Below are 57457 nucleotides of genomic sequence, written 5' to 3'. Positions count from 1 at the left end.
AATCTATATTACTGTGCTGGAATATTAGATCGGTTCTTCGCTCGTCTATCACCCTGCTCTGTTCGCTACCTGATCTCTGATTATCTAAAATTCATAAATAGTATCTGATTCACATGATAGATATTAAACTACTATGAGTTAATAAATCCAAGGCCTAGATAAAAAACACTCTAGATAAAGTTTATTTATCTACTACTCACCTATTCATGTATGGGTTCGCCGACACCGAGAAATCAGCCGTTGGCTGTGCTGAGCGACGAAGACGTCCGAGAGGATCGAAATCGAACGATGACTCCTGTCGATAACCGATGATTGTTGCTGCGATACTGACGGTACTCGGATTGTTGATCGGGGTCGGGATCGTACAGCAGTACGGACTTCGACTCTCCGGAGTCCTCGTGGTTCCGCTGTTTGCGGTGTATGCGCTGTACGACTTCGTCGCGATCCCTGCGTTCACGCTCGGAACCGTCGCTGCCTACGTCGGGCTGATCGTCCTGCAGCGTCGAACGTTCCTGTTCGGCCGCCAGCTTCTGCTGGCCAGTATGGGGCTCAGCACGACCGTCCCGCTCGGTGTTTTCGGCGGACTCTCACTGATCGGCGTCCCTGGCCTTACGTTCTCGGAGGTCACGTTCGTCGGGAGCATCCTCCCGGGGGTCGCCGCCTACAATTACCACCAACTCGAGGCGGATCGCCGTCGCGAAGACGTGTTGTTGAGTGTTGCGACCCTGATCGGCTTGACCGGGCTTGGTGTGGGGCTCGTCAATCTCAGTCTGGCTCCATACCTCGGACAGCTCACGCCACCAGTGTTGTACAGCGATGGCTCCGATATCGCGGTGCTTCAGCAAGCAGTGGTAAGCGACTCGTCGTTTACCCTCGGTGCGTCGCTCTCGTTGGTTCTTGGAGCGATCCTCGTCGGATTGCTCGTCTCCGAGGGCGCGTACTTCCGCTGGGGAATTAGACTCAACGGACTTATCGCACTTCCGTTGTTGGCACTGTTCTCGCTCCAGTCGGCTGCAGTACTTCCCCTGTACGTCGCAGGACTCGCAGTCGTCTACTGGTCGATAACACAGATCCATCGACGGACGCTCCTGTACGGACGGGTGTTGCTCGCGATCGGACTGGCGATCGCGGTTGCTGGCTTCGTTCCGGTTGCGATCGTTGTCCCGGTCTCCACGGGCCTTCACCTGTTCTTTACAGCGGTTCTGGTCGGTATCGGTGCGTACAACCTTCACCGAATGCCACCCGAACACCGATCGACGTCGATCGCACTCTCCGCGAGTGCGTTCGTCGGATTCCTCGGTGGGCTGCGACTGCTGATCGAGCCAACACGGGCAGGGCTCCTCGTCGATCCCGGCCTCCTCGAGTTCGGAGTTGCTGTCGCAGTGCTCGCCGTCGGCGCCGTAACGGCGATTCGACTCGAACGACTCCGGCCGAGCGCGGCAGAACGTCGACGCATCGCCTCTCACGATCACACCTAACTCTCCGACCATGTCATATCCAAATCTGAAACCACCAGTGACGGAACCGCTCACACGGATCACGAAACGCCTCACGGAGCCGCTCAACCGCGGCGTCGAACACCGGAAACGGTTAGCGGAGATCGACGTCCGTATCGTCGTCTCCGGGACCCGCGGCAAATCCGGGACGACCGAACGCCTGTATCGGGTGCTTCGGTCTCGCGGATACGACGCCTACGCGAAGATCACCGGCAATCACCCGCTGTCGCTGTACGACGGCGAGGAAAACGACATCAGTCGTGGTGAGCGAGTCACGCTCTACGAGAACGTCCGTGAACTCCGCAAGTATACGCCTGCGGACGCCCTGATTCTCGAGAATCAGGGTATCACGGATTACACGACGCGGATGATGAACGAGACGTTCGGGAAACCCGACGTTCTCGTCGTCACCAACGTTCGTCAAGACCACCGGGACACCCTGGGCGGCAGCCGTGCCGACATCGCTCGTGCGTTCGCTCGAGCGACGCCCGAGGGTACCCACGTCGTCAGCGGCGAACAGGATCCTCGCCTGCAGACGTATCTCGAGCGCGAACTCGAGACCGTCGGTGCGACGATCTCACACGTCGACGTTCCCGATGAACACGACGATCTGCCGGGTGCAGAGACGGTTTATGGCGTCAACGAGGTTCTCGAGGCGATCGACGAACCGCCGCTGTCGGAGCACGTGATCGGGGAGATGCTCGACGAGTTTCGCATCGACTGGAAGCCGCTTCCAGACGGCAAGGCGTTCAACGCCGCCGACGTCAACGACGTCGAGAGTACGGAGCTCGTCAGACAGTCACTCGTCGACGACGGCGAGTTGATCCAGCCGTTCGTCTATCTGCGACGTGACCGTCGCGCTCGGACGGCGTCGTTCCGTGACTACCTCGAGTCGCTCGCTGATCAGGGAGCGATCGAACAGGCACGCGTCGCGGGCGGCCACGCCGAACTGTTCGCCCAGAAGACGAGTTTCCCCGTCGTCGTCCACGACGACGAGCGGGAGTACGCTGGGGACGTCCTCGACGATGCGATGGCCGACGGCTGGCCGGTCCTCATCATGGGGAACACGGTTGCGGGGTTCATGCGCGATCTCGACGACGAAATTCAGCGCCGACACGAGGCGTTCGAACAGCGCCAGCAACGCCAAACCGACAGTGACGAATCGAAACCGAAACCGACTGCTACGAACCAATGACAGACGACACGACATCCGACGACACCGACGAGCAGCATCGTTCCAGTTCATCCCGACGGAAGTTCCTCGGAGCAACCCTCGCCTCGCCCGCGTTACTCGGGCTCGGGGTCGGTTCCTACGAGGCCGCGACGCGACACGACGGATCGTACGACACCGCTCTGGTCCGTGATCTCGCCGACGGTCAGGACGATCTCGTTCTCGATCAGACGGCGGTCTCGGCCGATCCACGGCTGCTTTCCGACTGGGATCTCTCGGTCGGTCAGCAGATTCGACTCACCCGGACGGACGGGGAGTTCGCCGCGTATACGATCACCGAAGAGCGACCGGAATCGACCGAAGAAAGCGTTCGAATGCCCGACAGCGGGAAGTCCCGACTCGATCTCGGTCCCTCGGGACGGACGCCATCGGACGACCGAAACGGCTGTCCCGGGCCCGTGACCGACCACTCGCTCGACGACGAGTTCGAAGCGGAGATCTCCTCGACCGTTCCTGCGTCCGACCTCTCGGCGAGAGATGCACGCCGCGAGGGTGAACTCGTCGAACAACTCGACGAGCGCGACAGTTCCCTCGTTATGATCGCACCCCACGGCGGCGGAATGCAGCCATGGACCGACGAACAAGCGGCCTACGCGGCCGATCTCACGTCGGCGACGAGTTGGCGTGCACTCGGATGGGGGCCGACCCCTGCAAGCGGGGCGTTCCAGCGCTGGTACGTTCCGTCGACCGAGATCGATCCGGCGTCGTACCCCAAACTCGAGCAAATCGCCGATACCGAGTTCGACGTCGCCGTCGACTTCGGTGGCGTCTGCGAACGCGGTATCGAAGTCGGCGGGAACGCCGACGAATCGCTCCGCATTGCGGTCCGTGACTCGATCAACGAGGCCCTGCCGAGCCGGGTCCTCGAAGCAGAGCTATCGGATGATCCGACCGGCGCCGCCGACTCGATGCTGGTCAACCGCCTGGGCGACGACGGTATCTTCCTCTCCCAGAGCTACACGACGCGGCTGGCCTACCACGAAGAGATCGCCTACGGCGTCGCTGCTGCACTCGACGACGATCTCGATCCGGGTGCACAACAGCCGCCGGGACGTGGCCGTCGCCGATCCCGTCCGCCAGGTAACCCACAGAATCGGTAGCGACACCGGCACCACCGATCACGACGATTCGATTTTTTCGACGCGATCCGAAGGCGGTATACCGTACCCAGGCCGAACAGTAGTCGATGCCACTGCGCGTGACGTTTCTGGGGACGGCTGGGGCGATTCCGACGACCGAGCGGAACCCGAGTAGCATCTTCGTTACTCGAGAGGGAGACGGGCTGTTGTTCGATGCCGGTGAGGGAACACAGCGCCAGATGATGCGCTTTGGCACCGGCTTTGCGATCTCCCATCTGTTCGTCACGCATCTCCACGGCGATCACGTCCTCGGGATTCCGGGACTGCTCCAGACGATGGACTTCAACGACCGCGAGGACCCGCTGTCGATCCACACCCCCTACGGGACCCGGACCGAGCTGAAATCGCTGATCAATGCCCTGGACAACCGTCCCTCGTTTCCGGTCCGGATCAACGAGGTCGGCGACGGCGACGTCGCCTACCGTGCCGACGAGTACGAGGTTCGGGCGTTCGAGACCGACCACGACGCACGCGCGGTCGGCTACGCCCTCGTCGAGGACGAGCGCAAAGGTCGGTTCGACCGCGAACGCGCAGAGGAACTGGGCGTCCCGGTGGGGCCGAAGTTCTCGAAACTCCACGAGGGCGAGCCGGTCGAACTCGAGGACGGTACCGTCGTCGAGCCCGACCAAGTCGTCGGCGAGCCGCGACCGGGCCGATCGATCGTATACACCGGTGATACGCGGCCGACGACGGCGACGATCGAGGCCGCCGACGAACCCGATCTGCTCATCCACGACGCCACGTTCGCCGACGACCGGGCCGATCGGGCGACGAAGACGGCCCACTCGACGGCTCGTGGGGCCGGCGAAATCGCCTCCCGGGCCGGTGCGAAACGGCTCGCCCTGATGCACATCTCCTCGCGGTATGCCGGCCACACCGACGACCACGAGGCTCAGGCACGCGACGTCTTCGACGGTGAGGTCTTCGTCCCCGACGACGGCATCGAACTCGAGATACCGTATCCGGACGAGTAACGCGAGCAGCTACGTTGGCGACTCGCTCGAAGGCAGTGCGCTCGCACGCGCCCGTGCAAGCAGTGTCCGCCCAGCTGTTTTCGTGTCAGCGGACTAGATGCATGGGATGCGTCACATTCAGGTCACCATCCCGATCGGAAAGCGGGAGACAGTACTCGACCTGTTATACGAGGAGGGGATCGAGTACGTCGTCACCGACGAGAGCAGCAGTCGTGAGTACGACGCCGTGGTGTCGTTTCCGGTGCCGACAAACGCCGGCGAGACCGACGTCCAGATCCGGTTCGTGACGACTGGTGGAGCCGAACTCGGGGAGCCGACGGACGTCGACGATGCAGAGCCCGACGTCTGATACGGACTGCTATAGTAGCCGGCGAGACCACAGACGAGCGTCTCTTGCCAGTGATTGGTACAGCAGACCTTACATCCGGTTGACGAGGTCGACCTCGTCCGAGCCACACCGTGGACACTGCTGGTGGGCGGAGTCGTCGAAGCTCGTCCCACAGCTCGGGCACATCTCGCGGTCCGTTTCGATCCCGGCCGTGCCACACACACCGCACTGTTGCCGGGACGCCTTGAAGTGGGTACCGCAGTCGTCGCACCGATACGTTCCGCGCACGTTCGTGCCACGGGCCACGCGCTGAAAGGGATTGGGCCGGCTCGAGTGCCACGTTCTCAGCGTGTGAAACCGTCTTAACGGGACGGTAGCAAAACCGGTGACGGCTGTCGGGTCGGATAGGTGACATCAGAGTGATCGATGCGATAGCGCAGTTCAGAGACGTGATCTTCGTCTCCGTCTACGTGCTCTTCTTTCTCGGAAGCCTCGGCGCTCTTGCGCTGGCAAACCGGTCCGTCTTGCGACGGATCTGGCTCGTGGGCTTTTTCTCGACGCTGCTGGTCGTGACCGCGGTCGGGATGCCGTTGTTGCCCGTCGTGGAGATGCACAAGTTCGCCCAGCCTTCCGAGGAGGAGATGACCTACTACGAGATTCACGTCGTCGACGCCGACGGCCAGGAGATCGAACTCGACGACCGTGCCACGCCGCCGCTGACCGGCACGCGGACCTCCTCCGTCGGCGGCGAGCTGGCAGAGGAGTACAGCGACGCGGAGCGAATGGAGATGGGCGAGTTCTACCTTGAGCACGTCAGGGAGTATCGTCAGGCGGTCGAATCCGGCGACCGCTCCGTGACCGAACGGCTCCAGCCGCCGCGGTACGTCGACGATCCGGCGTGGACCACAGACCAGCTCTCGGAGTACGAGGCGTTCGAGTCGATTCGAGTCTACGAGCGGACGGTGATCTACGCCGAGGACGACTCGTCGGTAGAATCGAACGAGAAACGACTCCGGCTCACGGTCGACGTGGCTGACGACGAAGTCATCGAACACACGTAATCCATGAACGCCTTCGTAAACTACGTCGCCGACGACGCCCGCTCGTCTCCGATCAACCTCGCCGTCGTCCGGATCCTGCTCGGGACGTGGCTCCTCTGGCGGGTAGTCTCGCTCGACTGGGGGTTCTACCAGGAGTGGCCCCGCCACTTCAACCCGCCCGTTGCCTTCCTCCACGAGGACGTCTTGCTCGCGCTTCTCCCCTCCCAGCAGTGGGTCGTCGCCGCGCTCCTGGTTGGATTCATCGTCGGCTACCGGACGCGCTGGACCGGCGGACTCGCAGCGCTTTTGCTGATGCACATGCTGTCGGTCAAGACGACGATCTACCACGCCGGCACCGTCGAGTCGCTGTTTGCCAGCGCCTATTTCGTCTTCCTGTTCGCGCTTTTCGCCGAGGACGACGTGCTCTCGCTGGACGGCGTCCGCCGGACGAAAGACCGCTCCATCGACGAGCTGAACGCGGTGCTAAAGGAGGGTCCCGACCGAGAGTACCGGGTGCGCGCGCTCAAGTGGGGACTGCTCGCCGTCGGATTGCTCTACCTCGGCTCGGCCTGGGGGAAGGTGTTGAACGGTCCGATCGAGATCTGGTTCACCGGGACCGAGCTTCAGCGCGATATCCTGTTCAACCAGGAACTACTCGGCGTCGAACGGACGTTTGCCGCGCCGATCCTCGCGTCCGATACGCTGGCGTGGCTCGGCTTCGTCGGCACCGCGCTGGTACAGGTCTCGCTGCTCGTCGCTGTCGTGCTGGGGCTGCCGATCACGCTGTCGGTTCTCGGCCTGATCGGGTTCCACGTCGCCGTGATCGCCACGCTCGGACTCTACTTCGTGGATATGATCCTCGTGCTCTCGCTGTTCGTCGCCTGGGACGTCGCTTACCGGCGTCTCGCGGCCGACGAGGACGACGCGATCCGGCTGGTCTACGACGAGCGTTGTTATTTCTGTGCGCGGAGTCTCTATCTCTTCGCGCATCTCGACGTCAACGACTCGGTGCAGTTCTACTCGCAATCGGACGTCCCCGCCGAACTGATCGACCGCGACGGCGTCGATCTCGAGTCGGAGATGTACGTCTTCCGTGACGGCGAGGTCTACGGCGGCTACGAGGCGTTCCGACAGCTGTTCAGGCAGTTCCGGATCTTCACACCGGTGACGGCCCTGATGGCGCTGTCGCCGGTCAGGGCCGTCGGGACCCGCGTCTACGAGTACGTCGCCCGCAATCGGAGCCGCCACTTCGTCTGTTCGCTCGAGGCGGACCAGCCCTAACCGGGGCTTTGTCGGGCCAGCCAGGCTCGCGGTTCGGTGATCGACTCCCCGTCGGCGGCGCGCTCTCGGGGATGGCGCGTTCTCGTAGCGGTTGGAATCCGGACTTCGAACCCGCGCCGGATTTATACCCAACTCGCCCCTAGGGGCGCCCGTGAGCACGCGAACCAGTGCGCTCGATGCAGTCGTCTTCGGAGTCGACATCCAGAGCGGTGACGTGCGCGGCGACGCCCCGTCGTACGCGTTGGCTGTCTACGACGGCGAGGACGTCGACCGAGACGTCGTCACCCATCGGAAACTCCGACGACTGATCGACGACGAGGAGCCGGCGATCGTCGCGACGGACAACATGTACGAGCTGGCGGCCGACAAAGACCAGCTCATCCACTTCCTCGGCTCGCTCCCGACTGGGACGAAACTCGTCCAGGTGACGGGTGCCGAGCAGCCCGAGCCACTCTCACGTGTCGCGAAACGCCACGGCGTTCCCTACGGCAAAGAGCCGATGCAGGAAGCCGAAGCGGCGGCTCGACTGGCTGCCCACAGCGTCGGCCACGAGGTCTCAGCATTTACCGACACGACCGAAGTGAAGGTCGCTCGAGGCCGCTCGACGGGCAGCGGCGGCTGGAGCGAGGACCGGTACACCCGCCGCATCCACGGCTCGGTCAAACGCCGAGCCCGCGAGGTCGAGTCCGAACTCGAGGATGCGAACCTCGACTACGAGAAAGACGTTCGCGAGTCCTACGGCGGCTACGCCAACGCCGTCTTCACCGTCGAGGCCCGACCCAGCGACATCCCGGTCTCACGGTCGCGGGCGGGCGACGTCCGCGTCGAGATCGAACGCCAGCGCCGGGACGGCATCGAGTTCCGGCCGCTTGCGAAACGGCGTGACCACGTCGTCGTCGGCATCGACCCCGGGACGACGACCGCGGTCGCGATCGTCTCTCTGGAGGGCGAGGTCCTGGACGTCTGGAGTTCGCGAACCAGCGACACCGCCGAGGTGATCGAGTGGATCGTCGAGCGGGGACGACCGATCATCGTGGCAGCGGACGTGACGCCGATCCCCGAGACGGTCGAGAAGTTCCGCCGCAGCTTCGACGCGGCGGGGTGGACGCCCCGCAATGACCTCCCGATCGACGAGAAACAACACCGAACGCGTGACCACCAGTACGACGACGACCATCAGCGTGATGCGATGGCCGCGGCGCTGTACGCCGTCGACGCCCACGAGGATCAGTTCGAGCGGATCGCGAGCAAACTCCCGCCGGGTGTCGATCGCGGCGAGGTAACCGCCCGCGTCGTCGCCGGCGAGGAAAGCGTCGAAGCCGTCCTCACGGATCTGGACGACGACGAGGAGAGCGAAGCGGAGTCGACCGAACACGAACCCCGGGAACTCACCGCCGAAGAGAAGCGGATCAAGAGCCTCGAGCGCCAGGTCGAGCGACTCCAGTCACACGTCGAGACCCTCGAGGGACGGCTCGAGGAGAAAGACGATCGGATCGACGAACTCGAGTCCGAACTCGAGGCCGCCCGCCGCGAGGAACGCAAGGAGGTCCGCCGCGACCGGGAGGTGACCCGCTACCGGCGCAAAGCCGAGCGACTCGAGCACGAGCGCGACGAGGCTCGCGAGGAGGTCGAACAACTCGAGAAGAAGGTCGATCGGATGAAGGCCCTCTGGAAGCTCGACCACTCGAATTTCAGTGACGTCTCCGCGGAGAAGGAGGGGCTGGTTCCCGTCAAGGTCGTCGAGAAGTTCACGAAAGGCGCGATCCGGGAGGCCAACGATCAGTACGGGATCGCCCCCGGCGACGTCGTCTACCTGCGTGACGCAAGCGGTGCCGGCAAGTCGACGGCCGAACTGCTCGCCGAATTCGAACCGCGGGTGGTCTTGAAGGAAGGCGGTCTTTCGGAGATCGCCGACGAGATCCTCTTCGACGCCGAGATTCCCGTCGGCCCGGCCGACGACGTTGCCATGCAGGAAGTCGACGAGCTCGCCGTCGCCCGCGAGGACGACGTCGAGGCGGTCATCGACGACTGGCACGAGCGGGCGAAAGAACGCGAACGCGATCGCAAGGCCGCGATGGTCGACCAACTCATCAGCGAGCACCGAGCCGGGAACAACGGGGTGTGAGAGGTCAGCTGTCGTCACGTGCCGGCCGAGCGCCGCCGTCGGCCCCTCGGAACGCCGGCAGACGAGTGCGATCGGCGATCTCAGAACATTCCGAAGCTCTGGAGCAGTCCGGAGACCAGCGCCTTGACGATCAGTCCGAGTCCGGCGAGGATCAGGGCCATCCCGGCGGCGATCAGGAGACTCTGAGAGGCGATGAGCGCGATTCCAAGAAGAACGATCACGAGACCGACAATTCCGAGTGGGCCGAGCTGCTGCAACATACCTACGACTGTCCAGCCAAGGGAAATAAACGGCGTGGTTTTCCGGTTTCGCGGCTCAATGCCGGTGTGGCTGCCATTGTTTTTGTCAACTGACACTCAACTCGATTGGGACTGACGTCCACTCGATTCGTTTGGGAAGAGGCTTGTCCATGGAAGGAACGTCGCTTCTCTGCTTGCCAACAGCGATCTAGCACCCCGTTTCTACTCCCTGCAATAAGATCATGAAGCACCCGTCATTTTCGTCAATCAGCTCGCAATTCGAGGCATTCAACCCGAGTAGTGGTGACGAGAACCGTTACAACTACTGCCGACCAGTTCACGATTCGTCCGTATCCTGGTCGACAGTCGTCTTTGTGGTGGAACTGACGTCATGCGCCGGAAGAGCAAGGACGTCCTGATCCTCGCCCCGATCCGGATCGTCATCCTGGTTGGATTTCGTTTCGCTAGATTCGCGCCATTCCGCAAACCAGTCGGATCCTCGTTCGGCGCTGTCCGGTTTCTGAGGTGGTTCGAACACGTACAGGAACTCGTCGACGACGACGTACATCTCACGGAACGGGTCGTAGCCGACCGTCGAGTCGGTGTTGGAACCAATCTGAACGAGCTTCGCGAGTGAATCCACCGAGGTGCGAGGACGGTCGAACGCCTCCTCTGGAGTGGAGAGGGTCGCGATGATCGCATCGAACTCGGCCCGATCGTCGCGATAGGCGAGCCAGGCGCGTTCGGTCGCCGACAGGCCGTACTCGTCAGGTCGGAAAACCACCAGCCCGCCAGTCCCGACGAGGCCCACGATCAGCAACAGCGGCCCACCGATTGTTCGCGTCGGACCAGGAGTGGCGGTCTCGGTCTCGTGTTCGGTAATCTGTTCCTCGGACAGCTCGTCCTCATCGATGCTGTACGTGCCGCCGGTGAGTTGAATTGGGATCTGATTCGTCGTCGTCACCGTTCGCTCCTCGCCGTCGAAGACGCCCTCGAGTGTGACCGTTGCTTCGACGGTGGCGGACGGTTCACCGGGGTCGTCCTCGAGATCGCTCTCGATTTCATTGATTCGATCTTGAACTTCGGTAACGTTAATCTCGAAGGCGGTCGTCGTCTCTTCGCCGGGGGCGACGCCTTGTTTGGTGTTGTTTCCGAGCGCCGATCTCGTCATCCAGTACGTCTCGTCGCCGTCCACCGACCGTATCACGAGCTCGAGTTCGTGTACCACCGTCGCATCACCATCCCCTTCCTGGACGGCACCGTAGCGGCTGTGGTACTCTCCTTCGACGGTCGGCGCGATCGTGGTATAGTATAGTGGCTCGTTCTCCAACACGGTATCGGTTGGATACAGCGCGTTCGGCTCGCTAACGACCGCCTGATGTTCGATCTCCCCCGACGTCGTCAGGACCGTCCGCTCTTCGGTGGCTTCGCCAGGGGCAACGTACGCACCGTATCCGATCCAGAGTCCGGCTGCTACTGCAAGAATGGACAGGACCAGCAATAGGCGATGATACTTCATCACTGCACCGCGAATTCGGAGGAAACGTTCTGTCATGATGTAGTACTCAGTGTCAATAGAGCCGTCGGAGGAGTCGACGGAGTGGTGAGCCGGTCGTAGGCGTTGACGAGCGGTTCAACGGCGAGTGAACAGGCCCGGAGCCGATCAGCGATCGGGAGAGGACATACGTCACTCCCCCGAGGATCCCGACGATCGTCCCGCGTGCTACCCACGGGTGAATCCCGTGTAGCGTCTCGATCACCGGTGCCGGGAGCACGTACAGGTATCGATGTTCGACTACGAACACCCGGTAGTAGCCTGTTTCCTCCGGTGCCGTGAGTTCGACGGTGGTCTCGAGTTCCTCGCGATAGCCCAGCGAGAACTCCTCGGTGTCGACTGTCACACCGTCGCCGTCGGTCTCGAGATAGGAGACGACGGGCACGGGACCGGTGTTCGTCGTTTCGTACGTCGCCTCCGCCGTCGTGCCAGCCTCGATCACCGTCGATCGTTCCGACGGCTGCTCGGAGCTCACGACCTCAATTGGCTGGGCCCCGACCGGAACGATCATCGCAGCCAGGGCCGCTGCCGCGACCAGCACTGCCAGTCCACCACAGATGTATCGAGGGTCGATCCCCGCCGAGTCCGCTTTCTCGTTGGCATCCATCGGCTGGGGTGACGACCGTCGCTCGCGGATCGTTTCGGCGAGGTACAGGGTGCTCGAGGCGATCAAAACGACGAACGCGAGACTACTCGCGCCGGACAGCCACCGAATTCCGAGCGTAACCGCGACCCAATGCTGGACTTGCTCGGCCGTGTGCTCGGCTTCGGCGGCCGCGGTGCCGAGGCCGGGGATCGTAACTACCTCGCCGTCGACCTGAACGGCCGTTGCAACGATCTGGCTCTCTCTGACCGGCGGTTCGCCGCTCTCTTGATCGGGCGACGGGTTCGCGTCCCCCTGAGTCACGTAGCCGACCTCCCCTTCGTCGACGATCCGGTGGGTTGCCAAGTCGTCGTCGAGCGTTTCTGCCTCGAAGACGACGACGTCTCCAGACTCAGGAGTTCCAGTCAGTGCGGCCGGAATCGCCACGTACCCGTCGCCGGCGTCGATCGTCGGCTCCATACTGTCGGTCGCCACGTATCCGAACAGGATCGGCTGCCCGAGAAGGTATCCGGCAGCGAGTACCAGAACTACGACGACGATCGCGACCTGCAGCCCGCGTATAACCAGCGTACGTGCGGTGGCGAAGAGACGTACCATCGGTAGTTACGAACTTGCATAGACGGTAACCGGGAGTTCGTACACCTCGTGATCGATGTCACCGACGATGATCTCGACCGTGACGCCAACGGAGTCGCCGGACTCGAGGGGGTCGCTCTCCTCGAGTGGCACCCGCTGTTCGTTCTCTGCGTAGAACGTCACCTCGAGCGGTTCGGAGCCGGGATCCGGGTCCGGATTGTCGACGGCCACCTCGAGGGTGACGGTCTCCCTGCCCTGGTTGATGAGCTCGAACGCCTCGACGAACACGTATTCGCTGTCCGTGTTGATGCCGTCCCCGGGGACCCCCTCGACCGTCTCGTCGATGGTCAACTCGAGGCGGCCGTCGACGAGGGTCGCGAACGGCGAGGCCGGCTCGAGGCCGAGATAGGCATCGGTGTCGATATCGACGGCAACCGCGACCGATCGCTCGGCCGCGGTGCTGCTGAACGCCGACGCGCCGACGAACGTACTGGCAGCTATCGCACCGCCACTGACCAGCAGTGTTCGTCGACTCGAGGTCACGGTTGATCTATCTCAGTCTCCGTTTAGACCGTCGGCATCGTACGTTCGGGAGTCGTCCGTGGCAGCGATGATATCGATTTCTGTGTCAAACTGACCATCATCACCATCATCATCTGCTTCGATCTCATTGTTTTCGATGACAACGTCAACGTCCGTGCTCTCTCCGGGAGTTAACGTAATGCCGGCCTCTCCGAGTTCTTCGCCGCTCACGTCCGCATTTAGCTCCGTTCTCTCGTCGTCGTTGCCGTTGACGGCGTAGAAGATAAGCTCCCAATCGGGATCTGTATCTGACTCTTCTGCAGTAGCTTCGTCGACGACCAGTCGGGCTTCATCTCGACCCTGATTGGTGATCGAAAAGACGTCGGTGAACTCCGTCGTCGATTGTTCGTTGACGCCTGATCCACGAACATTATTCTCATCATCCTCAAGTTCGTCGAACGCGAGCTCGAGTTTGCCGTTCTCGATTTCGGCAATGTCGTCGTCTTTAGGCTCGAGCAGCAGATACGCGTCCGCATCGTCGCCTTCGACGTTGACCGTCACACTGCGTTCGACACTGACACTACTGAACGCACCAGCACCGACTGCCATCGCGAGACCCGACGCGGCAACTCCCGTGCCGATAATGACTTTCCGTCTGTTCATAGCGGGTGTTGTTCTCTTGAACATAAACTCTTCCGGTAAAATCACACCAATTGATAATAAACGAATCTTAAATACGCCCACTTTGTTTGGTCATTATTTATCATATAAATAGAATGTCCCATCGAGTCGATCACGAGGACATCCTATCACGAAACCCACTCGAGGGAACGACGCCGACCCACGATCGGGTCGCCTACTTCTTCACGTCGGCGTCGTACTCGTACGCGTCGGTGTCGCCGGTCACGGCAACGAGCGTGGCGGCCGCCTCGATGTCGGCTGGGTCGCTTGCTGCCTTGGCCGTGTGTTCGATGACGATGTCGACGTCGACGCCGGCACCGGCGACCAGCGTGATCCCGTCGTCCGTCCCGATCGGTGTGTCGGTGTCCGCGTTGAGCAACGTTCGTTTCTCGTCGTCGGCGTAGAACCGGAGTTCCCACTCGCCGGGCGCGCTCGCCGTGTCCGCGTCGACGACGAGCCGAACCTTCTGTCGACCCAGGTTCGTGACCGCGAACACGTCGGTGAACTCCGTCGTCGACTGCTGGTTGATCCCTCGTCCGAGGTCGACCGCGTCGTCGGGGGCGAGTTCCCCGAAGCCGAGCTCGAGGTTGCCGTCGACGAGTTCGGCGATGTCGTCGTCGAGGGGCGTCAGTTGCAGGTACGCGTCGTCGTCTTCCTTGACGGAGACCGTTACCTGTCGATCGATCCGGACGCTGCTGAACGCGCCGGTACTGATCGCGACTGCGAGCCCCGATACGAGGATTCCTGTGCCGCTGATGAGCTTCCGTCTGGTCGGTTCCATAGCTGGGACCGGTGTCTGGAGCTCATGTCTCGGTGCAGCGTTTCGGATCGTGGACGCCCCCGCGTCCGGTACTGGCTGTAACCACCCGGACTCACTAAAACCGCGCCGTCGGTCCACACTGACTGCGAACGTCGGGGAAGTCCCTGGCCGATGCTCGAAAGGTAGCTTTAGTTAGATGCAGAGAGACATTCCTCGTCGTGAACGTAACCCGTCGCGGCGCACTGGTGGTGATGGCCGGTTCCGGAGCTGTGCTCGTGACGGATACCCTGGGGTTCTCACGGACTGAAGTCAACCGGATTACCGATATCAGCGCCGTCGAGGACGAAGACGCCTATCTCGCACTCGAGGGTATCGACGAACTCGGCGACGATGTCGACGACTGCGGCGTCGTCAACGAGTTTACGATCACGAACCAACTGGGCGAGAATGCTGACGTAGTGTTGTCCTCCGACGTGTTCGAGTTCGATCCCGACGTCTTCGACCTCGAGGTCGGTGAATCGGAGACAGTGACCGTCAGCGTCGACGAGGGGGAAACCGGAGAGATCGAAATCGAGGCGATCACCGAGCCGGCGAGCATCGAGGCCACCGTCATGAGGGAGGCCGAACTCGAAGACTGGAGCACCCCCACTGAGGAGGAACCGGACGATTACGACGACCTTCTCAACGACATGGACGGGGACGGTACCGAGGACGACCCGTACGTGATTACCGACGACCAGGAACTCCAGGCGATAGCCGGCGAACTTGGGGCCCACTACGAACTCGGACGGAACATCGACGCCAGCGAGACCGATCAGTGGAACAATGGGGCCGGGTTCGATCCGATTGGCGACAGGAATAATCCGTTTACGGGCTCGTTCGACGGGAATGGATACGAAATCTGTGGGATAACGATCGACCGCAATGACGATGGTGTCGGCATGTTCGGGACAATCGATGGAGTACTCGAGAACGTCACGGTCACACACGTCGATGTGACTGGAAACGGAAACGTCGGCGCACTCGTCGGCGAGACCGGTCTCTCAGGCGAAGGTATGGTAGATGCAGAGGTGATCGGAGCGGATGCCACAGGATCGGTAACGGGGCAGTACTCCGTCGGTGGACTGGTTGGGTACAACCACGACTCCCGTCCGGTAGAAGACTCGAGTGCGGCGGTCGACGTCGACGGGGATGTGGAGTTCGTGGGCGGCTTGGTCGGCTACAACAGCGGCGAAGTGATCAGTTCGCACGCGGCCGGCATGGTAGAGGGGCCAAACGACGTGGGCGGACTCGTCGGGCATAACTTCGAAAGCGGGGTCGTCTCTGGGTCGTATGCGACCGGTGAGGTAACTGCAGACCACACTGTTGGCGGTCTCGTCGGTTTCAATGAAGGTGGTGTCTCGGATTCACACGCGGAAAGTGATGTGACGGCTAACGATGTACATCCCGATGATGAGTACTCCGCTGCTGGCGGTCTCGTCGGCCATAACACGGGTGAAGAGGACGTCGGAACGGTCACCGACTCACACGTGACTGGTGACGCGACCATCGTCGGTGAAACCGTCGTTGGTGGGCTGGTCGGGTTGAACTTCGAGGGCGACGACGACGTCGGCGTGGTTGTCGGTTCACACGTGACTACCGGCGTGACGGTCGAAGGATTCGATCAGGAGGAGTCAGCTGTTGGCGGACTCGTCGGTTCGAATGGTGACGGAAGCGTTATCACGGAGTCGTACGCCGAATGCGAGGTCATCGGCGAACAGTTCGTCGGTGGGCTCGTCGGTACCAACCTGGCCGCAGGAACCGGGCTACTCGGACTCGGCGGCGACGACCCCGGTGAGATCCTCGAGTCGTTCGCGACGGGTGACGTCACCGGTGACGATAACGTCGGCGGACTCGTCGGCTCGAACGGCGGGATCGTCGAGGATGCCTACGCCAGAGGGGACGTCACTGGTGACAAGTGGGTCGGCGGCCTCGCAGGCATCAATCTGTCCGAAGGGAGTTTCCTCGGACTCATCGGTGGTGACGAGGAAGGAGAAATCTATCGAACGTATGCGACGGGCGAAGTAACGGGCGACGACATCGTTGGGGGACTCGTCGGCGAAAACGAAGAAGGCGGATTTCTCGAGTCAGATGGCGTCCTCGAGGACTCCTACTGGGACACTGAATCGACGACCCAGGACGACGGGGTCGGGGAGGCGACCAACGACGAGGAGATTGAGGGACTCGAGACCGACGAAATGCAAGGTTCCGAAGCCAAAGATAACATGGGTGAATTCGATTTCGACGACGTCTGGCGGACGGTCGAAGATCCCGACGACTACCCCGAACTCCAGTGGCAAGACCCGTGACCGACTGCCCCGTTTCGAAGAGTGGTACGATCTCGTCGCTTCGAACCTCGAGTCCGGTTGACACTCCAAATACTACCTGGAAGCTCTGTATCAAGATAAAACTGCCAAACTTGGAAATTACGATTTCCGAAATTTCAATTTCTTTTGAGAGGTGGAATTGTTACGTGTCATTCGAAACTCATATGCTGCAGCTGTCTTATCTACTGTGAGCATTCGGCCTACCTTGCTTCTTGGGTGAAGGAACTCCGTCTCGAAACGAGTTGAAAAAGGGTTAAACGCCTCGGCTTCAAAACGTCACCCATGAGTGACGACGGCGATGGCGGTCGGAAGAACCTCCGAATGCCAGAGGACGACGAGGTCTTCGCGACCGTCACGGACATGCTCGGGGCGAACCGGGTGAAAGTACGTTGTGCCGACGGGAAAGAACGCACCGCGCGCATCCCCGGCAAGATGCAAAAACGCATCTGGATCCGTGAGGACGACGTCGTGCTCGTCGAACCCTGGGACTGGCAAGACGAGAAGGCCGACATCACCTGGCGCTACGAGAAGAGCGAAGCCGACCAACTCCGCGAGGAAGGCCACATCCAGTAGTCGACGTTCTGCGTTGCGCTTACACGGATACAGGAGAAAGCCCACGGCTGTAGCCCTGTCTCTTACCCACAACTGGAGCCGCTGTCGTGAGTGAACAAGATCGAGGAATGCAACCGAAACGCCCGGTTTTCACGGGCACAGTCATCCTCGAGGAGCGATTTCGTCGATCTCGCCTCCCGGTGTTCATCCACCCCAACACTGGCATCATCGCTCGAATCGCTCCACACCTCGAGTGTCCGATCACAACTCGAGTTCGAGAGCGGCTGCAACGCTCGTTTGGAACGCCGTGGACGTCTGGGTAAAAGACAGGACTAAAGTTCGTGTGGAGGATGTCAAGGCGCCGCTGTGCGCTGCTGTTCGCTCGTTAACCTCGAGCAAACAGGCTCCACTGTCCGCCGATATAGTAACAACTGCAACGGTTTACACACTGATCGCTGATCCGTCTGGCGATCAGGTGTGCAATGACTTGCAGTGGCTACTATAGTACCAACTGAAACGGTTCCGACACCGACCGCTCGAGCCGTGGATCTCACACCTCGTTCGAGTTCTCCGCTTCCGTTCGAGGTGGTCGGTCGGCCGCTGGACGGACTGATACTGTCGGACAGCACGATTCGGCGATCGGTCGCGCGACTGCTGTCCGCCAGTATGACTGTCGTGACGACCGGTAGCTGGGGTGACGGGATTTCGGACGATGCCGAGATCCGGGACCATGAGTACGCCGATCGACGACTCTCGACAGCGGGGCCACTGACGTACGGAACGCTTATCTCGCCGGTATACGTTCCAGAAAACATGACTCTCAGTCGGCGTCAACTCTTGCGGGGTGTCGGTGCCGGCACTGCCGCGGGACTGGTCGGCGTCTCGACGTCGGCGGCCGCCTCGACGACGGAGACCCGCAGGGTGTTCGTCCACCCGCGGAACGGGTTGGTCGGTAACCTCCTCGACGCGGTCGAGGCCGTCGGCGGGACGACGGTCCTCGAGTACGAGAGCTTCGACTTCGTGGTCGCGGAGGTGCCGACTGACCGACTGGACGAACTGCGCGCTCTGTCCCCTATCGCGTCCGTCGAGGACGACGAAAACACAGGGATTCCCGACGACTGGTCGCCCTCCTTGCTCGACTTGCTGCGTCCCCCGGGCGAAGACTGTTCGACCCATCCGGACCAGGAGTCGTCGTGGGGCCACGATCGGATCGGCGTCGGCGATGTCGACCCCACCGGTGCCGACGTCGATATCGGCATTCTCGATACAGGCATTCAGACCGACCACTGTAGTCTCGAGGTCGCCGGCGGGCGGAACGTCACCTCGTCCGGGCCGCCCGGCGACTACGAGGACCGTCACGGCCACGGGACGCACGTCGCGGGCGTCGCCGCTGGCGCGGACAACGACCTCGGCGTCGTCGGTGCGGCCCCGGACGCGAACCTGTACGCGGTCAAGGTACTCGACGATGAGGGCAACGGCTGGTATAGCGAACTGATCGCCGGGATCGACTGGTGTATAGAGCACGACGTCGAACTCATCTCGATGAGCCTCGGCGGCACGGACTCCCATCCCGCGGTCGACGAGGCGATCGAGACTGCCCACGCGGCGGGACATCTCCTTCTCTCGGCGGCCGGGAACCAGGGGAACAACGGTGCCGACACCTGCGACGAGGAGACGATGACCTACCCGGCGACCCACGAAGACGTCGTCGCGGTCGCCGCGATGAACGAGGACGACACGCTGGCGTCCTACAGCAGCGTCGGCTCCGCGATCGATCTGCTGGCACCGGGAACGGATGTCAATTCGACCTACGCCAACAACGAGTACGCCGAGGCGAGCGGGACGAGTATCGCCTGTCCGTTCGTCACCGGCGTCGCGGCGCTGGTCTGGGAGACCAGAGCGGAGGACGGACCGGGGCCGAACGAGGCGGTCCGGGGGATCCTCGCCGACACGGCAGAGCCAGTCCTCGAGTCCTGTGCGGAGGGCCACGGGATCGTCGACGCCCGCGCGGCGGTCGGCGACGACCGCTCGACCGACGGCGGCGACGACGACACCGGTCTGACCGGCGGACTCACGGACGGCGGTGCGATCGGCTCGGTCGTCGAGTGGGTCACGGATCTGATCGCGGGTATCGTCGACTGGATCCGCGGACTGTTCAGTTAACCGGCGGCGAGTCCGGTGTGGGGCCGTGACTGTCCCTTACAGGTCTGCGACGTCCTCGATCGCGTCGGTCAACGCTTTGATCGACTCGAGGTCGTGTTCGCCCATGTGACCGATGCGGAACGTCTTCTCGCCGAGCTGTGAGCCGTAGCCGTTCGAGAAGACCATGTCGTACTGCTCGTCGACGGCGGTGATGGTTTCGGCGACGTCGATCCCTTGCGTGTTCTCGATACAGGCGACCGTCTGGGACTCGTAGCCCTCCTCGGGGAACATCTCGAAGTGCTCGCGGGCCCACTCGCGCGTATATTCGGCCATCTCCCGGTGGCGCTGGTCGCGAGCCTCGTGACCCTCAGAGAGCATGTGTTTCATCTGCTTGCGGTAGGCGAGCATGATGGGGATCGCCGGCGTGGAGTGGGTCTGGCCCTTTCGGTCGTAGTAGTCGAGCGTCCGCTGGAAACCGCCGTACCACGAGGCGGAATCCGACTCGAGTTCGCGTTCGTAGGCGTCCTCGCTGACGACACAGACGCCCAGTCCCGGCGGCATCGCGAAGGCTTTCTGCACCGACGTGAAGATGACGTCGATGTTGTGCTCGTCGATGTCGACGTAATCCCCGCCGAGCGAGGAGACGGCGTCGACGACGAAGTAGGTGTCCGGGTACTCGGCGACGACGTCGCCGATCTCCTCGATCGGATTGCGGACGCCGGTCGAGGACTCGTTCATCACGCACGTGACGACGTCGTAGTCAGTCTCGCTTTTCTCGAGTCGGTCACGGACGTCCTCGGGTTTGACCGCCTTCCCCCACTCGTACTCGAGGGTGTCGACGGTTTTGCCGAGTCGCTCGGCGACGTTTGCCTGTCGTTCGCTGAAACTCCCACAGGTCGTCACGAGGACGTTCTCGTCGACGAGATTGAGGATCGAACTCTCCATGAACTCCGTGCCGGAGCCAGTGAGGACAACGACGTCGTTGTCGGTGCCGAGGAACTCCTTCGTGTCCTCGACGATGGTCGTATAGAGGTCGGTCATCCGGTCCATGCGGTGGCCGAACATCGGCTCGCACATCGCCTCGATGACGTCCTCGCGTACTTCGGTCGGGCCCGGAATGTACAGCGTCTTGTCGGGATAGTCGTCTTTGTATTCGCGTTTTTCGGTCACGCAAACCACCTGAGTACGTCCTACTGGGAAACGAGAGGGTATGGTACTTTTGATGCCCCACTGCTCGATCGTCCCTCGAGGATCGACAGGTCTCGATTACTCGATTCGAATCTCCCCTCGCATGATGGCAGCGTGGGGTGCACAGACGTAGGTGGCGAGCTCTTCGGTGGCCTCGAACTCGATGAACTGGTCGTCCCCGGGGTCGTCGGTGATATCGGTCGCGTAGTCGTCGACGACCGCGTCGTCTTCGTCTCTGAGTTCGATGTTGTGAGCGACGCCGTCGCCTTCGTCCCAGCCGATCGTGTACGCTTTGCCTTCCTCGAGGACCAGCGTCGGGTTCGCTTTCCCTTCGATGTCGCGTGGCTCTTTGCCTTCCCAGTAGGCCTGGTCACCGTAGAAGACGATCTCCTCGCCGGGCGCGGCTTCGTACTCGTTGCGGCCGTTGTCGCTCTCGTCGGCGACGTCGTCCGCATCGGCGTCGGCATCACCTTCGGTGGCCTCGTCCGCGTCGGTTCCGTTCGACTCGTCGTCGGACGAGTCGTCCAGTTCGCTATCGGTGCCGGCCTCCTCGAGACAGCCTGCGAGCACACCAGCCGAGGCCACGGTGGTGCCGACTCGCAGGATCGTTCGTCGCGTGAGTCGGTCGTCGTTCATACCAGAATCTGTCGTGCGTGACACATAAAAATAGTTGAGTCTAGTGGTATCTGATACGGATACCGACAACGGCGAGCGTCGATCGTCAAAACTCATAGTCCGGCTTCGGCCGGACGGTGAATACGTCGCTTGCCGACACCCTCGTGGATCCACCTATAAATGATGTAAAATTGACATATGGGGAGAACGAAACCCCGGGATGGGCGGTAACCGGTCGCCAAAAGATCAGCGTCGATCGAGTCGCGGCGAAAGATCGCTACGCTCGGACGACGTCGTTACTCGTCGTTCTCTTCTTCGCCGTTCTCTTCGTCGCCGTTGTCGCCCTCGACGACGTCGATCTCGCCACGCATGTTGGTCGCGTGGGGCTCACAGATGTAGTAGGCCATCTCCTCGGAGGCATCGAAGGTGAGGAACTGGTCCTCGTCGGGCTCGGTGACGATGTCGGTCTGGAGATCATCGACGACTTCGTCGTCCTCGTTGCGGATCTCGATGTTGTGGTCGACGCCGTCGCCTTCGTCCCAGCCGATCGTGTACTCTTCGCCTTCCTCGAGGATGAGCGTCGGGTTTTCGGCGCCCTCGATCTCGCTTGGCTCTTTGCCTTCCCAGTAAGCCTGGTCGCCGTAGAAGACGATCTCCTCGCCAGGCTCGGCTTCGTACTCCTCGACGCCGTCGTCGTCGTCGTCGCCGTTGTCGTCGTCGTTACAGCCAGCGACGAGTGCCGTCGCCGCCGCCGCACCCGTGACCTTCAGCGCTGTCCGCCGCGAAATGGGGTTATCTCGTGCCATCGATAGAGCATTGGGATTGAGTACATAAAAATTGATACCCTCTATCGTGACACTGTTATGCGATTACACACCATTCCTTTCCACTAATTATTTCTTAGCATAAAAAGGAGAACAAAACATTAACGATCATGTTCGGTCATGGTCCTCGGTCGCGAAGCGTCCGTGTGGACCGACCGAGAGCCGCAGGAATATCGGCACGGCGATCAGCGCGATCACGATCTCGAGGCCGCCGACGGCGAGGAACGCGGGGTCGTAGCCGTAGCTTCCGGCGACGAGGCCGCCGACGAGAAAGCCGCCGAGGAAGCCGAGGCTGCCGGCGACGTTGAAGCCGGCCATAGCGAGCCCGCGTTCGTTTTCGGCGGCGATGTCGGTGACAAGCGCCATCGTCGCCGGCGAGACGAGCGCGCCGAGGACGCCGACGCCGATCATCGCGATCGCGGCCGTCGTGACCGTGGGTGCGGCGCCGACCGCGAGGATGCCACCGCCGTAACACAGCGAGCCGACGACGATCGGGATCGTCCGTCCGATCCGATCCGACAGTGCCCCCATCGGATACTGCAGGAGGGCGAAGGGGGCGAAAAAGCACGCGAGCAGGATTCCGGTCGTCGCGGGACCGATCTCGAAGGCGTCCTGGAAGTACCGCGTCCCGACCAGCGCGAAGAAGCCGGCCGTCATGCGGTCGACGAAGCCGAAGGCGTAGGGGATCGAGAGTGTCGGCCGCCGACGGACGCCCTCGAGCAGGGCCCGCGCGGTGCGTCGGTGTGTTGGCGCGCGGTCCTGGAGCGTCGAGACGAGCGTCCCGACGACGACGAGCAACGCGGCGGCGGCGACAAGCGGCGCGATCGGGTCGACCTCCGAGAGTTGCCCGCCGACCGGCGCGCCGAGTGCCGCCCCAAGCCCGATGGCGATGCCGGCTGCGCCCATGTTCCGGCCGTGGCCGCCCTCGAGGTCCATCAGCATGGTGATCGTCAGCGAGAACGCGCCGATAGTCATCGCGCCCTGGAAGAATCGCAGGACGAGTACGCCCTCGAACGGAATCGAGCCGATCGCTGGGACGGCCGCGAGGGTGGCGTAGCCGACCGCGCCGGCGAGCGCGCCGGCGACGATAAACGGCGTCCGGCGGCCGGTCACGTCGCTTACCGTCCCCCAGACGCCGACGAAGGCAACGTAGCCGACGAACTCGGCGACGAGAAACCACATGCTGGCGTCGAGTTCGCTCGCGGCCAGGCCCGACGGCGAGACGTCCGCCCCCAGAGCGGTGACGAGGGCTCCGATCCCCGGATAGAGCAACAGCTGCGAGAAGAGGACGGCGAAGACGACGCCGGCGAGCACGATTCGATCCCGGTCGCTCGAGTGCACAGCCGCCACTTTCGGCTACGGAACTATCAAGTCGTCCGTCTCGATCGACGCCAGGTTGCTCGGTGGTCGTCGCACGTCGTCCGGCCACGGCTCGAGCGCTTCGAACGTGCCGCCCGAGCCACTCACCGCCCGCACGTCGTGTGTGAATTCCCACGAATCGACTGCGGTTTTTGCCGTTACTGAGACGCATATGAGTCTCGAGTAGTATGCATACTAAACATGAGTGACGACGCGAGCGACGGGACCGCCGACGAGTCGGACTGTCCCGGCGACGGCCTCGGGACACGAAGCGTCCACGCCGGCCAATCGCCCGATCCGGACACGGGGGCGATGGCCCCACCGATCTATCAGACCACCTCTTACGTCTTCGACGACACCGATACTGCCGCCGATCTCTACGCCCTCGAGGAAGAGGGATACATCTACTCCCGGATCGCCAACCCGACCGTCCGGATCCTCGAGGATCGGCTTGCCGACCTCGAAGGCGGCACGGGCGCGGTCGCGACCGCCAGCGGACTGGCCGCCCTCGATTCCGCGACGCTGATCCTCGCCGAGGCGGGCGACAACGTCGTCTGTTCGACCGATACCTACGGCGGAACGACGACCTATCTCTCGAAGACCGCGTCCCGCCGGAACATCGAGGCGCGCTTTGTCCCCACGCTCGAGTACGACGAGTACGAGGCGGCGATCGACGCCGACACCGCGTTCGTCCACGTCGAGACGATCGGCAATCCGTCCCTGGTCACACCCGACTTCGAGCGGATCGCCGAGATCGCCCACGACAATGGCGTTCCCCTCGTCGTCGACAACACCTTCGCGACGCCGGCGCTCTGTCGCCCCCTCGAACACGGGGCCGACGTCGTCTGGGAGTCGACGACCAAGTGGCTCCACGGTTCCGGGACGACCGTCGGCGGCGTCCTCGTCGACGGTGGCTCGTTCCCGTGGGGGGAACACGGCTACGACGAGATCGCCGGAACGAACCACGCCTACCACGACGTCGACTTTTCGCGTGACTTCCCCGAGGCACCTTTCGCCGCGACCGCCCGCTATCGCTCGCTTCGCAGCCTCGGCAACCAGCAGTCCCCCTTCGACGCCTGGCAGACGCTGCAGGGCCTCGAGTCGTTGCCCTTGCGCGTCGAAAAACACTGCGAGAACGCGGCTATCGTCGCGGAGTACCTCGCGGACCACGAGGACGTCGCCTGGGTCACCCACCCTGGTCTCGAGGACCACCCGACCCACGACAACGCCCGACAGTATCTCGAGGACTTCGGCGGCATGGTCGCGTTCGGACTCGAGGGTGGCTTCGAGGCGGGCAAGGTCTTCTGCGAGGAAGTCGACCTCGCCCAGTTCCTCGCGAATATCGGCGACGCGAAGACGCTCGTGATCCACCCCGCGAGCACCACGCACGGACAGCTGTCGCCGGAAGAGCGCGCCGAGGCGGGCGTAACCGACGACCTCGTACGAATGTCGGTCGGCATCGAGAACCCTGAGGACATCTTGGCCGACCTCGAGCAAGCGATCGAGACGGCCTCTCGCGCTGCGAGTGACGACTAGATACCCATGACAAGCAAAGACACAGTCGATCTCGGCGAGTTCCAGTTCCTCTCGGGGGAGTCGATCCCGAACCTCGAGGTAGCGTACGAAACGTACGGCGAGTTCACCGGCGACAACGCGGTGCTCGTCTGTCACGCGCTGACCGGCAGCTCTCACGTCGCTCGCAGACCCGATGCGGGCGACGAGACGGCCGGTCAGGCACGTGCCTGGTGGGGTGACGTCGTCGGGCCCGGCAAGGCCGTCGACACCACCGAGTACTTCGTCGTCTGTGCGAACACGCCCGGCTCCTGTTACGGCACGACGGGACCAGCAAGCGAGAACCCGGAGACGGGCGAGCCCTACGGCACCGACTTCCCGCCGGTCACTGTCGGCGACTGGACCCGCGCGCAACGACGACTCCTCGACGAACTCGGTATCGGTCGCCTTCATGCTGTCATCGGCGGCAGCGTCGGCGGGATGAACGTCCTCGATTGGCTGCGCCGATATCCGGACGACGTCGACTGCGCCGGAGTGGTCGCGGCCGCCGCCCGCCTCGATGCACAGTGTCTCGCGCTCGATACGGTCGCGCGACGGGCGATCACCAGCGATCCCAACTGGAACGGCGGCCACTACTACGGCGGTCCCGAACCCGACGACGGGCTCGCTCGAGCGCGCCAGATCGGCCACATTATGTATCTCTCGAAAGCCTCGATGGCCCGCAAGTTCGGGCGTCGCTCGGCGGGCCGGGAGACGGTCCGCGAGGAGCCGCCGGATCCCGCGGCCGCCTTCTTCCCGTATCGAGAGGTCGAGTCCTATCTCGACTACCAGGCCGACAAGTTCGTCGACCGCTTCGACGCCAACAGCTATCTCTACATGATCCGCGCGATGGACGACTTCGACCTGTCGTCCGGGTACGAGTCAGACGCCGACGCGCTGGCGGCGTTCGAGGGCGAACTCCTCTTGCTGTCGTTTACCGGCGACTGGCATTTCACCGTCGAACAGTCCGAGTCGGTGGCAGAGGCCTGTCGCGAGGCAGACGTCGACGTCGCCCACCACGTCGTCGAGTCCGACCACGGCCACGACGCTTTCCTCGTCGAACCAGAGAAGGTCGGACCGCCGCTGTCGGACCTACTCGAGACGGGGCTGTCGGGACGGACGATCACCGACACCGAGTCGGAGCCGGTCGAGTCCGACTCGTTTGCGCCAGTACACACGAGTCTGTTCGGCGAGTAACACGTTTATTTATAGATGTAATTGGATGAATTACAAACAGTTGATAGAAGAACGTTCTCCATTTCTACTGTAACAATTGTTCCGGAAATTATAATATCACTCTAGCTTACCTATCGGTGATGACAGAAGAAAGTCAACTCGAGTACGAGGACGAACAGGACGACGAGCAGCGGACACAGCGACCGGCGGCGGTACAGGACACCGGCAGCGATCTCCCGTTCAAGCAGGGTGCGGTGTTCGGTGCGATCGCAGCGATCGCGACCTACTTCGCACATCTGCTCGCGACGCTCGTCGCGACGGCACAGACAACGCCCACGACTTACACTGACGACGGGTCGGTGGTCGTCACAGACATGGTGGCCTCCTGGGAGGCCGCCGGCTGGAGTTACCTCGCCGCGTTCGGAACGGGGTTCGAAGCCGACGGTGAACCCGCGACGCTCGGAGACGCACCAAACCACGCCGCTGCGGCCGCTTCACCGCCGTTTTTCCTGGTCGATACGGCGCTGTTCGTGCTTACGCTCGGACTGGTCGTCGCCGCGGGGTACGCGATCGCGAATTACACCGACGCCGACGACGCCGTCGAAGCGGTGAAAGCCAGCGTAACGGTCGTTCCGGCGTATCTGGTAATTGCAGCCGTCGTCGCGTTCCTGATGACGAACACCTACTCGGATCCCGAACTCGTCGGTAGCCTGATCGATAGCGCCGGCACGCTCGAAGCCGAGCCCTACCTGAACGACGAGATGGAGATTACCGGCTCGGTCGAGTTCGCTCCCACGACATCCGGCGCGATTCTCTTCGCCGGAATCCTCGTCCCTGCCGTTCTCGCGGCGATCGGCGGCGTGCTGACACAGCGCCGCGACGCTCTCGCAACGCTGATGGCACAGGTCGAAGACCGCTAACGCCGATCGAAGATCTCCGGACCACGAGGTGGGTTCCTCGAGTGGTTCGGTTGGACGTTTTCGTTGCACTGATCGCGAGCGATCGCGTTCGGCGTCCGGCGGGAAGTCGAAGTCACGGAAAACTGGGAAGGAAAATCAGTCGGCCGCCTGATCTGCCGTCTGTCGGTAGGCCCGGTCGTGGACAGCGTCGAACGAGGCGTACTGATCGGCGCTGACCGAGGTTCGGAAACTCGCGAGCCATCGGTGGAGATCGGTCGCGAACAACGAGGGACTCTCGAGGCGGAGGAGTCGGCCGGTGAGGTGTTTACCGGTCGGCGAACGGATCGCGGCAATGAGAGCCCACATCGTTCCGGCTGCCAGCGAGCCGACTGCGGAGAAACTCATTCCGAGCGTGAGGAAGGTCGCGCCGTAGACCAGCCCGATCGCCATCGACGGAAGACTCGTTCCGAGCGGAACCCGCGCGGTCGCATCGCGTAAGGTCGGTGCGAGGAAGACGATCGAGAGACTGCTGCCAACCATGAAGACGAGGTCTTGCCACATCATGCAACTCCTTACTCGAGATCGAGTTAAAAGTCTCTCGATCGCGAAAACGGCTCTCATAGCGGATATTCTCCGTTTCGGACGAATAGCCGACTATGTTCGGCTAGCGTGTGTCGGTCGACTCATACTGATTAGCACTGATATTCGAAGGTTCTCACGCGAAAACCGTTCCCGTGAGAACCGCATGACGAGAGAACCTATGAACTAGTCTGCTGATCCCTATCAGTCGTCGGCTGTCGCACCCCTCGCTCGCACGACGGGATCGCCCGTCTCGGTCGAGACGAAGGATTTGCGAGCCACGATTCGGCCCGAGTCAGCCGGGCACTGGAGCGTCGACGTCGGAATCCCCTCGGCCTCGGCGCTCTCTTGGACGGACGCGCAGCGCGGATCGTCGTAGTAGCCGTACTCGACGGCCAACTCGAGTGTTTCGCACTGCTTGTCTGGGAGCCCTCCGCGATCCGCGTGGTACCCGACCCACTCGGTCGGCTCGCCGAGGCGCTCGAATTCGAGGGAGAGTCCGTCTCGGAGGTTCCCCTCGAGTTCCTCGTAGATCTCTCTGACCGCAGCATCGTCGTCGGCGAGGATACACCACCTGTACTCGTGACCGTGTTGTTCGGCGCGACAGAGTACGCCGTCACCGAGGTGTGTCGCGGCCAGGTACGGCACCGACCGACAGCCCTCGCCTTCCGACTGGCGCGAGTAGACGAGTCGGCTCGTCGGCCGCTCGGCGAGGGTCTCGCAAGTCCAGTCGATCTCACAGCCGCCCATCCCTCGGAGGCTCGAACAGCGTTCGATTCCCTCGAGACACTCGTCGTAATCCGCAAGCGCCTCTCGCGGCCCGGTAGCTTCGTCGAGACGCCACATCGTGTCCGTCGTGGCGTGACAGGAGACGGTCCGTGCGTAGAGCCCGGGGTGGTCGATGAAGACGTCCATGAGGTGGTCCACACCGCGCTCGTAGGTGATCGTAAACGCGAACTCCCGCATACGGTACCCGTCGACGAGTGCGCACAAGAACACACTGCTGTGAACTTGCCAGAGGATCTTTGTCACTGGTCAACGAATCGACGCGTGATGTCCATCGAGTTCACCGCACACACTGACCGGGCGCGCTTCTACAGTCCGATGGCCGACTTCGAGGAAGACACTGTCGAGGTCGAACTGCGTGAGGATCCGCTGACCGGACAGCAGACCCGTCTCGTCGAGGACGTGTTCCCTCATCCCGACGAGCGACCGGATATCTCGTCGTTCGTCGACGACGACGGAGACTGTTTCTTCTGTCCGGAGATGGTCCACGACGCGACGCCAGAGTACCCCGACTTCGTCGAGGTCGATCGCGGAACCGTCGGCGAATCAGTTTCGTTTCCGAACCTGTTTCCGTACGCCAAACACGCAAACGTCGTCGTTCTCACCGAGGACCACTTCGTGCCAAACGACGAGTTCTCCGCTGACCTGCTCGCCGATGGCCTCGAGAACGCCCTCGAGTACGTCCACGCGGTCACGGACCACGAGGACCCCCCCTACGCCTCGATCAACATGAACTTGCTCCCCTCCTCGGGAAGCAGCGTCGTCCACCCACACCTCCAGACGATCCTCGACGACCACGGCACGAACGCGGCCAGACGCCGCGTCGACGCCGAGCGTGCGTTCGCCGACGACCACGACAGCACCTACTGGGAAGCCCTGCTCGAGGAGGAACGGGACGGGCCACGACACGTCGGCGCAACCGGCGACGTCGAGTGGCTCGCCCCGTTCGCGCCGACCCACCACTACCACGTCGTGGGCATTACCGACGTGACCGATCGACCTGCACCCAACGACGACGTGGTCGCCGACCTCGCGGCCGGCCTCGAGAACGTGCTGTCCTACTACGGCTCGCTCGGGCTCAACGCCCACAACTTCTCGATACACCTGAACGAGGGAGACGCTTCGCCCGTCGTCGTCGACGTCGTCGCTCGATCGCCGTTCGACGACCACTACGTCTCGGACGCGTTCTTCCTTCAGACGCTCCACGACGAACGCGTCGTCGACGTTGCACCCGAAGCGTACGCCTCGGAGGCTGCCGAGTTCTTCTGATACGGACTGCTGTACCGATGTACCGCCGATCGCCGACCCCATCCTGGCGATCGGCGGTAATTGACGACAGGAGACCGTATGAGACGAATCGCGACCCGTTAACTGTCGGTTAGTCTCGCTACGGCCACGACCTCCTGTGGCCGTGGCAAAACCCGTACAACAGGTCGACCGCTACGCGTCGGCCAGCACGCCGTCCTCGACGAGCACTTCGCGGGCTTCGTCCATCGAGGTGACGACGACCTCACAGTGCGGTTCGACGGCCGGTTTCGGCTCGAACCCGATCGAGAGGCCGGCGACTTGCAACATCGGCAGGTCGTTGGCACCATCGCCGACGGCGACGGTGTCCTCGAGGTCGACGCCGACCTCGTCGGCGAGGTTCTCGAGAGCGTCGTCTTTGGTGCCCTCGATGAGTGGCCCTTCGACGTCACCGGTCAGTTCGGTCTCCTCGTCGTTCATCGGCAGTCGGTTCGAGACGATGTGATCGACGGAGGCGTCCTCCGCTTCGAGGGCGGCGGCGACGCCGCGTTCGAAGCCGCCGGTGAGGATCGCGGTCGTGACGCCGGCGTCGTTTAACTCTTCGATGAGGTCGGCCGCACCGTCGCGGAGTTCGACCTCGTCGAAGGCGGCGCGGGCGTCCTCGGCGGGGAGCCCTTCGAGCAGCGCCGCGCGCTTGCGGAGGCTCTCGGCGTAGTCGATCTCGTCGTTCATCGAGCGTTCGGTGATCTCGGCCATGTCGTCGGCGACGCCACAGCGGTCACCGAGCAACACGGTCATCTCGGAGTCGGAAAGCGTCCCGTCGAAGTCGAAAGCGACGACTGTCATCGCCCGCCGATTGTGGCCCCCCGAATAAACCAGTTCAGGTTTCCGCTTCCGCCTCGACCGGCGTCTTGACGATGGTCACCGGTCGCGAGGCCAGCCGCGAGACCCGTTCGGTGACGCTTCCGAGCAGCTGGCGGTACTCGCCGGGTCGCTCCTTCGAGCCCATGATCAGCAGGTCGACGTCTTCTTCGTCGGCGTAGGCGAGGATCTCTTCGGCGGGTCGACCGTGACGGACCGTCGTCGCCGGATCGAGTCCGGCCTCGTTGGCTTGCTCTGTGGCTTCCTCGAGGGTCTCCTCGCCGATCGACTCTAAGGCCGACTCGAGGCCCTCGAACTCGTGGACGTATTCGTCACCTGAGTAGGAGCTGTAGACGTCGCTGTCGACGACGTACAGCAAGTGTAGCTCCGCGCCGGTCGACTCGGCGACAGTGATCGCGTGTTCGGTCGCCAGTTCGGCGCCTTTCTCCGCGTCGGTTGGGAGGAGTATTCGGTCGTACATAGCTGTCGATACGCCGGCACTGCCCATAATAGTCGCCGGTGTTCCACGTCTCTGAAAAGAGTCGGTAGCTAACCGGTATCGCAACGTTGACCCGTTCGTCGTCCTCACCTCTCATCGAATGACGCGGCGACGACGGCCCGGACCCGGTGAGTCGAGCCGATGACGAGTGCGACCCTCGAGGTGCTCGTTCTCGCGTTGATCCCGGCGATCTTCTGGGGCTTTACGCCGATATTCGACAAGCGGGGCATGGCCGCGGGTGGCGGCTCCGTGCAGGCGTCGCTGGTCGTGGTCGTCGTCGACTCGGCGATCTACTGGCTCGTCATCGCCGCGCTCTACGGCCGGTCGGCGTTTTCCGGGCTAACCCTCGAGGTGCTCGCGATCTTTGCCTTCGCGGGCGTCGTCGGGACGGCCCTGGGTCGGATCACGATCTTCGTCGGCGTCGATAAGGTCGGTGCGAGCCTCAACAGTACGATCCTCAGTACGCGACCGCTGTTTGCGACACTGATCGCGCTCGTCTGGCTCGGCGAGCCACTCGGGCCTGTGACGGGGGTCGGAATCGTCATCCTCGTCGCCGGACTGGCCGTCCTGACGGCCTCGAAAGGTGGCGACCTCGGCGGCTGGCAACCCCGTCACCTGCTGTGGCCCATTGCCGCCGCGGCTACCTTCGCCGTCGCGAACGTCAGCCGTCGGTACGGCATGCTCGAGACGCCGATCTCGGCGCTCGAGGCCGTCGCCTTGAACGAGACGGCCGGTCTGATCGCACTGCTCGCTTACGTCGCCGCGGTCGGTGGTCGCGACGTCCTCGAGCGACCGCGCGCGTCGTACGCGTACTTCGCCGGTAGCGGCCTGCTGACGACCGTCGCGATGCTCTCACTGATGGCCGCACTCGGCTTAGAGGAGGGTCGAATCGCCATCGTCGATCCGCTGGTCGCGACCGCGCCGCTGTTTACGCTCGTGTTCGCCGCCGTCCTGTTGCGTGACCTCGAGCGAGTGACGAAAGGCGTCGTCGCGGGCGCGGCGCTGGTCGTCGTCGGTGCCGTGTTAATCACGGTTTGAACGCCCGTTCGCGCCGTTACATTCGACAAACCTACCAGACTGCTTTTCAGGGATCTTGCAGACGTCACGGATATGTGCGCAAGTCCCACAACCGGTGCAGAGAGCCGTTTCGTTCGACCGTCGAACCCGATCGGGTACGTCGCGATACTCATGGCGCTCGTGACGGGTATCTTGCATCTGGTAGCGTCGACGAACGCGATCGAGTTCAGCGAGGTGCTCGCGATCCTATTTATCTTGAACGGACTCGGATTCATCGGCGGCTCGGTCCTCTATCTCACCCGCTACTGGCGACGAGAACTGTTTCTCGTCGCAGCGGCGTACTCGATCGTCACGATCCTCGCGCTCTTCCCGGTCCAGGGGTGGGGCCTCGAGGCGTTCTACATGGACGGGAACCTCAATCCGCTGGCGGTAATCACGAAGGCTGCCGAGGCCATCCTCGCAGTCTGTGCCCTCTATCTGTACGCCGACGCCGGGGCATAGTCGGACCAGTACGATCCGCCACCGTTCGCAATTTTCACTGACTGCTGGCCGACAGTGTCAGCTACGTACCCGACCGTCGACACATTGGCCGACCGACGATCCAGGCCCAGCAGCTGACAGAGTAATCATATTGCTTATCTATTTCCGGAGAGATGTCCAGACGGAGTCACATTCCGATGCTGCCCTTACGCCCTCCAGACCAAACCGACGACAGAGCCGGCTTCGTGCCGCTCCTCCTGGCGAATCTGCTGCCGCTCGTCGGCGTCGTCTGGCTCGGCTGGGAACCGGTGGCGCTCGTGCTCATCTACGGCGTCGAACTCGTGGTGTCGATTCTGCTAGCTGGCGTGAAGGCGCTGTTCGCTCAGCGGCCGCCGCCGACGGAACGAGACGGTGTGGTGACTGCTTCGGAATCGCTGTTGGCCGAGAAACGCGGCCGCGTTCAGATCCACGGCGCGCTGCCGCCGATCTACCCTCGAAACGTCCCGTTCGCTCTCGGTGTGGTCGCCGGGCTGGTGATGTATTCGGTCTTCTTCGGAGTTGTCGTCTTCGCGATCTTTCAGCCCGACGGGAGCGTCATAGAACCGTCCGTTCTGGCGAGCGTCCTCACTCTCGTCGTCGGCCAGCTCGCGGAGACGAGCCGACAGTACTTCCGAAAGCGGGAGTACGAACGCGTTTCGCCATACGCCGTCGTCGAAGCGCCGGTTCGACAGCTGTTCGTCCTCTTGTTTCTCCTTGCCTTCCTTGGCCTCTTTCTGGGCGCGCTTGGATCGCTCGTCCTTGTCGTCTGTGTGAAGCTGTTCGTCGAGTGGTCGTCGTACCGCGCGGCCCGGGCGGAGACCGACGCAAGCCGGTTCGTCGATCGGTTCGTCGGCTGGTTTGCCGGCCCGTCCGAATCGACCGAGACTCCTGGCCCCGTTCGTGTTCCGGAGACCGACTCGGAGCTGGATCCGGTCGACCGGATTTCAGTCGACCGGACCGCCGTCCTCCTCGAAGGAGTCGTCCACTCGATCTGGGGGATGGCCTTCTTCCTGCCGTTTTTCGGTGTCGTCTGGCTTCTTGCCGTCATCGCGGTCGTCGCCTGGTCTGGCTCTGTCCTCCTCTTTTGGCTCGGCGTCGCTGCCTCTGCCGTTTTGCTGGCGCTCACACTCGCGATCCAGGTCGCCACCCACTACCTCGAGCACGGCACGCTTGAGTACCGGCGTCGCGGGGACCACATCGTCGCTTACGACCGACTGCTCGAGGAGCCGCAGTGGGCTGAGTCGGTCTATCGGCTCCGGAACGTACGTCTCGAGCACGGCCGGTTCGTCGACCGACTGCTGGATACCTGGACGGTCCGTGTGACGACCGGAATTCGATCGCCCTCGGTGCTATCGTCGTGCTTGTCGCCCCCGGTCTGTCGCTGGACACTCGCTTCAACGCGGTCGTGTACGCGCCGTTTCTCATGCTCCTCCCGGTGGGACTCTGGAAGTGGGCCTGTTCCGACGGGACGTAGCGATGGACGAAACCCGGTCCGGAACGGATCGTGTGCCGTCGCCACGACCGACTGGTCGTCTCTCGAGTCCGCGACGATACTGCCGGATAGGAGTCACAGACTGCTGTCCGGCAGTATGACTTGCGTTCCGTTTCAGGAGTCGACGACGTCGACTGGGTCGCCGCTCCGCACTGTTTTCCCTCGGTCGGACTCGGGAACCCGTGCGATGAGCATCGTCGCGTAGTAGTGGTCGAAGGCGTCTTCGTCGGCCCAGTCGGGGAACGTCTCACGACGCTTCTCGACGAATCGCTCCCGGAACTGGGGTGTCGCGTCGCCCGTATCGGGATCGCGTTCGGGGACGACACAGCGATTGCAGGGCGTGACGCCCTCGAGGCGAACGCCGCCGATCTCGAAGGCGGGGGCGTCCGCCCCGACGAATCGATCCTCCCAGAACGGCTCGACGCCGCTGATCTCGAGGTTCGGTCGCAGTCGGCGGCGCGCGCCCTCGACCGTGACGTCGTCGAACCAGTCGGCGACCGTCTCGAGAGTCGCCGTGCTGATCACCGACGGCCCCGTTCCGGGACGGTCGACGTAGCCACACGTTCGATTGCGCTCGAGGGAGACGTCTTCGTCGAAGAACTCGCCGAACCACGACGCCGCACGGTCGCGGCCGGCGGCCGACTCGAGGTCGAAGCTGGCGGTCTCGCCGTCCGTCGGTTCGACTACGAGTACCCCCGTCTCGGGATCGAAATCGGTCCGTAGGTCGTGGACGCGTGCCGTCCGTTTTCCGTTGATCACGACGTCGCTGTCGGCGGGATCCGGATCGGTCCCGTCGGCCGTCGAACGAAGCGCGTCGCGGTCGAACAGGGCGAACTCGCGGTCGTGAGCCAGCGTCCCGCCGTCGAGGACGTCGGCTGCCTCGAGGTCGATACCGTTGAGGCTCTTTACCGGATACACCCTGAGTCGGTCCAGCCGTGGCATGGGGTCCCTGTTCGCCGTGCGAGACAAATAGGTATTCGATACTGCCGGCTGTCGCCGCTCGATCCGGATTTCGGTCTCCTGTCGGCTGACGGTCAGTGCATCGTCGTGTCCGAGAGGCTGATAGTGGTAGTTTTTGCCTTCGACTGGAACAACGGAAGGGTTTACCTGCTCCACACGATTGTCTCGCGCATGAAGGTACTGGTCACGGACCCGATCGCCGACGCGGGGCTGGACGTTCTCAGAGACGCCGGCCACGACGTCGAAACAGGCTACGACCTCGAAGGCGAAGACCTCCTCGAGGCGGTATCGGACGCACACGGCATGATCGTCCGCTCCGGGACGGAGGTCACCGCAGAGGTCCTCGAGGCCGCCGAGGAACTCGTCATCGTCGGCCGTGCGGGGATCGGCGTCGACAACATCGACATCGACGCCGCCACGGACGAGGGCGTCATCGTCGCCAACGCCCCCGAAGGCAACGTTCGCGCCGCCGCCGAACACACCGTCGCGATGGCGTTTGCGACCGCCCGCTCGATCCCGCAGGCACACATCCGTCTGAAAGACGGCGAGTGGGCCAAAAGCGATTATCTGGGCGCCGAACTCAACGGCAAGACGCTGGGCGTCGTCGGCCTCGGCCGCGTCGGCCAGGAGGTCGCCAAGAAACTCGACTCGCTGGGCATGGACATCGTCGCGTTCGACCCCTACATCTCCGAGGAACGCGCCGACCGGCTCGGCGCCGAACTCGTCGAGTTCGAGGCGTGTCTCGAGCGTGCCGACTTCCTGACGATCCACACGCCGCTGACCCCCGAAACAGAGGGGATGATCGGCCCCGAGGAACTCGACCTCCTCGAGGGCGGGTATCTCGTCAACGTCGGTCGTGGCGGCATCGTCCAGGAGGATGCACTCGCGACAAAAGTCGAGGACGGCACCCTTGCTGGCGCCGCACTCGACGTCTTCGCCGAGGAGCCCCTGTCCGCTGACTCGCCGCTGCTCGAGCACGACGACGTCATCGTCACGCCCCACCTTGGTGCCTCGACCGAGGCCGCCCAGGAAAACGTCGCGACCTCCACCGCCGAACAGGTCAACGCTGCACTCGAACAGGAACCCGTCGCGAACGCGTTGAACGCCCCCTCGATCGACGAGAGCGCGTTCCCCCGCGTCGAACCCTACATCGACATCGCCGAGACCGCTGGCAAGGTCGCCGCACAGCTGCTCGAGGGCCGCATCGAGAACGTCGAGATCACCTACGAAGGGGACATCGCCGACGAGGACGTCGAGTTCGTGACGGCAAGCGGCCTGAAGGGTGTCTTCGAACCCCTCGAGTGGCAGGTCAACGCGGTCAATGCGCCCCAGATCGCCGAGGACCGGGGCGTCGACGTCACCGAATCCAAGACCCGCCAGGCCGAGGACTTCCAGAGTCTCATCTCCGTGACCGTCAGCAACGACGACGACGAGGTCTCCGTCGACGGGACCCTCTTTGCGGGTGACGACCCGCGTATCGTCCGTGTCGACGGCTACCGCGTCGACGCGATCCCCCACGGAAAGATGGTCGTCACGCGCAACACCGACGAACCCGGCGTCATCGGGCTCATCGGCTCCGTGATGGGCAACCACGACGTCAACATCGCCGGCATGTTCAACGCCCGTGAAGCTCACGGCGGCGAAGCGTTGACCGTCTACAACGTCGACAGCGAGGTTCCAGAGGCAGCGAAAGAGGAACTCGAGTCCGACGAGCGGATCATCGGCATCAACTACATCACGCTGAACGGACAGGCGTAGGTCGGCGGTCAGTTTTCATACTACCGGACAGCAGTCAGTAAGAGCTGCCGGCACAACGCTCTCATAGCGGAGTGGTCTAGGTGGACCGATGGCACCTGATCCCGAACGGGAGCACGAACACGAGCTGGAAGCCGAATCTTTCACCGTCCGACGCCACGGTGGTCGAAATCGCTCCGGCCGAGGACTCGGTTGCTGTCGATATCGTGGTCCCGTGTCCGACCTGTAGCGAACCGTTGCGGAGCTCGAGTCATCCCCGGTCGGTACAGCAGTCCGTATTCGTTCGCGATCTCGGCCAGCAGTACTCGGACACTGGGCAACGGCTTTAGCCGTTGGTTAGCTTACCCCTTCGCGTCGGGCCTCGAGGGAAGCGTCTGGAGACAGTTCCGACAGTACGTATAGAAGTGGTCGTTTTCCGTCCCACACGACCGGCAGGTCACCGGCTGTTCGGTTCGTGGCGAGGAACTCATCGTCGGTATCTTCGTCCTCGAGTCACATACACACCCCGCTGACGTTTGCAAGGTTCCGACTGTGCCGGCCCGCTACCCGCGGTACTCGGCCAGTACGAACGGCACGGAACTCCCGAGCGGATCGTCGACGACCCGCTCCCAGACGATCTCGAATCCCGCTGCCGTGAGGTTGTCGCGGGTTCGGCGGCGACCGGGCGTACTGAAGAACATCGATCGGCCGCTCCCGAGCCAGTCGCGCTGGACCGTCTCGTACCCTCTCGAGCCGATCGTCGCGAGGAGCCGTCCGCTCGGCTTGAGGACGCGGGCGAACTCCGCGTAGACGGCCGGGTGCTCGTTTCGGGGGACGTGGAAGACGGCGTGGTAGGCGGTGATCGCGTCGACCGAGTCCGCGGCGAGCGGTAGATTCGTCATCTCCCCCTGGAGGAGGGACGCATCGGGGACGTTATCGGCTGCGAGTTCGAGTTGTCGACTCGAGAGGTCGAGCCCGATCCGCTCGACGTCTTCGAGGTTCGCAAGCGTTCGCATCCCGTCGCCACAGCCGACGTCGAGGACGGTCACGGTCACGTCCTCGGGCAGTGTCGTCACCAACTCGTCGAGTAGCGCGGCGTCGTCCCCGTCGGCACGTCGGTTCGCGGCGTAGGTGTCGGCGACGGCGTCCCACGCCCGTCGTAGCTCTCGTCGGTCCATGGGGTCCGAAGGCGGCCTACAGATACAATGGTAGTCCCAAACGCTGCCCTCTGCCCTGGCCGAACGGGCGCTCAGATCGTGTTTCTCCGACGGGGAATACGCTCTTGGCCGTCGGGAACGTACGTTCCACGATGACGCCCCACAATCCCTCGCGGCTCGAGGCCGTCCTCGCGGACCTCCGTGATCGTGGCTACTGCTGTCCGGACCCGATCGAGGACGAGACACCGGTCGTGGCGACCGGCGGCGACCACCCGACCGGCGGCCCGGACGTGGCACTGTCGATCGATCGGCTCCGGGCGGTCACGCCGCTGACGATCACCGGTCGTATCGCAACCGCCGCTCACGCCGGCCGGGCACCGGTTCTCGTCGTCGACGAGTGGGGACTCGAGGACGTGCGGGCCGTCCTCGGCGAGTCGTTCTTGCTGCGCGACCGTGTCGACGACCGCCGCCAGTTCTACTCGATTCCCGACCGGATCGCGTTGTCCGACGGGCGGTATGCCTGCGTGCGAACCGATACGGAACCCCAGTGGCGAGAGGACGCGTCGACGACCGCGACCGGCCGCGACAGGACGGACACGGACGACCCGCGGCTCCTGCTCGAGGCCGACGGCTCGATCCAGGCCGTCCTCGAGTCGACCGATGCGCTGACCTGTCCCGGTCCCGACCCGGCGGCGTTCCCCTATCGATACGGTCGCGGCCCGGACAAGCGCATCCACGTCTTCGACCGGGACCGCGAGGTCGGTCGCTACGCCGGTATCGCGGCGATGCGCGCAAACGCCTATCGGCCGGTTGCGATGCCGCTGGTGCCCGAACAGCACGTCAGAACGGGTGGGCGACTGGCTCGTAGCGCGACACTTGCTGTCGCGACGGCCGACGGCGTCACCTACGAACGGTTTTAGGGTGCGCCCATCAGCACGAACCGACTTTCGGTGTCGCCGTTGTGGATCTGGTGGGTCGCATCCGGCGGGATTCGGATCGCGTCGCCCTCAGCCATGTCGATCGATTCGTCTTCGACGGTGACCGTCGCTTCGCCCTCGACCAACAGGTAGATCTCCTCGTGTCCGTCCGCCTCGTGATCGTGTTCTTTGCCCTCCCAGCCGGGCTCACACTCGACGACGGTGACGCCCATATGCTCGCAGTTCAGTTCGTCACGCAGGAAATGCATCCCGTTTTGATCCTCGACGTCGCGGTAGTTCGTCTTGGTGTAGTCAGCCATCGCTGTCTCCTGCCCACTCCAGGAGTGATAAATGTTGACGCCACCCGTGAGCGGGTCGGCAGGTGTCGATTCGTCGTCGTCGAGGTGACCCTCTCGGCAAAAGACCTATCGCTCCGTCGTCCATCCGTTTATGTATGAACGACGACGTTGCAGTCGACTTCGGCGAGGACGGACTCGTCCCCGCCGTCGCACAGGACGCAGAGTCCGGCGAGGTGCTCATGCTCGCCTACGTCTCCCCGGAGGCCCTCGAGCGAACGCGCGAAACCGGCATGGCCCACTACTACTCCCGGAGCCGGGAGGAACTGTGGCAAAAGGGCAAGACGAGTGGCCACGTTCAGCACGTCGAGGAGGTTCGGGTCGACTGTGACGCCGACACGCTGCTCTATCTCGTCGAGCAGGAAGGTGGGGCCTGCCACACCGGCCACCGGTCGTGTTTCTATCGCACGGTCGAGGGCGAAAACGTCGGCGAACGGGTCTTCGATCCCGACGCCATTTACGACGACTGACCATCGATGAGCGAGCGCGTTACGAATCCCAGCGCGAACTCGAGTGCGACGTCCCCACTCGAGGCCCTCGAGGCGGCCCGCGGGCGCTTCGAGCGGGCCGAAGAACGGATCGACGACCACGGCGGCGAGGCCGTCACTGAAGCCGCCGAAGCCTACCGCGAGGCGACGGAGTTGCTCGACTCCTACGTCGACCGAGCGACCGGAACCGGCCGGGAGAACTTCAAGGCCTACGTCGAACTCGAGGGGAAGTTCGACTCGCTGGTCTCGGGACTCCCCGACGACCTGCGGGGTCGCGAGGCGTTCGAGGACGCCCTCGACGCGATCGACAAGCGCCGACTCAGCGAGTCCGACTTCGAGCGCGCCCACGAAGCACTCGAGCCAGCAGCCCAGTACGCCGACCTCTTAGCGGAGCGCGAGGCCGCCCGCGAGGCACTCGACGACGCTCGGACCGCCGCCGCCAAGCGCCTGCGAGAGCTCGACGACGAGATTCCGGACCGCGAACGGCTGCTCGAACTCGCAAACGCCGACCTCGAGGCACCCGTCGAGGACCTTCGGGAGCCGATCGAGGCGTACAACGACGCGATCGAGACCGCCGTCGAGGAGTACCGCCTCGAGGCGTCGGCCCAGGAGGTGTTCGACCTCCTCGAGCGGAGCCGCTGGTACCCGTTCGTCGACTTCGAACGGCCACCCGACGACCTCCGACGCTATGTTCAGGAGAACCCGGCCGGCGAGTACACGATTCCGGAACTGCTCGAGTACGCCGACTACTCGCGGTCGAAACTCGCACACTACGTCGAGAGCGCGGACGAACTCAAACGGAAGGTCGCGACCCAGCAGACGTTCCTCGACGGGATCGACGCCGAGCCGCTGACGATTCCGTGGCCGCCGGCGGAGGCGGGCGTGCTCCGTCGACGTGCGCGGGAGTACCGCCCGTTCGTCGAGCGCGTCGCCGACGAGGACGTCGTCGAGAAGCTGCGTTCGATCCGTCGGCTCACGACCGATCCCGACTTCGACTACGAGCGATTGCAGACCGCAGCCCAGGCGGTCGACCAGCTCACGCCCGAGGAACGCGAGCGGCTCACCGACGGACAGGTCGCCGACGAACTCCAGGCCCTCCGGACCGAACGGGAGCGACTCGAGGACGCACTCGAGGTCGACGACCCGGTCTAACACTAAAAACAGTCAGCACACAGGCAGGAACAGCCGGCCGTATGAAGGTTCGGCCCGTCGTATCGGCCGTATGATCGACCATCTGCTCGTGCCGATGGACGACTCCGAGCCGGCACGGACGGCCCTCGAGTACGCGCTCTCGGTCTTCCCGGAGGCCGAGATAACGGTACTCCACGCTGTCGACGACCTCGAGTCGACCTACGGCGGCCGACCGCCGGCTGTGGCTGGACCCGACGACGAGGACGAGGAACTGGCGTTCTTCGACGACGTCCGGGAGCTCGCCGACGACGACCGTCCCGTCGAGACGATCGTCGTCGAGGGAACGGCGGCCGACGCAATCCTCGAGTACGCCGAGGCGGAGGCAGTCGACGGGATCGTCATGGGAAGCGAGGGACGGTCGGGCGTCTCTCGAGTGCTGTTGGGCAGCGTCGCGGAAGCAGTCACACGGCGGGCGTCGGTTCCAGTGACGATCGTCCCGTGATCGGCCGTTCGTGACACTATGGACGATCGGACTGGGACGACGCTCCACACCGCCCTCTTGCTTTCGACGACCGCGGTGCTGGCGTGGCTCACCGGACTGCCGCTGCTCTTCCCGAGCCTCGGCCCATCGGCGTTCGTACTGGCGCTGTTTCAGGAGGGTGAGGCGACCGCTCCCCGGCGGGTGATCGGCGGTCACATCATCGGCGTCGTTGCCGGCCTGCGCGACGACGCTGATCGTCTCGCTTGGGTTGCTGTCGACGCTTCTCGAGGGTGTGTTGATCGTTCTCGCGGTGCTCGTACTGGTCGGCACACACCGGCTGCTGCTCGTCGGAGTAGAGGCTCTCTAAGCTGTGATTCCCCCAAATGCGGCGCATCCCAGAACATACGGACTACTGGACGTCATTTCCGGTGCAACCGCAGGTCGGGTCGCGGTTGTACCGGCGACTCGCGACAGCGGACCGTATCAGGCGTCGGCTTTCGCCTCGGCCAGCGTCTCGTACATCTCGTCGGCGAGTTCGCCGGCACGGTCGTCGTTTCGGGCCTCGGCGTAGATCCGGACCAGCGGCTCGGTGCCGGAGGGACGGGCAAGCACCCAGGCGTCGCCGTAGTCCAGTCGGTAGCCGTCACGGGTGTTGAGTTCGGCATCCGCGGCGTGGGCGTGGTTCGCCGCGGCGTCTAACATCGCGTCGCGTTCGGCCGTCGACTCGTAGGCGATGTTGTGTCGAACGTTTGCGTAGCCGCCATAGGGGGCGACGACCTCGCTGACCGGCTGCTCGGCGACGAGTTCGAGAAAGCGGGCCGCGGTGAAGGCGCCGTCGCGGGTCAGTCGGTACGACGGGAAGAAGATCCCGCCGTTGCCCTCGCCGGCGATCGGGACGTGTTCGCCGTTCGCCTCGAGTTCTTCGATCCGGGTGATGATGTTCGTCGAGCCGATGGGAGTAAGCTCGAGGTCGGCGCCGACCTCGCCGACGACGTCGACGAGTCGCTGGGAGACGTTGACTGCGGAGACGGTCGTGTCTCCTTTCTCGAGTTCGGCTGCCGCGAGTGCGGCCAGTGCGGCGTCGCCGGAGACGTACTCGCCGTTCTCGTCGAAGAAAATCGCGCGGTCGGCGTCGCCGTCGTGGGCGATGCCGATATCGGCGTCGGTCGCACGCACCAGCTGCCCGAGGTCCTCGAGGTTGTCCCGGACGGGTTCGGGATCGCGGCCGGGGAAGTGGCCGTCGGGCTGGCTGTTGACGGTCACGACGCGACAGCCTAGTTCGCGGAAGAATTCGGGGCTCGTCAGCGTGCCAGCGCCGTGGCCTGGATCGAGCGCGACCGTCAACTCGGCGTCGGCGATGGTTTCTCGGTCGGCCGCCGCGAGCAGTTCGTCGACGTACGTTCGCTTGACGCCGTCGACCTCACGGACGCGGCCGGTCTCGTCCCAGGCTGCGACCTCGAACCCCTCTGCGAGCAACACCTCCTCGATGTCCTCGAGGTCCGAGACGGCGAGTTCGATCCCGTCGGCACCGACGAGTTTGACGCCGTTGTACTGGGGTGGGTTGTGCGACGCCGTGATCACCATAATGGGGACCCCCTCCCGTTCGGCGTAGGCCTGTGCACCCGGCGTCGGGACGATTCCCAGACGGTCGACGTCCGTTCCCGTGCTGGCGAGCCCGCTTGCGGCCGCATCGGCCAGCATCCGCCCCGTGTATCGCGTGTCGCGTGCGATACCGACCCGGTCGACCCCCCAGGCCGTTCCGGCCGCCTTCGCGACGCGCAGGACGAACTCGGGCGTCAGTTCCTCGTTGGCGACGCCCCGCGTCCCGCTCGATCCGAACACTTGCATCACACACTAGTCGTAGCGGTTCCCTCAAAGGGATTGCGTAACCGACATCGCGGCCGAACACGGCCGAGACGTCGTTTCGAGTAGCCGGCAGTTCGCCGTCGGCGCAGACAGAACGCTTTCGGCACCCGATCACCATCGGATACGTATGCAGTCTATCGAGGAGAAACGCATCTACGGCGACCGACAGGGGGCCCTCGAGGCCTACGTCAGCAGTTCGATCGGCGTCGTTCGCGTTCGGGTCGCCGACGATACCGTCGGCGAGTTCGGTCTCTGTGATCGTTGTACCGCTCGTGATATCGCTTCTACGGATGGCGCAGTCGCAGTCGCGACCGACGAGGACGTCCGACTGATCGAGCGGACGGATCCGACCGGGAACGAAGGCGTTACCGACGCGACCGTAAGCGACGCCGGCTTCGGGCCCGCCGTCGCGGTCGGCGCCGACGACACCGGATTGATCGCTGCCGGTCCCGACGGCGAGGTGGCACGTCTCCCGACGACGTCGGTGTCCGACGCAACTGACGCCGAGTGGACGCCCCTCGAGACCGACGACGTCGCGACGGTCCGGGCGATCGACGGCGATCTCGTCGGCACCGATGCGGGCGTCTACCGCGTCCACGACGGCGGGCTCGATCACGCCGGCCTCACGGACGTCCACGATGTCTCCGCGGCCGGTGTCCCGCTCGCTGGGACCGAAGACGGCCTCTACAAGCTCGGCAACGGCTGGATGGAAGTCCTCGAGGGCGAGTTCGAGACCGTCGCCGCGGATCCACAAAGCGAGCCCGGACGACTGGCCCGTGCCAACGCTGTCTCGGGTGAGACGATCTACGCATACGATCCCGACGACGAATCCTGGATGGCCTACGACCACTCGACCGACCCGATCGTCGGCGTCGGCTACGGACGGACGGTCTACGCCGTCACCGAACGAGGGACGTTCCTCTCGGCGACACCCGAGGACGACACCGGGTCCTGGCGATCGCGAACGCTCGGTGTCGGCGACGTGACGGGACTGGCGATTCCGACACCGAAGTGATACGAACTGCTGTCGGTCAGTTCCGGTGCAACCGCAGCCCGGGTCGCGGTTGCGCCGGTACCGACGTACAGTTGTCCGTATGACGTGTCGCCGATGAACTACGAGTCCACAGTAAGTACGGCAGTGACGTTCGTCTCTCGACGTTTCTGTCGAACGTTTAATTATCCCTGTATCTCTTTCTATCCGATATGAGTGGACTATCACGTCGACAACTACTCGCAGGAGGAGCAACTGCTCTCGCCGGTACCGTCGCCGGCTGCTCGAGTAGCGATGAGGAAAACGACGACGAGAACGCCGCCGAAAACGGCGAGGAAAACGACGAAGAGAACGGTGAGGAGGTAGAAACCGAAGGAACGACCGAAATCAGTACGATTCTCGGCGAGATCACCGTCGCCAACTCGACCGACACGGCTCACGCGGTCGACGTTCTTGTCGAGTTCGATAGCGAGATCGAAGAGTGGGAGACGAGAGAACTAGCAGCCTACGAGGACGTCACACTCGAGCGAAGCTGGCCGACCGATTCAGGTCAGGTCCGTGTGACCGCACGGCTCGACCAGAACGAACCGGTTCAGGTGACGCCGGCACAGTGGAACGATCCGGACTGTCTCAATCTCCTGGTGCGGATCGACAACGATGGCGACGGGGACAGCGAGGTAGAACTGCATAGCAATACCGACGGCGGTCCTTGTGGTGAGAGCGGGGCGGCGTAGTCAGATCGCCGCTGGCTGCGGCCGCGCCGGAATTGTCCTTTAGCACCATTTCTGCCGATGGTCTGGGACGGCGAGAACGAAAACGGGTTTAGCCCGCACGCTTTCCACTCGAGTATGACCACGATCGTCAGCGGGTCGGCGTCGCAGACGCTTTCGGCCAGGCTCGCACGCGAACTCGAGGTACCACTCGCAGCCGTCGAGTACGACCGGTTTCCCGACGGCGAACTGCTCGCCGCCGCGCCGGATTTCGACGACGATCGCGCGATCGTCGTCGCCTCGACCGTCTCGAGCGACACCCACCTCGAGCTTTTGCAACTGCAAGACGCCGTTCGCGAGGCCGGCGCCGAAGAGGTCGTCACCGTGATCCCGTACATGGGATACGCACGCCAGGACAAACCCTTCGAGTCGGGCCATCCCGTTTCTGCACGAGCGGTCGCACGCGCGCTCTCGACCGGTGCCGACCGCGTGCTGACGGTCACACCCCACGAGGAAGCGGTCTGTGAGTTCTTCGAACCGACGGCGACGGCCGTCGGCGCGGCCGACCGACTCGCCGAACCGCTGCCGGACGACCTCGAGGAGCCGGTCTTCCTCTCGCCGGACGAAGGCGCGATCGACCTCGCCGAGACGGTCCGTGACGCCTACGGCGACGGCGAGACGGATTACTTCGAGAAGGTCCGTCACTCGGGGACCGACGTCGAGATCACACCCAGCGACGTCGACGTGACCGACCGGGACGTCGTCGTCGCCGACGACATCATCGCGACGGGCTCGACGATGAGCGAGGCCGTCGGCGTTCTCCAGGAGCGAGGCGTCGGCCGCGTCTTCGTCACCTGCGTCCACCCGCTGCTCGCCCGCAACGCCGTCACGAAGCTCCGGCGGGCCGGCGTCGAAGCGATCTACGGGACCGACACGATCGAGGGGCAGACGAGTACGGTCTCGGTCGCGCCGACCCTCGCCGCCGAACTGTAGCCGTCCGACCGTTTCGCTCTCGCGTTCTATTGTCGGCGTCGCCGCCCGAGTCCAACCAGCACTGCGAGACCGGCAGCGACGACCGCGACCCCGACGCCGAAACCAGGCATCGACTCGAGTTTCGAGCGGAGCCCGCCGACGGTGATCGTCGTCGATTCCCCGCCGACAGTAACCTCGTACTCGCCGTCGTCGTCGAACGTGAGTTCCGTCTCGAGGCGTTCCGTCTCGCCCGGCGCGAGCGCGATCGGCTCGGCGGCCGTCGTCCCCGCCGCGTTTCGGACCTCGAGAGTACCGGCCGCGGGCAGTTCGTCGGCGGTCGTCACCGTCGCCATCACCGTCACCTCGTCACCGGGACCGACGCTATCGGGCTCTGCCCGTAGCTCCGTGACGTGGAGGCTCGGCGTCGATCGGACGTACACCGTCGCCCGGTCCTTGCCGACCCGGACGTCGTAGACGCCGGGTGCCGGCGGCACCCACGAAAGCGTCGTCGTCGCTCGCTCGCCGCCCTCGAGGACGTGCCGATCGGAGTCGACGATTTCGCCGTCGACCTGTAGCGTGGCGTCGGCAGTCCCCGAGCGGTCGTCGACGTTCGCGACCACGACTGGGGCGTCGACACGTTCACCGGCCGGGACTGCCAGCACCTTTTCTCGAGCGAGGTCGGCACTCGGGCCCGTCAGCGCGTCACGGTCCCAGACGTCCCACTCCTGGCCTGTGACCGCGGGTGGATCGTCGCCGAGGCCGTACGTGACGGTCGCACCCGACGGTCCGAACGCTGCCCGGTGTTCGAACCGGTTCCACGCGTCGGGTGTCGCCGTCGTCTCCGTATACCGTTCGGCGCTGTCTCGCAGCTCCGTCCCGCCTGCACGTTCGATCGCCTCGAGGAGGTCCGTCCCGGTCACGCTGTCGTCCTGGGCGTTCAACTGTCGGAAGACGTCGTCGAGCGTTCGGTCCCCGTCGCTCGCCAGCCGTAGCTTTCGGTCGAGTTCGCCGTAGACGAGCGGCCCTTTCACGTAGTCGGTCTCGACGTCGGTCCAGGTCGCCGGCTCGGCGAGGATCCCGTCGGCGTACGGCGAGCGCTCGCCGCGCTCGAGGGCAGTCCGAAACTCGCTAAACGAGATCAGCCCCTGCTCTTTGGCGAGCAGGCCGGCGTAGTACTCGGCCTGGGCCTCGACTATCCACGCGGCGTCGGTTGCCGTGTCGCCGCCCGCAAAGCCCTGTCGGGTGTGGACGTACTCGTGGAGCCAGACGTTGTCGGCTGCCTCGAGCGGGGCGTCGTCGACGACCCAGGCGTCGCCATCACCGTACTGGACGCCGCGTGGCCCCCAGTCGGCGTCTCCAGGTGCGGCGACGACGAACGTTTCGGCGTTTCGGTCGCCGACCGCGAGTCGCTCGCTCGCGGCCGCAAGCGCCTCGAGGACGTCGTCCGGGTCCTCGTAGAGGGCGGCGTCGTGGGGAACGGCCAGCCTGATCGTCTCCCCGTCTACGGTCCGTTCGTGTTCTTCGACCGGCCCGAAGACGGCGATGTCGCCGCCGGTCGCGCCAGCCCCGTCGACGGTGGTCGTCTCCTCGACGCCGACGTCGACGGATTCGGGTTGCTGGTAGGAGAGGCCGACGAAGGGGACCCGGACGATCGCCCAGTCGCCGGCGTCGTGGAAGGTGTAGCCGTCGACGGTCTCGTGGCGGTCGCGGTCGGCGAGTCCCGTTCGGTCGGCCGGCATCGTAAATCGGATCGACGGCTCGTCGACGTCTTCGGTCCACTCGTATCTGCCATCCCCAACCGATTCGAAGCCCTCAGTCGCTGCAACGTCGGCATCCGACTCGAGAACGACCGCCAGTCCGCTCACCGCGTCGGGAACCGCGACCCTCACCTCGGCCTCGAACTCGCCCGGCCGATCCGGACGGTGGCGCAACTCCGTCGTCCGATAGATGACGTCGTCGGCGTCGGTCAGGGCTGTCGCCGCGTCGTGATCACTCGTCGACGCGGTCGACTCGAGGCCGTCGGTGCCGGCGTCGGTATCGATCGACGGCGCCGCGGCGCTCGCGCCGGCGATTCCCGCCGGTAGGCTCCCGACCAGCAACACGACGATAACGAGCGTGGCGATCCGGGCGTTCACTACCTCCCGCTGGTGAATCAGCGGTTATGACTTTTGTGACATCGGTACTGTCACGCTACGACGAATACGTACCGAACGGGTAGTCGCCGCCACGATCGGCGCTGTCGCCTGCTGTTCGAACTGCTGTCGATGTGGCTGGTATCAGAGCACGCCAGCCAGAACCGTGTTGAACAGCACACCGACGGTAATTCCAATCGCCACGACGGTGCCGGCATAGATCGCAAGGAGGCGTCGTTCGAAGAGTTTGTTCAACAGGATCAGGTTCGGAATGCTGATCCCGGCGCCACCGATGACGAACGCGATCACCGTCCCGATGGGGATTCCCTGTTCGGCCAGCGAGTGGGCGATCGGCAACATGCCGCTGATACTCACGTAAATCGGTGCGCCAGCCAGTGCGGCCATCGGCGTCGCGAGCGGATTCTCCGGCCCGGCGATCCGCTGGAGAAGCGTCTCCGGAACGGCACCGTGGATAAGCGCCCCGATCGTGATTCCGACGACGATGTACGGAAGCGTATCCCAGAAAAACGACAGCGATCCACGTCCGGCTGCAACGATCCGCTCTCGGTGGGACCGCGTGGCAGAGCCACGACACGCACAGCTCGACGCGCCAGCCGCCGATCCACCGTCGGTCGTAATCTCGCGTCCGCCAGCAGTGATTCGAACGTCTTTGACGTAGTTATCCAGATTCAGTGTGCCGATAATTATGCCACCGACGATCGCCGCGAACAGTGCCGTTACGACGTAGGCGACGGTCACGCTGGTCCCGAAGAGCCCGAACAGCAGTACGACGGCGATCCAGTTGACGATCGGCGATGCGAGCAGAAACGAAAATGCGAGGCCGGTCGGCGCTCCGGCACCGAGCAAGCCCGCGAGGATCGGCACCGTCGAACACGAACAAAACGGGGTTACTGCACCGAGGCCAGCAGCGAGGACGTTTCCGCTTCCGTGGTCTCGAGAGCGAAGCATCGCCTCGACTCGTTCCGGTGGCAGATACTCCTGTGCGAGGCCGACGAGAAACGACGCCCCGACGAACAGCGGGGCGAGGACGATCGCTAGATGGACGAAATACTCGGCGGAGTCGACCAGTGCCGTCTCGTAGCCGGTGGGGATCATCGGTCGGACTCACTCAGCGCCCTGGCGAGATCAAGCAACTGGAGGCTCGCCGTGTCCGCGATTCGATAGTAGGTCCATTTCCCGTCTTTACGAGTTCGAACGATGCCGGCCTCGCGGAGTCGCGAGAGGTGGGTTCCGACGGTCGACTGCGGTGCATCGAGGATCGTCTCCAGTTCGCAGGCACACAGCTCGCCGTCGCGGAGCGCCTCGATGATCCGGAGCCGTTTTTCGTTCGCGAGCGCCTTGAAAACGGATAGCTCTCCGTCGATTTCCTCGTCGCTGATCCTGCGGTTTGCCGGAAAGGCCTCCTCACAGCAGGCCCCTTCGCTCATCCGGTTGATCGTCTTGCTTGCCGATTCAGTCGTTCCGTCGTCGATTCTGGCTCGATCAGTCATCGTCGATCAGTCCTCGTCGCTCGAGTCGATTTCTTCGATCTCGACACCACAGCAACAGTCGTCGTTCGATTCGTCCGAGTCACGGCCGAGTATGCGATCGATCAGTCCCATACATATCGAGAAAGTCCGATCCGGCTTAACCGTTTCGCTCGAAGCGATACGGTTCGAGACGGATTCGTCGGTGGGATCACCGCCTGGGTTTTAGTACGTCTTTCGAAGACGGTCGTCGGAGCGGGTATCGTTCAGGATCAGCATCCACCCTCGAGTGGTCGAGACACCGTCGTCGTCTCGAAGAACTCCTCGAATCGAGAATATTCGATTCGAACTATTTCGATTGGTGTCACCGGGCGACGCTCGAAGCAGTTGCTCTCGAGTACGGTACCGATTCGAGTCGTCCCGTCCGGAAAAACGAGCGTTCGTGAGTGTTAGTCCGACGCTTCCGCGGCCGCCAGCGGCTCGAGTGCGATCTCCATCGTCACGTTTTCGACCTCCCACTCCTTTCGCTCGCCGTCATCGACCTCGAGGGAACCGATCTCGTCGGCACGGACCTCCTCACGGATCAGGTCCTCGCGTTCGGCGACGAGGTCGGCGACGCGGTCGTCGTCGATCTCGATCTCGAGTGCGATGCGTTCCTCGACGTCTAAGTCGAGATCCTTGCGCATCTCCTGGACGCGGCGAATGACCTCGCGGGCGTAGCCCTCGCTTTCGATGTCCTCGGTCAGCGACGCGTCGACGTAGGCGACGCCGCGGTCGTCGCCGTTCAGGCCGAACGCGGTCCCCGCGATGTCGTCGGGGGTCTCCGTGACGAACGACACCATCGACTCCTCGAGGGACTCGTCGTCTTCGAGGTGGTCGGCGACGGCCGCCTCGAGCGCCTCGAGGCTCGGCTCGTCGATACGGGCCTCGTTGAGTGCGTTCATGACCTGCCCGGCGCGGCCGCCGAAGGCCGGCCCGAGTTCGCTCATATCGGCCTCGGCGCTGTACTGGAGCTCTTCCCAGCGGTCTTCGGCCGAGACGAGTTCGATCTCGCGGGCGTTGAGCCGGTCGGCGAGCAGGTCGGTGTGACGGGAAACGGCTTCGGCGACGCGGTCGTCGTCGGCGGCGACGACGACCCGCGGGACGGGCCAGCGAAGTTTGCGGCCGGCCTGCTGGCGGGCGTTCGCGCCTGCTTCCTCGATCGCCCGCAGGAAGGCGACGTCGTCCTCGAGTTGTTCGTCGACCCAGAACTCCTCGACCGTCGGCCAGTCACACATGTGGACGGTGGCGTGCTCGGCGTCGCCCGTGAGGGTGCCGTAGATCTCCTCGGAGATAAACGGCGCGTAAGGGGCGAGCAGGGCGACCGTCTCCCGCAGCACGCGGTAGATCGTCGCGTAGGCGGCCGTCTTGGAGGCGCTGTCCTCTTCCTCCCACATACGCTCGCGGACGGCCTGGACGTAGAAGCGGGAGACGTCTTCGACGACGAAGTCGACGAGCGCGTCCAGAGCCTTGTCCTGGCGCCGATCCTCGAAGTGGTCGGTCATCTCGGCTTTCGTCGACTGCAGGCGGGCGAGCACCCACTCGTCGATCAACTCGAGATCGTCGTCGACCTCTGCTAAGGTAGTTTCCTGGGGATCGAAGCCGTCTAAGCGCATGTACGGCAGCGGGAACCGGAAGACGTTCCACAGGGTGCGGAGGTGGTTCTCCATCGTCTGCATCCCGTCCCAGTCAAAGCGCATGTCCTCGCCCTGCGGGTTGTTCGATAACAGGAACATGCGCATGACGTCTCGGCCGTGGCGGTCGATGGCCTCGTGGGGATCGATGAGGATGTCCTTGGACTTGGACATCGCGCGGCCGTCGGGCATCAGCGCGTGGCCGTGCATCAGGACCTCTTCGTAGGGGATCTCGCCGATAGCGGCGGTTCCCATCCCGAGCTGGGACCAGAACCAGCCACGGGTCTGGTCGTGGGCCTCGAGGATGAAGTCGGCGGGCCAGAGTTCGTCGAACTGGCTGTCGTCTTCGGGGTAGTTCAGTGTGCCCCACGATGCGACCGCCGCGTCGAGCCAAACGTCGAAGACGTCGGGGACGCGGGTGTAGGTGGTGCCGTCCTCGGTGATCGTCAACTCATCGACCGTGTTCTTGTGGAGGTCGACGGTCTCGGGATCGACGTCCTGGTCGACCCGCTCGGCGAGTTCCTCGCGGTCGCTGATGACGATCATGTCCTCGTTCGCGCGCCCGCTGGCGCGCTCTGTACTGGCGGCGGTACCCGTCCCGTCGTCGCGGTTCTCAGGGGTCCAGACCGGTAATGGTGTCCCCCAGTAGCGCTGTCGCGAGACGTTCCAGTCCGGCGCTTCCTCGACGAAGTCCCGGAAGCGATTATCGCGGGCCCAGTCGGGGGCCCACTCGCTGTCCGCGATGTTCGCCAGTAGCTCGTTCTTGATCTCCGCCGTCGTGATGAACCATTGGTCGGTGACGATCTGGAGAATGCCCGTGTCGCAGCGCCAGCAGTGGCCGTAGCTGTGCTGGACGGTACCCGAGGCGAGTAAGGCACCGTTGTCGTCTAAGTCCGCGATGATCTCGTCGTCGGCGTCTTTGACGAACTCCCCCGCGTACTTGCCGGCCTCGTCGGTGTAGACGCCATCGCCGTCGACGGGACAGAAGATCGAGAAGCCGAGTTCGCGCCCGCGCTCGAAGTCCTCCTCACCATGGCCCGGTGCGGAGTGGACGAGGCCGGTCCCGTCGCCGCCCGTGTCGACGTAGTCGGCGGCGTAGATCTCGTGCGTGCCCTCTGCGTCGACGTGGTCGGGGACTTCTTCGGCCAGCGGGTGCTCGTAGGACCAGCCGATCAGGTCTTCGCCGGTGAATTCCTCGACGATCTCGTACTCCTCGTAGCGACCCTCGCGCAGCACTTCCTCGTGTTTGGCCTCGGCGAGGTAGAGTAGCTCTTCTTCGCCGTTCTTCTGGGCGCGAACGCCGACGTAATCGCCGTCCTCGTCGACGGCAACGAAGGTGTTCGCCGGGATCGTCCACGGGGTAGTCGTCCAGATGACGATCTTTCCATCTCGGTCCTCCAGGTCGAATTTGACGTAGACAGAGTGATCCTCGACGTCCTCGTACTCGACCTCGTTGTTCGCGATCGCCGTCTCACACCGCGGACACTGCGAGATCGAGCGGTGGCCCTTCTCGACGAGGCCGCGCTCGGCGGCCTTCGAAAACCCCCACCAGGCGGCCTCCATGTACTCCGGTGAGAGGGTCTTGTAGGGATCCGACCAGTCCATCCAGACGCCGAAATCCTGGAAGTCCTCCTGCAGCCCCTCGAGTTGCTCCTCGGCGTACTCTTTGCAGGCCTCGACGAAGTTCTCCTCGCCGAACTCCTCGATGTCCTGTTTGTTCTCGAAGCCGAGTTTCTCCTCGACCCGGGTCTCGATCGGGAGCCCGTGCATGTCGTAGCCCGGGCGGTCGGTGACGTCGTATCCCTGCATCCGCCAGAAGCGGAGATAGACGTCTTTCAGCGTCTTGTTCCAGGTCGTCCCCATGTGGGCCGATCCCGACGTGTACGGCGGTCCGTCGACGAAGAAGAACGATTCACCGTCGGATCGGTGCTCGACCGTTTGCTCGTAGGCGTCGACGTCGTCCCAATACTCGAACACCCGCTGCTCTAACTCGTGGGCGTCGTACTGGTCGCCAATATCGTCGAGTGAGTACATGTATGTCTGTTATCACTCCGGGGATAAATGGAATGTGGTCGTGCACTGATCGAACGGACACACGCATAAGACGGGTGTTTTCAGCCAAACACAAATCGCCGCTGAACACCTCGAGCGGACCGACACGGTCGGCTGCGCCGAGTCCGCTGCATCGGTCGTAGATCGATACCGAAGTCGTCCGCCGCTTGAGTCGCTGAAACACGTATTCAGGTTCGAGACGCACCTGTATGTGACACATTTCCTACCAATAGAAATGCTTATTTGCTAATACGGTGTATGTGCACGCAAGATATAGGGCTGATTACATTTCCTGGTTACAGTTCGACAATCGATCATGGGGGAGACACGTCATAGCATGTGTTCGCAACTCCGAGCACGAATCAAAGTACGCGCCCCGTCCGGTTGCCCGCTCACATCACTCGAAGTCGATACTGACCACGTTCAGTTGCTTTCGCGAACGATCGATCACGCCGGGAAGCGAATAGATCTGCTCGCGTCGAAACGCGACATCCCGACCGAACACGATGCGATCAGTTCCGAGTTCACGGACGGCGCGACGACCATCTATCGGGTAGAAACCGACACGAACGACTGTATCTGTCGAACCGTCGAATGTTCCGGAATACCGATCGAATGCGTCGATATCGATGAGGATGGTCTGTACTATACCGTCTATCCGTCCTCGCGCGACGAATTGCGAACAGTTTTGGCGAGACTTCGAAAGTGTGCAGAATCGGTCCAGCTCGTTCAGCTCACTGCCGATACAACGGTCGGTGAGGAGACCTCGTACAACACTATCGATATGAACCGCTTGACCGAACGACAGCGGGAAGTCCTTCGAACTGCGCACCGGATGGGGTACTTCTCGTATCCGCGTGAGACGACCGCCGAGGAGATCGCCGACGCGCTCGATATCGCCACGAGTACGGTCCACAAACACCTCGTCGCCGCACTCGGAAACCTGTTCGACTCCCTGTATCCGGTGGATACGTAATCGTCGGTTCCGTCTCGGCCCCGTCTCCGTAGCCGAGTCGGGTGGTCACCCAGTTTTCGTCATCAGTGGCCGAGCGAGTATCGGACGATCCCCGCTGAACGCACTCGTCTCCAACGAGTGAATACAACCCTCTGAGGGGACGTAAATAAAACGGTGGATTATTTTCAGAAATAACCAATTCCTATTGCCTGCTATATTCGCTTGCCCATGTCAGGGTTCGATGCGAGCGAAACCGAGTTCGTGGACGAGTCGTTCAGCGAAGCCAAAAAAGAGGCTGCGGACCATCAGGCGAAACTTCCGGTGACATTCTACTAAGGATCGATTCCCGACCGTACCGATAGCCAACTGTACACCCTATTATTTCGATCCAATGACCCAGACACACCTCCAACTCACGGACGAATACTTCCTGAAGGCCGGCGGCGACGAGTTCGTCCTCTTCCACTTCGACGAGGAAGAGACGAAACAACTTACGCAGAGCCAATACGAGGTGTTACGACAGCTCCAGTTAGGCACACCCGTCGATTCGGTGTTAGACGGATTCGACCGCGAAAGCCGAGACCACGTTAGAGAGTTTCTCGAGTTCCTCCGGAGAGAAAACGTCCTTGAAGAGAGTGAGGCTGTGCCCCAAGAGGTCCCGCCACCAGTCGACGAACCCCGTCTCAAATTGGCCCATCTCGACGTTACCGAGGGCTGCAACATCGCCTGTACGCACTGCTATCAGGAGCCGTACCTCCACCAGGGCGAGGGGCTGTCGATAGACCAGATCAGACGGATCGTAAACGAGTTGTACTGGATGAACGTCGAGTCGGTCATCGTCTCCGGTGGCGAACCATTGACGAGACCGGACCTCTTCGAGATTATCGATCTGATCGAACAACGGTACATTCGCGTTCAAGACATCCTGACGAATGGGATGTTGATTACCGAAGAAACGATCGAAAAAATCCGGTCGCTTCGGAGTTCGCCGAACATCGTCGTATCGCTCAACGGCCTCACCCCCGATTCCGACGACGAAATCAGAGGCCAAGGTACGAACGAAGCCTGCAAGCGCGGACTCGAACGGGTCGCTGACTCGGACATCGAAGCACACGTCTGTAGCGTCGCTACGACGGTAAACCTCGAGGAACTGCCCGAGATGTACGAGTACCTGATGGATCTCGGAGTGAAACGGTGGCGAGTCGGACTTGCACAGGTCGAACCCGACACCACTGAGGAGGGACACTTCGATATCGACCTCGACGAGTACCAGTCCGTCAGTAGAGAGATCGTCGAGAAACACCTCGAAACGGAGACCGACATGAGAATCAATATCGAGGGGATCTTCAAAGAAGAGGTGTTCGAGTTCGGCTACTCGAAGTACGAACCGGACTCGATCATCTGCCGGTACAACGAACGAAGTTGCTGTGTGAAACCGGACGGCACTGTGACGCCGTGTACGCTCCTTCACGACTACGAGTGTGGGGACGTAACCGATGAACAACTCGAGGACGTCTGGACTGGTGATACCATGCGAGAGTTCAAACAGACGACAGTTTCCGAAGTAATTCCGGAGGACTGCCGGACGTGTGACGCCCTGGAGTACTGTGGCGGCGGCTGTCGATGGTGGTCCTGGAACGTCGACGATACCCTGGCCGGACGCGATCCACGATTCTGCCAGAATATGCAATATTTCGTCGACGAAATTCTTCCGATGGTCGAAGAGCGAACCGAAACGAAACCGACGCCGCTCTAATCATGCGCGAACCGAACCATATTACGCTCGAGGTGACCAATCGCTGTCACTTGGAGTGTTCTCATTGCTATCTCGAAACGAATCGCGGCCTCGATGAACTTTCGGTCGCCGAGATAGAGACGAATTTACTCCCACATCTACGGGAGTACGATATCGAATCGTTCGTGATTACGGGTGGTGAAGCCCTTCTTCGACCGGACACCGACGAGATCTGTGAGATTGTGTCTCGACACGTCGACGAGTTGCGGCTCCTGACGTCATTATCGACGCCAGAAGCCGCGTCGAGAGTCAACGATCTTCCAATAGACGCGCTCAGCGTCTCAGTAGACGGGCCACGACAGACACACGACGCCATCAGGGGCAACGGAACGTTCGACCGCGTCCTCGAAAACCTGCGACGTATCGACCGTACCTGTCTGGACGAATTCTATCTCAACTGTGTGGTTTCGTCGTACAACGAAGATCGGTTTTCGGACCTTCTCGAGGTGGTCGAGCCATTCGCCGATAAGGTCGGGTTTCAGCTTCAGACCTGGGGTCGACCGAGCGACGTAGCCCGTTCGGCCGAGCGACTGGGTTGTGATGAAGGGGTGATGATGTTGCCAGTCTTGCCCGAACATCCGGCGAATACGGCGGCCGTCAACGAGGGGTTGCGGGACGTTCGAGAGCGTGCCGAACAGTCACCGGCAACCGTACAGGTATTTCCGCCAGGCGCTTCCGAGTCCACCGTTGACGAGTGGTTCGACGACGGAGAGCGCGATCACCGGCGGGGGTGTGAAGCGATCTACCGTCGACCGCTTATCGGTCCTGAAGGTGACGTCTATCCCTGTCCGTTCGTCCGACAACCGATGGGAAATGTTCGCGACGATCGGCTCGCCGACATCTGGACGGGACGAGAAATAAGTCAATTCCGCGAACAGCTGTCGAAAGAGGGGCTGTTGCCGGTCTGTAACCGGTGTGCCTGTTCCTCGTGAGGTGCTACAATCGATCGATCGTCCCGGCGTCCCCGATCTTCGAAAGGAGATCAGTTAGTAACCCGATCGTCGCTTCGACGTCATCGGCGTCGACTACTTCGACTGTTGTATGCAGGTTACGCGTCGGAAAGCCGAGATGTAAAGTCGGAACCGGACCGTGTTCGGTGGCGAATACGTCCGCATCCGTTCCTGTTCCGTCCGGTGTCGCCTGGAATTGAATCGATCGGTCGGTAGCATCCGCAACGGATCTGGTAGCGGCAACCAGCCGGTGATGTGTCCCACCGCCGCGAGCAACGATCGGTCCACTGCCGAGCGTAATTCGGTTGCCAACCGACGGTGATGCCTTGGGGGAGTCCGTCGCAACTCCCGCATCGACGACGAGCACCGCATCTACGTCGTACTCGGCCGAAATCATCGACGCACCGCGTCGGCCGATTTCTTCTTGAA

The 57457-nt window shown here is 63.1% G+C and carries 53 protein-coding genes and 3 pseudogenes; 30 read left to right on the top strand and 26 right to left on the bottom strand.

Annotation, left to right across the window (positions count from 1 at the left end):
• The first annotated feature begins 308 nt into the window (after positions 1 to 308).
• The 5 genes and pseudogenes from RBH26_RS06940 to RBH26_RS06920 form a co-directional block, all read left to right on the top strand.
• On the top strand, positions 309 to 1478 hold the full coding sequence (locus tag RBH26_RS06940; RefSeq protein WP_306757457.1) for a poly-gamma-glutamate biosynthesis protein PgsC/CapC: 1170 nt from the start codon (positions 309 to 311) through the stop codon (positions 1476 to 1478).
• A gap of 37 nt (positions 1479 to 1515) precedes the next feature.
• The gene (locus RBH26_RS06935) at positions 1516 to 2691 is read left to right on the top strand and encodes a Mur ligase family protein (protein ID WP_306757456.1); all 1176 of its coding nucleotides are present in this window, start codon (positions 1516 to 1518) and stop codon (positions 2689 to 2691) included.
• Positions 2688 to 3827, top strand: coding sequence for a hypothetical protein (locus RBH26_RS06930; protein WP_306757455.1), 1140 nt, complete (start codon positions 2688 to 2690; stop codon positions 3825 to 3827). Before RBH26_RS06935 ends, RBH26_RS06930 begins: the two co-directional genes overlap by 4 nt.
• Before the next feature lie 86 nt (positions 3828 to 3913).
• Positions 3914 to 4840 (top strand): ribonuclease Z, encoded by a 927-nt coding sequence (gene rnz, locus RBH26_RS06925; RefSeq protein WP_306757454.1) that lies wholly within the window; start codon positions 3914 to 3916, stop codon positions 4838 to 4840.
• Between the two features lie 106 nt (positions 4841 to 4946).
• Positions 4947 to 5102: pseudogene (locus RBH26_RS06920) on the top strand (TIGR00341 family protein); the annotation flags it as partial.
• Between the two features lie 156 nt (positions 5103 to 5258).
• Here RBH26_RS06920 and RBH26_RS06915 read toward each other — a convergent pair.
• Positions 5259 to 5390 (bottom strand): hypothetical protein, encoded by a 132-nt coding sequence (locus RBH26_RS06915; protein WP_306757452.1) that lies wholly within the window; start codon positions 5388 to 5390, stop codon positions 5259 to 5261.
• Positions 5391 to 5587: 197 nt separating this feature from the next.
• Between RBH26_RS06915 and RBH26_RS06910 the strand changes: the two genes are divergently transcribed.
• The 3 genes from RBH26_RS06910 (at position 5588) to RBH26_RS06900 (ending at position 9614) form a co-directional block, all read left to right on the top strand.
• A complete protein-coding gene (locus tag RBH26_RS06910; RefSeq protein ID WP_306757451.1) occupies positions 5588 to 6229 on the top strand; it encodes a hypothetical protein in 642 nt (213 codons plus the stop codon).
• A 3-nt stretch (positions 6230 to 6232) separates the two neighbouring features.
• A complete protein-coding gene (locus RBH26_RS06905) occupies positions 6233 to 7489 on the top strand; it encodes a DUF393 domain-containing protein (protein ID WP_306757450.1) in 1257 nt (418 codons plus the stop codon).
• Positions 7490 to 7640: 151 nt separating this feature from the next.
• Complete coding sequence (locus RBH26_RS06900; RefSeq protein WP_306757449.1) at positions 7641 to 9614, top strand: DUF460 domain-containing protein; 1974 nt, start codon at positions 7641 to 7643, stop codon at positions 9612 to 9614.
• Between the two features lie 80 nt (positions 9615 to 9694).
• On the opposite strand, the gene RBH26_RS06895 is transcribed toward RBH26_RS06900, so the two are convergent.
• From RBH26_RS06895 to RBH26_RS06870, 6 genes are all read right to left on the bottom strand, one after another.
• Positions 9695 to 9874: a hypothetical protein gene (locus RBH26_RS06895; RefSeq protein ID WP_306757447.1), complete on the bottom strand. Its 180-nt coding sequence runs from the start codon at positions 9872 to 9874 to the stop codon at positions 9695 to 9697.
• Between the two features lie 316 nt (positions 9875 to 10190).
• Entirely contained in the window at positions 10191 to 11372 is a 1182-nt protein-coding gene (locus RBH26_RS06890) for a DUF5305 domain-containing protein (protein ID WP_306757446.1), read from the bottom strand.
• 52 nt (positions 11373 to 11424) lie between these two features.
• Positions 11425 to 12609, bottom strand: a complete 1185-nt coding sequence (locus RBH26_RS06885) for a S26 family signal peptidase (protein WP_306757445.1) — start codon at positions 12607 to 12609, stop codon at positions 11425 to 11427.
• Positions 12610 to 12615: 6 nt separating this feature from the next.
• Complete coding sequence (locus RBH26_RS06880) at positions 12616 to 13131, bottom strand: DUF1102 domain-containing protein (RefSeq protein WP_306757444.1); 516 nt, start codon at positions 13129 to 13131, stop codon at positions 12616 to 12618.
• A 12-nt stretch (positions 13132 to 13143) separates the two neighbouring features.
• Entirely contained in the window at positions 13144 to 13818 is a 675-nt protein-coding gene (locus tag RBH26_RS06875; RefSeq protein WP_306757443.1) for a hypothetical protein, read from the bottom strand.
• 148 nt (positions 13819 to 13966) lie between these two features.
• On the bottom strand, positions 13967 to 14572 hold the full coding sequence (locus RBH26_RS06870; RefSeq protein WP_306757442.1) for a DUF1102 domain-containing protein: 606 nt from the start codon (positions 14570 to 14572) through the stop codon (positions 13967 to 13969).
• Positions 14573 to 14826: 254 nt separating this feature from the next.
• On the opposite strand from RBH26_RS06870, the gene RBH26_RS06865 reads away from it, so the two are divergent.
• From RBH26_RS06865 to RBH26_RS06855, 3 genes are all read left to right on the top strand, one after another.
• Entirely contained in the window at positions 14827 to 16899 is a 2073-nt protein-coding gene (locus RBH26_RS06865) for a GLUG motif-containing protein (protein WP_306757441.1), read from the top strand.
• 300 nt (positions 16900 to 17199) lie between these two features.
• A complete protein-coding gene (gene eif1A / locus RBH26_RS06860; protein WP_306757439.1) occupies positions 17200 to 17490 on the top strand; it encodes a translation initiation factor eIF-1A in 291 nt (96 codons plus the stop codon).
• 792 nt (positions 17491 to 18282) lie between these two features.
• Positions 18283 to 19632: a S8 family peptidase gene (locus tag RBH26_RS06855; protein ID WP_306757438.1), complete on the top strand. Its 1350-nt coding sequence runs from the start codon at positions 18283 to 18285 to the stop codon at positions 19630 to 19632.
• A gap of 36 nt (positions 19633 to 19668) precedes the next feature.
• On the opposite strand, the gene RBH26_RS06850 is transcribed toward RBH26_RS06855, so the two are convergent.
• From RBH26_RS06850 to RBH26_RS06835, 4 genes are all read right to left on the bottom strand, one after another.
• Complete coding sequence (locus RBH26_RS06850; protein ID WP_306757437.1) at positions 19669 to 20781, bottom strand: alanine--glyoxylate aminotransferase family protein; 1113 nt, start codon at positions 20779 to 20781, stop codon at positions 19669 to 19671.
• Between the two features lie 96 nt (positions 20782 to 20877).
• Positions 20878 to 21435 carry a plastocyanin/azurin family copper-binding protein gene (locus tag RBH26_RS06845; protein WP_306757436.1) on the bottom strand — a complete coding sequence of 186 codons (558 nt, stop codon included), beginning with the start codon at positions 21433 to 21435 and terminating at the stop codon, positions 20878 to 20880.
• 275 nt (positions 21436 to 21710) lie between these two features.
• Entirely contained in the window at positions 21711 to 22220 is a 510-nt protein-coding gene (locus RBH26_RS06840) for a plastocyanin/azurin family copper-binding protein (RefSeq protein WP_306757435.1), read from the bottom strand.
• Positions 22221 to 22346: 126 nt separating this feature from the next.
• Positions 22347 to 23579 (bottom strand): MFS transporter, encoded by a 1233-nt coding sequence (locus RBH26_RS06835; protein WP_306757434.1) that lies wholly within the window; start codon positions 23577 to 23579, stop codon positions 22347 to 22349.
• Positions 23580 to 23798: 219 nt separating this feature from the next.
• Here RBH26_RS06835 and RBH26_RS06830 point away from each other — a divergent pair, with 219 nt between their 5' ends.
• The 3 genes from RBH26_RS06830 (at position 23799) to RBH26_RS06820 (ending at position 27244) form a co-directional block, all read left to right on the top strand.
• The gene (locus tag RBH26_RS06830; RefSeq protein ID WP_306757432.1) at positions 23799 to 25133 is read left to right on the top strand and encodes an O-acetylhomoserine aminocarboxypropyltransferase/cysteine synthase family protein; all 1335 of its coding nucleotides are present in this window, start codon (positions 23799 to 23801) and stop codon (positions 25131 to 25133) included.
• Positions 25134 to 25139: 6 nt separating this feature from the next.
• Positions 25140 to 26345, top strand: coding sequence for a homoserine O-acetyltransferase (gene metX, locus RBH26_RS06825; protein WP_306757430.1), 1206 nt, complete (start codon positions 25140 to 25142; stop codon positions 26343 to 26345).
• Positions 26346 to 26464: 119 nt separating this feature from the next.
• A complete protein-coding gene (locus RBH26_RS06820) occupies positions 26465 to 27244 on the top strand; it encodes a hypothetical protein (protein WP_306757429.1) in 780 nt (259 codons plus the stop codon).
• Positions 27245 to 27379: 135 nt separating this feature from the next.
• Here RBH26_RS06820 and RBH26_RS06815 read toward each other — a convergent pair whose 3' ends face one another.
• The gene (locus RBH26_RS06815) at positions 27380 to 27787 is read right to left on the bottom strand and encodes a hypothetical protein (RefSeq protein WP_306757428.1); all 408 of its coding nucleotides are present in this window, start codon (positions 27785 to 27787) and stop codon (positions 27380 to 27382) included.
• A 219-nt stretch (positions 27788 to 28006) separates the two neighbouring features.
• Complete coding sequence (locus RBH26_RS06810) at positions 28007 to 28768, bottom strand: helix-turn-helix domain-containing protein (RefSeq protein ID WP_306757427.1); 762 nt, start codon at positions 28766 to 28768, stop codon at positions 28007 to 28009.
• An 87-nt stretch (positions 28769 to 28855) separates the two neighbouring features.
• On the opposite strand from RBH26_RS06810, the gene RBH26_RS06805 reads away from it, so the two are divergent.
• Entirely contained in the window at positions 28856 to 29857 is a 1002-nt protein-coding gene (locus tag RBH26_RS06805) for a hypothetical protein (protein WP_306757426.1), read from the top strand.
• 171 nt (positions 29858 to 30028) lie between these two features.
• Here RBH26_RS06805 and serB read toward each other — a convergent pair whose 3' ends face one another.
• Together serB and RBH26_RS06795 are read right to left on the bottom strand one after the other, a co-directional pair.
• A complete protein-coding gene (gene serB / locus RBH26_RS06800; RefSeq protein ID WP_306757425.1) occupies positions 30029 to 30679 on the bottom strand; it encodes a phosphoserine phosphatase SerB in 651 nt (216 codons plus the stop codon).
• Positions 30680 to 30713: 34 nt separating this feature from the next.
• On the bottom strand, positions 30714 to 31175 hold the full coding sequence (locus RBH26_RS06795) for a universal stress protein (RefSeq protein ID WP_306757424.1): 462 nt from the start codon (positions 31173 to 31175) through the stop codon (positions 30714 to 30716).
• 159 nt (positions 31176 to 31334) lie between these two features.
• On the opposite strand from RBH26_RS06795, the gene RBH26_RS06790 reads away from it, so the two are divergent.
• The 3 genes from RBH26_RS06790 (at position 31335) to RBH26_RS06780 (ending at position 34426) form a co-directional block, all read left to right on the top strand.
• Complete coding sequence (locus RBH26_RS06790) at positions 31335 to 32231, top strand: DMT family transporter (RefSeq protein WP_306757423.1); 897 nt, start codon at positions 31335 to 31337, stop codon at positions 32229 to 32231.
• Positions 32232 to 32303: 72 nt separating this feature from the next.
• Positions 32304 to 32711: a hypothetical protein gene (locus tag RBH26_RS06785; protein ID WP_345784080.1), complete on the top strand. Its 408-nt coding sequence runs from the start codon at positions 32304 to 32306 to the stop codon at positions 32709 to 32711.
• A 176-nt stretch (positions 32712 to 32887) separates the two neighbouring features.
• Positions 32888 to 34426 carry a DUF6498-containing protein gene (locus RBH26_RS06780; RefSeq protein WP_306757420.1) on the top strand — a complete coding sequence of 513 codons (1539 nt, stop codon included), beginning with the start codon at positions 32888 to 32890 and terminating at the stop codon, positions 34424 to 34426.
• Here the strand turns inward: RBH26_RS06780 and RBH26_RS06775 are convergent.
• Positions 34336 to 35163, bottom strand: a complete 828-nt coding sequence (locus tag RBH26_RS06775; protein ID WP_306757419.1) for an MOSC N-terminal beta barrel domain-containing protein — start codon at positions 35161 to 35163, stop codon at positions 34336 to 34338. The genes RBH26_RS06780 and RBH26_RS06775 overlap by 91 nt on opposite strands.
• 189 nt (positions 35164 to 35352) lie before the next feature.
• Between RBH26_RS06775 and serA the strand changes: the two genes are divergently transcribed.
• Positions 35353 to 36939 (top strand): phosphoglycerate dehydrogenase, encoded by a 1587-nt coding sequence (gene serA / locus RBH26_RS06770; protein ID WP_306757418.1) that lies wholly within the window; start codon positions 35353 to 35355, stop codon positions 36937 to 36939.
• 338 nt (positions 36940 to 37277) lie between these two features.
• Here serA and RBH26_RS06765 read toward each other — a convergent pair whose 3' ends face one another.
• Positions 37278 to 37406: a hypothetical protein gene (locus RBH26_RS06765; RefSeq protein ID WP_306757416.1), complete on the bottom strand. Its 129-nt coding sequence runs from the start codon at positions 37404 to 37406 to the stop codon at positions 37278 to 37280.
• Between the two features lie 72 nt (positions 37407 to 37478).
• Positions 37479 to 38093, bottom strand: coding sequence for a class I SAM-dependent methyltransferase (locus RBH26_RS06760; protein WP_306757415.1), 615 nt, complete (start codon positions 38091 to 38093; stop codon positions 37479 to 37481).
• Between the two features lie 131 nt (positions 38094 to 38224).
• Between RBH26_RS06760 and RBH26_RS06755 the strand changes: the two genes are divergently transcribed.
• A complete protein-coding gene (locus RBH26_RS06755; RefSeq protein WP_306757414.1) occupies positions 38225 to 38992 on the top strand; it encodes a hypothetical protein in 768 nt (255 codons plus the stop codon).
• Here the strand turns inward: RBH26_RS06755 and RBH26_RS06750 are convergent.
• Positions 38989 to 39309, bottom strand: coding sequence for a cupin domain-containing protein (locus tag RBH26_RS06750; protein WP_306757412.1), 321 nt, complete (start codon positions 39307 to 39309; stop codon positions 38989 to 38991). The two genes, RBH26_RS06755 and RBH26_RS06750, sit on opposite strands and share 4 nt — an antisense overlap.
• Positions 39310 to 39443: 134 nt before the next feature.
• On the opposite strand from RBH26_RS06750, the gene hisI reads away from it, so the two are divergent.
• The 4 genes and pseudogenes from hisI to RBH26_RS06730 all read left to right on the top strand — a co-directional run bounded on the left by hisI (position 39444) and on the right by RBH26_RS06730 (position 41812).
• On the top strand, positions 39444 to 39815 hold the full coding sequence (hisI, locus tag RBH26_RS06745) for a phosphoribosyl-AMP cyclohydrolase (RefSeq protein WP_306757411.1): 372 nt from the start codon (positions 39444 to 39446) through the stop codon (positions 39813 to 39815).
• A gap of 6 nt (positions 39816 to 39821) precedes the next feature.
• Positions 39822 to 40985 (top strand): hypothetical protein, encoded by a 1164-nt coding sequence (locus RBH26_RS06740; RefSeq protein WP_306757409.1) that lies wholly within the window; start codon positions 39822 to 39824, stop codon positions 40983 to 40985.
• A gap of 70 nt (positions 40986 to 41055) precedes the next feature.
• Positions 41056 to 41466 (top strand): universal stress protein, encoded by a 411-nt coding sequence (locus tag RBH26_RS06735; RefSeq protein WP_306757408.1) that lies wholly within the window; start codon positions 41056 to 41058, stop codon positions 41464 to 41466.
• Between the two features lie 18 nt (positions 41467 to 41484).
• Positions 41485 to 41812, top strand: a pseudogene (locus RBH26_RS06730) (hypothetical protein).
• A 116-nt stretch (positions 41813 to 41928) separates the two neighbouring features.
• Here RBH26_RS06730 and glmM read toward each other — a convergent pair.
• On the bottom strand, positions 41929 to 43293 hold the full coding sequence (gene glmM, locus RBH26_RS06725; protein ID WP_306757405.1) for a phosphoglucosamine mutase: 1365 nt from the start codon (positions 43291 to 43293) through the stop codon (positions 41929 to 41931).
• Positions 43294 to 43438: 145 nt separating this feature from the next.
• On the opposite strand from glmM, the gene RBH26_RS06720 reads away from it, so the two are divergent.
• The 3 genes from RBH26_RS06720 to RBH26_RS06710 all read left to right on the top strand — a co-directional run bounded on the left by RBH26_RS06720 (position 43439) and on the right by RBH26_RS06710 (position 46005).
• On the top strand, positions 43439 to 44326 hold the full coding sequence (locus tag RBH26_RS06720; protein ID WP_306757404.1) for a hypothetical protein: 888 nt from the start codon (positions 43439 to 43441) through the stop codon (positions 44324 to 44326).
• Between the two features lie 188 nt (positions 44327 to 44514).
• Positions 44515 to 45036: a hypothetical protein gene (locus RBH26_RS06715; protein ID WP_306757402.1), complete on the top strand. Its 522-nt coding sequence runs from the start codon at positions 44515 to 44517 to the stop codon at positions 45034 to 45036.
• 114 nt (positions 45037 to 45150) lie between these two features.
• A complete protein-coding gene (locus RBH26_RS06710; RefSeq protein ID WP_306757401.1) occupies positions 45151 to 46005 on the top strand; it encodes a ribose-phosphate diphosphokinase in 855 nt (284 codons plus the stop codon).
• A gap of 26 nt (positions 46006 to 46031) precedes the next feature.
• Here RBH26_RS06710 and RBH26_RS06705 read toward each other — a convergent pair whose 3' ends face one another.
• From RBH26_RS06705 to RBH26_RS06685, 5 genes are all read right to left on the bottom strand, one after another.
• Positions 46032 to 48119 (bottom strand): hypothetical protein, encoded by a 2088-nt coding sequence (locus tag RBH26_RS06705; RefSeq protein WP_306757400.1) that lies wholly within the window; start codon positions 48117 to 48119, stop codon positions 46032 to 46034.
• Between the two features lie 141 nt (positions 48120 to 48260).
• Positions 48261 to 49232 carry a permease gene (locus RBH26_RS06700; protein WP_306757399.1) on the bottom strand — a complete coding sequence of 324 codons (972 nt, stop codon included), beginning with the start codon at positions 49230 to 49232 and terminating at the stop codon, positions 48261 to 48263.
• Complete coding sequence (locus RBH26_RS06695; protein WP_306757398.1) at positions 49229 to 49627, bottom strand: metalloregulator ArsR/SmtB family transcription factor; 399 nt, start codon at positions 49625 to 49627, stop codon at positions 49229 to 49231. Before RBH26_RS06695 ends, RBH26_RS06700 begins: the two co-directional genes overlap by 4 nt.
• 425 nt (positions 49628 to 50052) lie before the next feature.
• Entirely contained in the window at positions 50053 to 53310 is a 3258-nt protein-coding gene (gene ileS, locus RBH26_RS06690; RefSeq protein ID WP_306757397.1) for an isoleucine--tRNA ligase, read from the bottom strand.
• Between the two features lie 415 nt (positions 53311 to 53725).
• On the bottom strand, positions 53726 to 54160 hold the full coding sequence (locus RBH26_RS06685; RefSeq protein ID WP_306757396.1) for a hypothetical protein: 435 nt from the start codon (positions 54158 to 54160) through the stop codon (positions 53726 to 53728).
• A 3-nt stretch (positions 54161 to 54163) separates the two neighbouring features.
• On the opposite strand from RBH26_RS06685, the gene RBH26_RS06680 reads away from it, so the two are divergent.
• From RBH26_RS06680 to RBH26_RS06670, 3 genes are all read left to right on the top strand, one after another.
• Positions 54164 to 54304 carry a helix-turn-helix domain-containing protein gene (locus RBH26_RS06680; protein WP_306757395.1) on the top strand — a complete coding sequence of 47 codons (141 nt, stop codon included), beginning with the start codon at positions 54164 to 54166 and terminating at the stop codon, positions 54302 to 54304.
• 370 nt (positions 54305 to 54674) lie between these two features.
• Complete coding sequence (locus RBH26_RS06675) at positions 54675 to 56039, top strand: radical SAM protein (RefSeq protein WP_306757394.1); 1365 nt, start codon at positions 54675 to 54677, stop codon at positions 56037 to 56039.
• A 2-nt stretch (positions 56040 to 56041) separates the two neighbouring features.
• Complete coding sequence (locus RBH26_RS06670; RefSeq protein ID WP_306757393.1) at positions 56042 to 57010, top strand: radical SAM protein; 969 nt, start codon at positions 56042 to 56044, stop codon at positions 57008 to 57010.
• 4 nt (positions 57011 to 57014) lie between these two features.
• Here RBH26_RS06670 and RBH26_RS06665 read toward each other — a convergent pair.
• A pseudogene (locus tag RBH26_RS06665) lies at positions 57015 to 57457 on the bottom strand (M42 family peptidase); the annotation flags it as partial.

This window comes from Natronolimnohabitans sp. A-GB9, assembly GCF_030848565.1.
Lineage (GTDB): Archaea > Halobacteriota > Halobacteria > Halobacteriales > Natrialbaceae > Natronolimnohabitans.
Note: the sequence above shows the minus strand (reverse complement) of the source record. Positions and strands in the feature narration are given on the sequence as shown.

Excerpts from the sequence above, each read along its gene's own strand:
- RBH26_RS06940 (WP_306757457.1), top strand. The coding sequence starts at position 309 with ATGATTGTTGCTGCGATACTGACGGTACTCGGATTGTTGATCGGGGTC.
- RBH26_RS06930 (WP_306757455.1), top strand. The coding sequence starts at position 2,688 with ATGACAGACGACACGACATCCGACGACACCGACGAGCAGCATCGTTCC.
- rnz (WP_306757454.1), top strand. The coding sequence starts at position 3,914 with ATGCCACTGCGCGTGACGTTTCTGGGGACGGCTGGGGCGATTCCGACG.
- RBH26_RS06905 (WP_306757450.1), top strand. The coding sequence starts at position 6,233 with ATGAACGCCTTCGTAAACTACGTCGCCGACGACGCCCGCTCGTCTCCG.
- RBH26_RS06895 (WP_306757447.1), bottom strand. The coding sequence starts at position 9,874 with ATGTTGCAGCAGCTCGGCCCACTCGGAATTGTCGGTCTCGTGATCGTT.
- RBH26_RS06890 (WP_306757446.1), bottom strand. The coding sequence starts at position 11,372 with ATGAAGTATCATCGCCTATTGCTGGTCCTGTCCATTCTTGCAGTAGCA.
- RBH26_RS06885 (WP_306757445.1), bottom strand. The coding sequence starts at position 12,609 with ATGGTACGTCTCTTCGCCACCGCACGTACGCTGGTTATACGCGGGCTG.
- RBH26_RS06870 (WP_306757442.1), bottom strand. The coding sequence starts at position 14,572 with ATGGAACCGACCAGACGGAAGCTCATCAGCGGCACAGGAATCCTCGTA.
- eif1A (WP_306757439.1), top strand. The coding sequence starts at position 17,200 with ATGAGTGACGACGGCGATGGCGGTCGGAAGAACCTCCGAATGCCAGAG.
- RBH26_RS06855 (WP_306757438.1), top strand. The coding sequence starts at position 18,283 with ATGACTCTCAGTCGGCGTCAACTCTTGCGGGGTGTCGGTGCCGGCACT.
- RBH26_RS06845 (WP_306757436.1), bottom strand. The coding sequence starts at position 21,435 with ATGAACGACGACCGACTCACGCGACGAACGATCCTGCGAGTCGGCACC.
- RBH26_RS06840 (WP_306757435.1), bottom strand. The coding sequence starts at position 22,220 with ATGGCACGAGATAACCCCATTTCGCGGCGGACAGCGCTGAAGGTCACG.
- RBH26_RS06830 (WP_306757432.1), top strand. The coding sequence starts at position 23,799 with ATGAGTGACGACGCGAGCGACGGGACCGCCGACGAGTCGGACTGTCCC.
- metX (WP_306757430.1), top strand. The coding sequence starts at position 25,140 with ATGACAAGCAAAGACACAGTCGATCTCGGCGAGTTCCAGTTCCTCTCG.
- RBH26_RS06820 (WP_306757429.1), top strand. The coding sequence starts at position 26,465 with ATGACAGAAGAAAGTCAACTCGAGTACGAGGACGAACAGGACGACGAG.
- RBH26_RS06815 (WP_306757428.1), bottom strand. The coding sequence starts at position 27,787 with ATGATGTGGCAAGACCTCGTCTTCATGGTTGGCAGCAGTCTCTCGATC.
- RBH26_RS06810 (WP_306757427.1), bottom strand. The coding sequence starts at position 28,768 with ATGCGGGAGTTCGCGTTTACGATCACCTACGAGCGCGGTGTGGACCAC.
- RBH26_RS06805 (WP_306757426.1), top strand. The coding sequence starts at position 28,856 with ATGTCCATCGAGTTCACCGCACACACTGACCGGGCGCGCTTCTACAGT.
- serB (WP_306757425.1), bottom strand. The coding sequence starts at position 30,679 with ATGACAGTCGTCGCTTTCGACTTCGACGGGACGCTTTCCGACTCCGAG.
- RBH26_RS06795 (WP_306757424.1), bottom strand. The coding sequence starts at position 31,175 with ATGTACGACCGAATACTCCTCCCAACCGACGCGGAGAAAGGCGCCGAA.
- RBH26_RS06790 (WP_306757423.1), top strand. The coding sequence starts at position 31,335 with ATGACGAGTGCGACCCTCGAGGTGCTCGTTCTCGCGTTGATCCCGGCG.
- RBH26_RS06785 (WP_345784080.1), top strand. The coding sequence starts at position 32,304 with ATGTGCGCAAGTCCCACAACCGGTGCAGAGAGCCGTTTCGTTCGACCG.
- RBH26_RS06780 (WP_306757420.1), top strand. The coding sequence starts at position 32,888 with ATGCTGCCCTTACGCCCTCCAGACCAAACCGACGACAGAGCCGGCTTC.
- RBH26_RS06775 (WP_306757419.1), bottom strand. The coding sequence starts at position 35,163 with ATGCCACGGCTGGACCGACTCAGGGTGTATCCGGTAAAGAGCCTCAAC.
- serA (WP_306757418.1), top strand. The coding sequence starts at position 35,353 with ATGAAGGTACTGGTCACGGACCCGATCGCCGACGCGGGGCTGGACGTT.
- RBH26_RS06765 (WP_306757416.1), bottom strand. The coding sequence starts at position 37,406 with ATGAGTTCCTCGCCACGAACCGAACAGCCGGTGACCTGCCGGTCGTGT.
- RBH26_RS06760 (WP_306757415.1), bottom strand. The coding sequence starts at position 38,093 with ATGGACCGACGAGAGCTACGACGGGCGTGGGACGCCGTCGCCGACACC.
- RBH26_RS06755 (WP_306757414.1), top strand. The coding sequence starts at position 38,225 with ATGACGCCCCACAATCCCTCGCGGCTCGAGGCCGTCCTCGCGGACCTC.
- RBH26_RS06750 (WP_306757412.1), bottom strand. The coding sequence starts at position 39,309 with ATGGCTGACTACACCAAGACGAACTACCGCGACGTCGAGGATCAAAAC.
- hisI (WP_306757411.1), top strand. The coding sequence starts at position 39,444 with ATGAACGACGACGTTGCAGTCGACTTCGGCGAGGACGGACTCGTCCCC.
- RBH26_RS06740 (WP_306757409.1), top strand. The coding sequence starts at position 39,822 with ATGAGCGAGCGCGTTACGAATCCCAGCGCGAACTCGAGTGCGACGTCC.
- RBH26_RS06735 (WP_306757408.1), top strand. The coding sequence starts at position 41,056 with ATGATCGACCATCTGCTCGTGCCGATGGACGACTCCGAGCCGGCACGG.
- glmM (WP_306757405.1), bottom strand. The coding sequence starts at position 43,293 with ATGCAAGTGTTCGGATCGAGCGGGACGCGGGGCGTCGCCAACGAGGAA.
- RBH26_RS06720 (WP_306757404.1), top strand. The coding sequence starts at position 43,439 with ATGCAGTCTATCGAGGAGAAACGCATCTACGGCGACCGACAGGGGGCC.
- RBH26_RS06715 (WP_306757402.1), top strand. The coding sequence starts at position 44,515 with ATGAGTGGACTATCACGTCGACAACTACTCGCAGGAGGAGCAACTGCT.
- RBH26_RS06710 (WP_306757401.1), top strand. The coding sequence starts at position 45,151 with ATGACCACGATCGTCAGCGGGTCGGCGTCGCAGACGCTTTCGGCCAGG.
- RBH26_RS06700 (WP_306757399.1), bottom strand. The coding sequence starts at position 49,232 with ATGATCCCCACCGGCTACGAGACGGCACTGGTCGACTCCGCCGAGTAT.
- RBH26_RS06695 (WP_306757398.1), bottom strand. The coding sequence starts at position 49,627 with ATGACTGATCGAGCCAGAATCGACGACGGAACGACTGAATCGGCAAGC.
- ileS (WP_306757397.1), bottom strand. The coding sequence starts at position 53,310 with ATGTACTCACTCGACGATATTGGCGACCAGTACGACGCCCACGAGTTA.
- RBH26_RS06680 (WP_306757395.1), top strand. The coding sequence starts at position 54,164 with ATGGGGTACTTCTCGTATCCGCGTGAGACGACCGCCGAGGAGATCGCC.
- RBH26_RS06675 (WP_306757394.1), top strand. The coding sequence starts at position 54,675 with ATGACCCAGACACACCTCCAACTCACGGACGAATACTTCCTGAAGGCC.
- RBH26_RS06670 (WP_306757393.1), top strand. The coding sequence starts at position 56,042 with ATGCGCGAACCGAACCATATTACGCTCGAGGTGACCAATCGCTGTCAC.